Raw genomic sequence first — 57671 nt, forward strand, 5'->3', positions numbered from 1 at the left:
GAATAATACAGAAGTAATTACAAATGAAGGGGTGGTAACAAGACCATCTGCTGAGAGTCCTGATGCGGTGGTTGAGCTTACTGCAACACTTTCTTATAAAGGACTAACAGTAGAAAAGACATTTAGTGTAACAGTGATTAGTGATTTTTCCAATCAACAACGAGCTGAGTTAGATGCTCATGAGTTAAGGGTTGTTAATCAAAATAATGTAAAAGGTAATATGAGTTTACCATCAACAGGAAAGAATGGTTCCACAATTACTTGGGAGTCCTCTCATCCTGCAGTCATCAAGGGAACTTTGCAAGCTTCAGAAAATCCAAAACAACTTGGATGGGTAACACGACAGAATAATGATACCGTCGTTACATTAACAGCAACTGTTACGAATGGTACATCAGAAATAAAAAAGAACTTTGAGGTTAAAGTTAAAAAGAATCCAGGACAAAAAGAATATGATGCTTATTTCTTTTCTTACTTCACAGGAGAGTATGAAGGCGGAGAGGAAATCTCCTTTGCAACAGCTGAGGACCCTTTAAAGTGGAGAGCATTAAATAATGGACAATCAGTTATTCAATCAACAATGGGTGAAAAAGGTTTAAGAGATCCTTTTATTATGAGATCACCAGAGGGTGATAAATTCTACATGATTGCAACAGATTTGAAGATGGGAGAAAGCACAAATTTTGACCAAGCTCAAATAACTGGAAGTCATGCAATTATGATCTGGGAATCTGAAGATTTAGTCAATTGGAGCGAGCAACGAATGGTGGAGGTTGCTCCAAAAACAGGAGGAAACACGTGGGCACCTGAGGCTTATTATGATGAAAAAGCAGGCGAATATGTTGTATTTTGGGCATCGTCAATGAAAAACGAAGAAACATATGGAGATTTTCCTAACGGAAGACCTGCTGGTCAGTATAATGTGATGTACTATGCAACAACAAGAGATTTCCATTCATTTTCAGAGCCAAAAGTGTTTATAGACGAAGGATTTCCAACGATTGATACAAGCTTTATAGAAAACGAAGGATCACTATATCGTTTTACGAAATCAGAAGTTGGCTATAAAGTTTATTACGAAAAAGCTACTGATATTTTTTATGATAAAGATGGAATAAAGGAAAATGGTTATCAGTTTGATCAGATTGCAGGAACAAAAAATGGAAATCGTGGATTAATTGGTCATGGAGGGAACAATGAAGGTCAAACTGTATTCAAAGATATTCATGAAGACAAATGGTATTTGTTTTTAGATTCATGGCCTTATCATGTTCGATGGACAAACGATTTAGATGATGGTGAGCAATTAGTGAATAATGTGCTAGAAGAGTCAGAGTATGCACTACCACCAGGACCAAGACATGGCACAGTTATCCCAATAACAAGGGATGAATACAATGCGCTACAAGAGAAGTATGGAATGGAAGATCAAGAGCCTTCTAAAGAGCCAGTTGTTCATTATTCATTTGATTCAATAGATGGTGTAACTGTAAAGGATGATTCAGGAAATGGTCATGACGCTCACTTAGTAGGCGGTGCAGAAGTAGATTCAGAAGATACAGTAGGGCACTCCTCAGGTTCAATAAATCTTGATGGAACAACTGGATATGTTGAATTACCAGAAAACATCATTAAGAATTTGAACTTAAAAGGAATGACAATGTCTAGCTGGGTGAAAGTGAAGGGTAATCAAGCAAATCAGCGAATCTTTGATTTTTCCTCTGATACAGGTAGAACAGCAAACCGAAACACGATGTATTTAAGTACACACGGTGATTCAGAGAATTTAGAGTTTGCAACAGTTACACCTTTCACTGAGAAATTTAGTAGTGCTTCAGCTACTTTAGCAGACAACTATAAATATGCCATCAAAGCTCCAAAATTATCCACAACAGAATGGCATCATGTGGCGGTTACAATTGAAGATTTTGATGCTGTCCTTTATGTCGATGGTAAAGAGGTAGCAAGAAACTCTACTTTTAATGTAGAGCCTAGAATGCTTTTAGAAACATCAATGAACTATTTAGGAAAATCTAGTAAAGGTGACCATCATTTGTTTAATGGTAAATTCGATGAATTTAAGATCTTTAATCATGCTCTTTCTGGTGAGGAGATTTCAGAGCTAGCAGAAGTAGATGTAACTGAACCACCAGATGAAGATCCGTCAAAGCCAGAGTTACTTCTTGATTATGATATGAAAGATATTGAAGGTGTAACAGTGAAGGATCGTACTGGAAAATATAATGGTACATTCGTTAATCCTGAAAGAGCTGGATTAATCTCAATTGGTGATGCAGGAGTTGTTTCGTTTAAGGGTGGTACAACAGATTCATATATCGAGCTACCAGAGGGTGTATTAGAAAACCTAGAAAGTGTAACCGTTTCCTCCTTAATTAATTGGAACGGAAATGCATCGGCTGAATGGCTTTATTCACTTGGACAGAACAATAGTAAATATTTATATTTTACTCCTAAATATAATGCTGATAGCAGCATGCGCTTCGGAATAGCGACAGATGGTTGGAGAAATGAAGTATCTGCAAAAGCATCAACTTTACCGGCAAATGAATGGAAATTAGTGACAACAGTTTATAATGGTCAAGAAGATTCACTGAAAGTCTATATTGATGGTGAATTAATTTCCTCTGGTCAAGCTAATGGAATTTCAATTGAAAATATAAAAAATGCAGCTGGAAAAAGTGGTTATATTGGAAAATCAATGTATAACAATGATCCTTATTTCGGAGGAATGATAGCCGACTTTGAAATGTATAATGGGGCATTATCAGATACAGAAATAAGTAATCTGACAAAAGCAGCTGATGAAGAAATAAAGGAAATGGAGTCGTATTTATTGGAAGACGCAGCAGCTAAATTAAATTACTCAGATTTCCTCGAAAAAAATGGAAGTGAAAAAGAAATAAAAACAGATTTATCCTTCCCAAATAAAGGTGAAAACGGAACAACCATCACATGGCAATCAAAAAGTGAGAATATCATTACAAACAATGGAAAAGTGCATAGACCCTCTTATGATGCTGGAAGTAAGGATGTTGTGCTTGTTGCAACTTTATCAGATGGAACAAATTCTGTAACAAAGGAATTTACAGTGACTGTTATCAGAAAACCAATAGATCTTGAAACAGTTATCGAAGTAGCAGAAGCGTTAAAGGTTCACAATATCCAAGATGTTCGTGGAAATTTAACTTTACTAACAAAAGGATTAGATAACACAACGATCTCATGGAATTCACAGGATCCTAAGATCATTACAGAAACTGGTGAAGTAAACCGTCCAGTCCATGGTGATGGAGATAAGCTTGTTAAGTTAACTGCAACAATTTCTCTAAATAACCAAAAAATAACAAAGTCATTTATGGCGAATGTAAAAGAGCTACCTGAACAAAAAGATTATAAAGGATATGTGTTCAGTTATTTTACAGGTGAAGGCTATGAAAATGGTGAACAAATTTACTTTGGATTAAGTGAAGGCAATGATCCGCTTCACTGGCAGGAACTGAATAATGGAGAACCAGTGTTCACTTCAGAATTAGGAGAAAAGGGACTTCGAGATCCATTTATTATTCGTTCTCCTGAAGGAGATAAATTTTATCTTATTGCAACAGACTTGAAGATTCATGGTAATGGAGATTGGGGTGCTGCCCAGACATCAGGAAGTAGATCAATCATGGTATGGGAATCAACAGACTTAGTTAATTGGTCTAAGCAAAGAATGGCTGAAGTTGCTCCACCAGAAGCGGGTAATACGTGGGCTCCAGAAATTTTTTATGATGATTCAATTGGTGAGTATGTGATTTTTTGGGCATCAAAGCTATATGAAAATGAAAATGACCGAAATAGTGGTAACAGCTATCAAAGAATGATGTACACAACAACGAGAGATTTTCATAATTTCAGTGAACCTAAAGTGTATATGGATTACGGTTATTCAATTATTGATACAACAATGATCGAGCATGAAGGGAAAATCTATCGTTTTACAAAAGATGAAAGAGGAACTACGTCCTCATCACCTAATGGAAAATTCATTTTCCAAGAGGTAGGGAATTCTGTTCTAGATCCTAACTTCCAATCTATTAAAGAAGGAATTGGAAAAGGAGATATAAGTCGTGGAGAAGGACCAGCTATTTTTAAATCAAATACTGAAGAAAAATGGTATTTGTTTATTGATGAGTTTGGCGGAAGAGGTTATGTGCCATTTGAAACAACTGATTTAGCTTCAGGAGAATGGACCGTTCCAGATGATTATGATTTACCTGCAAGACCACGACATGGCACAGTTTTACCTGTTACTCAGGAAGAGTACGATGCGTTATTAGAAAATGTGCCAGTAGAGATAGAAGAACCGAGTAGCGATAAGAAAGTAACAGGTGTAACGATCCAACAGGAAACGATGAAACTAATTGTTGGTGATGAAACAAAGCTAGCAGCAACAATTACTCCAGAAAATGCTACAAATAAGGATGTTGTCTGGTCAAGCAATGATGAAAACATCGTTGCTGTTGACGAGAATGGCACACTTACGGCGAAGCAACCAGGGACAGTATTTATAAGTGTAACAACCATTGATGGTGGTTATATGGATGTCATTGAGGTAGCTGTTGAAGAGAACCCACCGGGAGATGGAGAAGAGCCTCCAGGTGATGGAGGAGAGGAACCGCCAGGAGATGGAGAAGAGCCTCCGGGAGATGGAGAAGAGCCACCAGGAGATGGAGAAGAGCCTCCGGGTGATGAAGAGGAACCGCCAGGAGATGGAGAAGAGCCTCCAGGTGATGGAGAGGAACCACCAGGTAATGAAGATAAGACACCGAGTGATGGTACACAAACAGGGAACAAGGACAAAACTACTCTAGAAAATGAGTTACCAAGTACGGCTACTAATCTATATAACTATGTGATATTAGGTATGTTTTTACTAACTGTGGGTGGATCCCTACTTGTTGCTAAAAAAAGAAAAATGAAGCATTAAAGAAGAACTGGCCTTCAAAGCTAGTGATAGCTTTGAAGGTCAAACTTTTGGATTACTAAAACAAAATAATTAAAAGAATTAAGAGGAGAAAATGATGAAAAAACAAAGAAAAAGCAAATTTCTACCGTTGATCACAAGCTTGGTTATGGTATGTGCTGTATTACCTGGAACGACAACCTTATCAAAGGTAAATGCAGCATCAAATGTCGAGAAAATTCTTGATTATGATATGAGTAACATCAATGGAACAACTGTTGTTGATAGTGCGGGTCAATTCGACGGCACTCTGGTAAATCCTGAAGGTGTTGATTTAATTACAAATGAAGGTACAAAAGTCGTTAATTTTGAAGGTGGAGACACAGCATCATATATTGAAATTCCTAATGGTGTTTTAGATGGGTTAGAGAGTGTCACTGTTTCCTCTTTAGTGAATTGGGAAGGCTCTGGTGGTGCTCAATGGTTATATGGATTAGGTCAAGATGATACACATTATTTGTACTATACACCATCTTATATTGGTGGAGCGACAGATCGCCTCGGAATCGCAACAGACGCATGGAGAAATGAAACATTTGCAGCATCACCTAAATTACCTGCAACTGATTGGAAGTTAGTAACAACTGTTATCAATGGTGCAGAGGAAAAATTAGAAACCTATATAGATGGAAAGCTTGTTGCAACAGGTTCAACGAATGGTTTTACATTAGAAGATATTAAAAATACAGACGGAATTAGTGGATATATTGCAAAGTCATTTTATGCACCTGATCCTTATTTTGGTGGAATGGTTGCAGATTTTGAAATCTTCGGAGGAGCTTTAACTGCACAGGATGTAAGCGTTTTATATTCTGAAGCGGAAAAGAAGATTGACGCGATTGGCGGGTTAGGTGGATACTTTGTAAACTTTGCGATAAATCAACTTGAGGTAAGTTCTTTTCTGAAGTACAACGAAAATGAAAATGAAATTATGACAGATTTACAGCTACCTGAAAAAGGTGCATATGAAACAACGATTACTTGGCAATCGAATAATCAAGACATCATTAGCAATGAGGGAAAAGTAACAAGACCTTTGTATAGTGAAGGAGATCAAACTGTTGTGTTAACAGCAACTGTAACTGATGGACAAACAACACAAACAAAGGAGTTTACATTAAAAGTTTTAAAAGGACTTGAAGAATCAGTGGCATTACAAGAGGATGCTGATGCTTTAAAGATTTACCATGCAAGCGATGTACGAGGAAACCTACCTTTACCAACTAAAGGTGAAAATGGCTCAACAATTTCATGGGAAACAAGTGATTCTAATGTTGTGACAACAACAGGAGAAGTGAATAGACCTGAACATGGTAAAGGTGATGTAACAGTGGAGCTAAAAGCAACACTTAGTCTTAATGGACAATCTGTTGTAAAGGACTTTACTGTTTCTGTTACAGAAATGCCAGTGAAGGATGAAGAATATGCAGCATATTTAATGACTTATTTTAATGGAGAAGCGTATGCAGATGGAGAACAGATTCGCTTTGCATTAAGTGATGGTAATGATGTAACAGAGTGGAATGAAATAAATAATGGTGATCCTGTTCTTACTAGTACGTTAGGTGAGAAAGGTTTAAGAGATCCTTCGATTATCAGATCACCTGAAGGAGACAAGTTCTATTTACTTGCAACAGATTTAAAAGTTTATGGAACAAATGGAAATTGGGGGAGAACAGTTAGAGAAGGTAGTAATTCTCTTATGATTTGGGAATCTACAGATTTAGTTAATTGGTCTAAACAAAGAATGGTTGAAATTACTTCACCAGAAACAGGAAATACATGGGCACCAGAGGTTTATTATGACGATTCTACAGGAGAGTATATCGTTTACTGGTCTTCATTTGTTTATGATAGCGTAGCTGATCGCTATGGAAATGGAGCAAGTCACAACCGAATCATGTATGCAAAAACACGAGACTTCTACACATTTACTGAACCAGAAACATTATTAGATTTAGGTCATGATATTTTAGACACCGTTGCTATTGATTATAAAGACAAAGTCTACCGTATTACAAAAGGAACGTATTATACAGAAAAAGAGTTAGCCGGAGAAGAAATTAGAGAACATGTTTTTCAAGAAGTTGGAGATTCATTCTTTGGAGATTTTGAATTAACAAAAGAAGGAATTGGTATGGATGTTCTTGATCATGGTGAAGGAGCAGAAATATTCCAATCAAATACTGATGAAGATAAATTCTACTTGTTAATTGACGAATATGGAAATGGTAGAGGTTATACACTTTTTGAAACAAATGATATCGCTTCAGCAGATTGGAAGCTTTCAGAGGATATTAACTTACCTGATCGACCTAGACATGGTGATGTTCTTTCACTAACAAAAAAGGAATTTGAGCGATTGAAAATTAATATTCCTGGTGTTGGTGTTGATGTAACCGAGCCAGGGGATGGAGAGGAACCGCCAACAGACGGAGAAGAGCCGCCAACAGACGGAGAAGAGCCGCCAACAGATGGAGAAGAACCACCGACAGATGGAGAAGAGCCACCAACAGATGGTGAAGAGCCACCAACAGACGGTGAAGAACCGCCAACAGATGGAGAAGAGCCACCAGCAGATGGAGAGGAGCCACCAACAGACGGTGAAGAACCGCCAACAGATGGAGAGGAACCACCGACAGATGGAGAGGAACCACCGACAGATGGAGAAGAGCCGCCAACAGGTGGAGAAGAGCCACCAACAGACGGTGAAGAACCACCAACAGATGGAGAAGAATCACCAAATAATGAAGAGAAACAACAATCAGGAAATCTATTACCAGCAACAGCAACATCACTATATAACTATCTAGTTATCGGACTAGTGTTATTAGTAATTGGAGGATTCACTGCCACAAGAACAAGAAGAAAGACGGATATATAGATTACTAAGGGGAGCTGACTCTTTGATTTGTAATAGTCAGTTCTCCTTTCATTAAGAAATACTTAAAAAGTAAGAGTAAGTGAAACAACATTAAATGTGGGAGGAAAACCATGAAAAAAACAATCATAATGCTTCTCATGGTGTTACTAATGATCGGATCGTTCGTTCCAATTTCGAAAGCGGATAATCCTGTTATTAAGGATCAATTTAGTGCTGATCCAGCAGCAATTGTACATGATGGGAAAGCTTATCTGTATACAGGTCATGATGAAGCGGCTACAAATGGAGATTTCTTTGTGTTGAAAAAATGGAGCATCTATTCTTCTAGTGATTTATCAAATTGGAAGCTAGAAGGATCTATGCCACGTACAGAATTTGAGTGGGCAACAGGGGATTCTGCATGGGCTTCACAAGCAATTGAAAGAGACGGTAAATTTTATTGGTATGTAACAGTTGACAATAGTGATCCGAATGCACCAGGGTTTGCACTTGGTGTTGCTGTATCTGATAATCCAGCAGGTGGATTTAAAGATGCGATTGGTGGTCCGCTTGTTATTAGTACCGATACTGAAAACCCGGAAAATATGGGATCAGATTCTTGGGATGATATTGATCCAACAGTGTATATCGATGATGACGGTCAAGCATATTTATACTGGGGAAATACTCATCTTTATTATGCAAAATTAAAAGAAAATATGATTGAGCTCGATGGTGATATCCACAAGGTAGATATTGCAAATATGCCTGGTACGTTTACTGAAGCACCTTTTCTTCACAAATATGAAGGAAAGTATTATTTAACATATGCAAAATTATCCAGAAGAGTTAGTTTATGCAATGAGTGATAGCCCAACAGGTCCATGGGAGTATAAAGGAAAGCTTATGGATACGCTTGATAGCAGTGGAACAAGTCATCAAGCTGTTCTAGAGTTTGAAGATGAATGGTATTTCATTTATCATACGGCAGCTCTTCCTACAGGTGGAAATTATCGTAGATCAGTAGCAATTGAGAAATTGAACTACAACCTTGATGGCACAATTCAAAAGATTACTCCTACGGCATCTGGAATAAGCGATTCTAGCTTTTCTATGAAATCATTTCATGATCAAAACAGATATGTGCGTCATTTAAATGGTGCTCTTAGAGTTGATCCTATTGATAATAACAGCTTAGATTCTAGATGGCATACTGTTGCTGGTCTAGCAAATAATGGAGAGGACTTTATTTCCTTTCAATCGGAGAATAAGCCGGGCTTTTATTTAGTAAGAAATGGTTCAGATGTAGAACTGAAGAAACATGATGGAACAGATAGCTTTAAAGAATCGGCAACGTTTAAGAAGGTTCCAGGATTAGCAGATAAGAACTGGGTATCTTTACAAACTCTCAATGATGAAAATTTATATTTATATCAACGAGATAATTTTACATTTGGTGTAAATGCAGTAGATTCAGCTGAAAAAAATAGCCGAGCTACACTTCAATTAGCTGAAGCAGATGCTACAGAAGTTGTGTTAGACAAGACTTCACTAACATTAGAAGAAGGAACATCAACAACTCTACATGCAAAAGTAACACCTAACACAGCTCTTAATAAAAAAGTATCCTTTTATTCTAGTAATTCAGATGTTGCGACAATCTCTGAATCTACTTATGACGCTAAAACAGGTGAAACGTCAATCACTCTAAAGGGAAAAACAGCGGGATCAACAGAGATTATTGCTGTGTCAGAGGATGGTAACTACTCTGCAAAAACAAATGTTGAGGTCAAAAAGCATGAAGAAAATCCGATTGAGATTAAGGATGTCGTGATATCTAGCAATTCAAAATCAAAAGAAATCAATATTGAAGGAATCTTGAAAAATCAATCTGGAAGAGACATTACCGTGAAAGTAGAAGATCCAAACGGGAATTTCGCTTATCTAGATCAAACGACTACGAATGATCATGGCAGCTTTGCTTTTGAATTTAAACTAAATGATGAGGTAAATGGAGTATTTCAGGTGAGTATTGGTGCTGCTGATTTGGAAAAAGTGTATAAATCTAGCTTTACCTATACAGTAGACACTACAGATTCAGGAGATAAAGATGGTCCTAATAAGGATAAAGAAAATCCAGGTGATAAAGCTGAATCGCCAACTGATAAAAATGATGATTCAAAGAACAAAGATGGAAAAGGTCTCCCTAGTACTGCTACTAGCATGTTTAACTATCTAGTTATTGGTGCTCTTTTAATAGTAGGTGGAGTATTTACGATTTTTATGAGAAAAAGAAAAATACAAGAATAATAGAATTGAGAAGTAGAAAGTGAGGGAGGATATAGTATGAGAAAGATGGTTTCAGTTTTATCTGTTTTAGCCATTTTGTTTAGTATGTTTCCAGCAAGTGTGATACCAACCATTACGGCAGCAACAAATGACTTGGAAAATAATCTTATTCTTTGGTACAACTTTGAACAATCACCAGATTCTAAAACAGTAAAAGATCAATCAGGTCATGATCATGATGGTGTACTAAATAATAATGCTACACTTGTATCTGCCGAAAAGGGTGGGGCAGTTCAATTAGATGGTGACCAAGACTTTGTGACAATGCCTTCAGGAATACTTGACGAAACGAAGAATGTAACAATTAGTACATGGGTAAACGTGGAGTCGGCAAAGGATTGGGCAACATTGTATAGCATTGGTGATTTTACAGCAAATGCTGATTATGCGATTAATTATGCATTAAAATCTGCTGGTGAAAATGGAATGCTAGAATTATTTGGACCTTCCCCATTTCCATCAATCGAAACAGCAGGTATTCCAATAAATGAATGGGTTCATGTAGCAACTGTTATTTCAGAGCAAACGATGCATCATTATATTAATGGTGTACTACAAGGCTCAGAGCCGATCGGAATTGATTCGGGTGATATTGTCTCAGCAACGAATTATATTGGATATCATGCGATGGCACATGAGCAAGTTGAAAATAAAGGATTACATGGAAAAGTTTCTGATTTCAGAATTTATAACAAAGCACTTAGTCTTAATGACATCAGAGAATTAGCTGATTTTTCATTTGATATTAAAGAAGTGGAAGAAGTGAATGTAACAACTGTTGTTGGTACTGAACCAAAGCTACCAGAAGAAGTGAATGTAACATATTCTAATAATGCTACTGAAAAGCGCCCAGTAGTATGGAATGAAATTCCTACAGACAAATATGCTTCAGCAGGAGCTTATGTTATAGAGGGACTGATCGAAGGTTCAACAGTTAAAGCAAAGGCAAATATAACTGTTACTACGGATAAAGAAATTACTTCAGTTGAAACAATATCTGTTTCAACAACTGAAGGATCTTTACCGAATCTCCCAGCTACTATTGAAGTGTTTTATGCTGACAATTCAAGTGATGAGGTAAATGTGACGTGGGACACAATAAATGAAGATCAATACCGTACAGCAGGAACGAGCTTTACGATTAACGGAACAGTAGAAGGAATGTCTGAAAAAGTAGAGGCGTTTGTTTATGTGACAACGAATGTTTCTGGAGATTTAGTAGCATGGTACAAATTTGATCGATTGCAGGGAGATTTGGTACCAGATCTATCAGGCTCTGGGATGCATGGTACATCTGTGAATGGTGGGACCTTACAAACTGTTGAATCTAAGCAATCAATTGACTTAGATCACAATAATAAGCAGCATGTTACTCTTCCATCAGGAATTGTAAATAATGTCGATGATTTTACTTTATCAACATGGGTGTACTTAGATTCAAAAACTGGAGATTGGGCAAGAATTTTTGATTTCGGAAATGGAGCAAATCAGTCGACGGTTTTTCTAACACCTAATCTTCGCTTAGATATGAGAGGATCGATTACAACAGCAGCATCAGGAGCACCTAAGGTTGGAGAATGGACACATCTAGCAATTTCAAAAATTGGTGATCAATATACGATTTATAGTAATGGACTACCAGTAAGCAAATTAACAGATGATCGTGCTCCAGGTCTTACAACTCGTAATTTTATCGGAAGATCAAATTATGCAGCAGATCCTTATCTTGACGGGAAAATTAGTGATTTTAGAATTTACAATGAAGGTTTAAACGAAGAAGAAATCAGTCTAGTGATAGCAGAATCCTTTTCAGATGAAGATGCTGTTAATAAAGCGAAAGAATCTTTTAGCTTAGGAGATACATCAGCTATTGTAAGTAACATGGATTTACCAAGTGTAGCAGATAATGGTGTCACAGTTTCATGGTCATCAAATAATCAAAATGTTATTTCAAATGATGGCAATGTGAAAAGACCTTCACTAAAAGAGGAAAATGCGACAATTACGTTAACAGCTACATTTAGCCGAAATGGTTATACAGACACAAAGGACTATAGTGTAACAGTTCTTGCTGATAACATTGTTTCTGTAGAAGAGCTAAATGTGATGACACCAAAAAATTTCCCGCCAAAGCTGCCTGAGAAAGTCGTTGTAACCTATTATGATGATTCTCAAGGAGAGATGAGTGTGGAATGGGAAGATTATTCTTTAGAAAAGCTGTCAAAATCAAATTCATTTAAAGTAAATGGCAAAGTTTATGACACAGATATTAAAGCAGTCGCAAATATACATGTAGCAGATCTAGTAAGTGTTGACGATGTGCATGTAACTACTGCTCAAAACGTTGAACCAAATTTACCAGATACGGTAACAGCACATTATAGTAATGGCATGACAGATCAGTTAGCTGTTGATTGGAATGAAGTAAATAAAAATCAATACGCAAAAACAGGTAGCTTTACAGTAGAGGGAGCTGCTGCAAAATATAATTACACAAACCCTCTTATTGAGCAAAGAGCTGATCCAAATATTTATAAGCATAGTGATGGCTACTACTATTTCACAGCATCAGTACCAGAATACAATCGAATTGTGATGAGACGTGCAAAAACAATTCAAGGTTTAGCAAATGCAGAAGAAGTCACAATATGGGAAGCACACGAATCAGGAGAAATGGCTGTTCACATCTGGGCTCCAGAAATTCACTTTGTTGATGGAAAGTGGTATATCCACTTCGCTGCAGGACATTCTGATGATATTTGGAAAATCAGACCTTATGTTCTTGAATCAGGTGATGAAAATCCGTTAACTGGTACTTGGCTTGAAAAGGGAATGGTTCAAAAATCAGAAGAGGATGCTTTTTCTTTCACTGACTTCTCTTTAGATGCAACAATCTTTGAGCATAACAGAAAAAGATATTTTATTTGGGCACAAAAAGAAGAAGGCATATCAAATCTATACATGGCAGAAATGGAAAATGCATGGACAATCAAAGGAAAACCAATGCTTCTTGCAACTCCTGATTATGAATGGGAAAGACGCGGATTCTGGGTAAATGAAGGACCAGATGTGATCAAAAGAAATGGAAAAATATTTGTTTCATTTAGTGCAAGTGCCACAGACTCTAACTATGCTATTGGATTATTAACAGCTTCTGATACAAGTGATTTAATGGATCCAAAATCTTGGTATAAATCACCAGAACCTGTTATGGAAAGTAATGACTCAACCAGTCAATATGGTCCAGGACATAGTACATTTACTGTAGCAGAAGATGGTGTAACAGATATCCTTGTCTACCATTCTCGTTCTTATAAAGAAATCGACGGTGATCCTTTATACGATCCTAATCGCCATACTAGAGTAAAGAAATTAACTTGGAACGATGATGCCACACCAAACTTTGGTACACCTAACGAAGATGGCCTTGTTGTTGGACCAACAATCGAGGTAAAAGCACATGTTACAGTTATCGAAAATACTGGATATCAAACAAAAAATAAATTTAGCTTAGATAAACTAGAAGCTAACAAACAATTAGATGTAACGACATCTGTAACAAATAACTCAAATTCAAAAGAATCAATAATGGTAGTTATGGCATTATATGATGCTGATAACAAAATGGTAGACATGAAATCCACATCGAAACAAATCTCAAAAGGTAAGGAAGAAACCTATAAGTTGGGATTAAAGCTTCCGAAGAATGTGGAAGGAAATAAAGTAAAAGTGTTAGTTTGGAAAGGTGAAAGTTTAGAAGAGACGAGTATGATGCCTGTTTCTAAAGGATTTGTTTTAGAGTAAGTAAGATAACATACAAAAAGGCTTCCTCCTAAACTTGTTGGAGGAAGCCTTTTATGATTTCCGTTTCTATCTAGCGCGAATGAAGACCTTTTTTATAGTAGATCTATACACTCCATTTATTTCACCAAAAGGCAATGTAGCTTTTAAGAATAATATACTTTCAAAGACAAGGAGAAATATCAAGACAGGTAGGCCAGCATTTATAATCATATTTTTTGTAAAATAAAGTATAGACTGGTTATGAAAACTCGTATTTGTTAAATCAAGGTTCATTGTAAATACATAAAATGTTCCAAAGGTAAAATTACGTGCCCATTGAGAAACATGATAATGTCCAATTGCATGATGAATACTATAGCGTTTAACTCGTGCAAACATTCTCCACACTTCTATCCCTTCAATGAAGATAAACAGACAAATGGCGACGAACCAGATATATACTATACTATCAAAATTTATTGATTCAGACATGATAGCTGCTACTCCAGTAATAGATATAGCGCCATGAATAATGCAATTTGTATTTTTCCAGTCATCTGATACATTCCAAGAGATTGTTAGATATCGTTTTAAGATGAAGAGAATGTTAATGATATATAGGAAGATTCCTATATTAATTAGTATTTTAGTAAGGATATAGGCAAAATAATTGTCAAATAAATTTCCATATACAATGACTAATGATTGTGTGCTTACTGTTGATAGTAAGAGGATGCCATGAACCTTTTCAAAGTACTTGGATTTGAAAATCACTTGATAACATCGTATGCAGCTAAATAAGTAAAATATCCATAATCCACCATTAAGAATAGATATAACTGCAATAATTGTTTTGTACTGTGGATACTGTTTGAAAAATAAAAAACATAGTATGGATGTACCCGCAATCCAAGTCCCAACTGCAAAGCTTTGGACAGGATGTGTTAAATATCTCCTACGAAATGATCCTTTTAATGCAGTTTTAAGGAAAGTAGCAAATAGATATAGCCATATAATTAATAATGCTAAATCAAGAGTGAAAATAAAAATGTGCTGAAAGCGTGAATGTATACTAATCAATAATATACCTATAGCCATAATTAATGCTCCATTTGATGCATCAATAGGGTTTCTTCGGAAAATTGATCTTTTACGAAACGATAGAATGACAGACTCTAGAAAATTAGGGAAATCTTTCATCAGTAGTAAAACCTCCTCCGATCGAATTACTCGGAATTGTTTTTAAATGTATATATGAAATACTTCTTTTAAAACACAAAATTGATTATAACATAATTTTCTTTCACTTCGTGGAGGAATGTTGATTTCGAAGTTGTTACAGTGGAATGTACAGAGGAGGCTTGACTTCTTGGCTGGTGAACCTTGTATTTGGAGCGAAATGGAGTCATTTGTATCAGTTCCTAAAAATTCATTGAAAAACAAAATAATATGTGACAATAAACCAAAAATAAAGCCCGTTTCACACACTCAACTAAGTGATGAAGCGGGTTTTTAAGATTTTTTCCGATATATAAATGAAACTATATACTAACCCCAACTGCTGCAGCTACCCTTGGAAACAAAACATTATTTTCAAGATGGATATGGTCAAATAAATCATTTTCAAGTGCTTCAAGTCTTTGATAAACAACTCGGTATGTTCCACACGCATTTTCAGGTGGAGTGAAATCATTGGTGATTTCTCTCATTTCCTTCATTAAATCACCAGCATGGTTATGTTCATTCACTAATTCTCTCATTTTGATACTAAATTCTTCTATTAATTGATCAGAAGGGGATTCTTCCAATTTAAGTATAAGTGGAAAGTCTTCAGATTCCTCTTTCATTAGATGGGTCACTAAGTCATTCTTTAACTCATTGAATAATTGATAAAGTTTTGCTAAATGTGGTTGTGTACCTCCATGTACTCGAGCCACCTTTGTTACGTACGGACTTAATGTTGGTAATTCTTCATTTAAATAACGGTGGTGCTTACTTACAATATGATCAATTAGTTCACGATTACTTGCAATCTCCCAATCAATAATAATCTGATTCTTTGACTCCTCATAGAGTTCATTTAATTCTGTAATAAGTTGTTGAGCAGGAAGGTTCCTTTCTAAAATTGCCTCGATAAGCTGTCGATTTCCCCCACAGCAAAAATCAATTCTATAAGATTTGAAAAAATCACTAGCTTTAGGAAACGTCCGAACAACTTCCCCAACATTTGATGATTCATTAAACATATGTGCCATTTCAATAAAACCTCCAATTAGTTATACTGTGAATCTTTTTAAGCATAACAGTAATCGGAAAAAAGCTTTGTGAGAAATATCACATCTCTATAAATGATTCTATTTTATAGTTGAAATCGAAAAGAAATATCTTAAATAAATCTTTTAAGGTGTGAATTTATTGTTTTAGATGACAATTCACTAATTTCGGAAAATTATTGATGTAATGAATAGGTTCTATGTAATTGATTTTAACTAAAGTTGAACGAACACAAGGAGGATCAGCTATGGAGGATTTTGTACCAATTCAAAAAAAACAGAAACAATCAATTAATGATGCGTTTGCATCACATTTTGCAAAATCAATGTTTTTAACAGTTACGGCACTTATTTTTTTGTCTTTTATATCTACGAGAATGTTTACACATGTTGATTTAAATTTATACGGATACATGGTAGGAACGATTGTTTTTATAGGAGGATTTTTTTACCGATTTATTGCGTGGGGTGAAAGACCACCTACTAAGATTTTTATCAAAAAAGGGTTGAAGCTTTTATTTAGAAAATCAACTCCAAAAACAACGACCGAGCAACTTGTTACATATAACTTTATTTGGAACAGAGGAATCTATCGTTGGACACAGCACATCTTAATGGGCTGGGGTTGCATTCTTTCTTGTTTTGTTACTTTCCCATTAGTTTTTGGTTGGATGTATTTTACGATGGAGGAAAATGGCTATTACACTGTTGTCGCATTAGGTATTAATTTGATGAATGTAAAAGCAGATGGCATTATTGCTTTTTTCTTTTATAATGCTCTCAATTTTACAGCCATTATGGTGATTATCGGAGTTTGTATGGCGCTGTACCGACGTTTGAAAAATATGCAAGCTAGAGCAGAACAAACCTTTATGTATGATTTTTTACCACTTTATTTATTGCTTTTTATATCGATCACAGGGTTAGCACTAACTTTTATGAATGTTTTTCTTCATGGGTGGGGTCAACCGATCATGTCTTTAATCCATCAATTCTCAGTAATCATTACACTCATTTATCTTCCTTTTGGAAAGCTAGCACATATTCCTTTTAGACCTTTAAGTGTTTTTGCAAGAAATTACCGAGAACATTATGCAGAACAAGCAATGAAGAAATGTATGGTGTGTGGAGATACGTTTGTATCTGTAGAGCAATCGACAGATGTTAGAGATGTGCTCAATATAAATTCAATAGATTTTAAAATGGAAGATGGATTTCATTTAACAGAACTATGTTTACCATGCAGAAGAAAATATCGAATTTCAAGATTCTCAGGAATTCCTACTCATGAAATTAAGGTGAAGGAGGCTAATCAACATGCAAAGGGATAAGTTTTATAAAGAAGTCGAAAACCTGAATCATCCAAATGAACAGTTAATCAAAACACATTGTAGCTACTGTGGAATGCAATGTGGAATGAATTTGAGGGTTAATACAATAACGAACAAGATAATTGGTGTTGAACCTCGCTATGACTGGCCTGTTACGGTAGGGAAAATGTGCCCAAAAGGTGTAACAGCTTATCAGCAAACAAATCATAAAGATCGGATTTTAAAGCCACTAATTCGCGATAACTCAAATTTAAAAGGAACGAAAGAGGGATTTCGTGAAGCAACTTGGGATGAAGCATACGAATTAATTACAAAGAAGTTTTCGGAGCTACAAGAAAATTACGGTAAAGATTCTCTTTCTGTTTTTAGTGGTGTGTCTATGACAAATGAAAAATGCTATTTAACAGGGAAATTTGCAAGAGTTGCATTAGGAACTAAATATATTGATTATAATGGTCGCTTCTGTATGTCAAGTGCTGCTGGTGGTTTTCTAAGGTCCTTTGGAGTTGACAGAGGTTCAACATTACCTTGGACTGATATTCATGAAACAGATTGTTTATTTATTGCCGGAAGTAATACAGCTGAATGTCACCCAACTTCAATGTTCCGTGTGTGGTCTGTTCAAGAAAGAGGAGGCTACTTAATTGTCGCAGACCCTCGGGAAACACCTCTAGCGAGAAGAGCTGATGTGCATTTGGATTTAAAACCTGGAACTGATCTAGCATTAGCAAATGGAATTCTACATTTACTGATCGAAAACAACTATATTGATGAAGGCTTTATCAATAAACATACGAATGGTTTTGAAGAAACCAAAGAATTAGTAAAGGAGTTTACTCCAGCTTACACAAGTGAAATAACAGGCGTTTCAATAGAAAAAATAATTAGAGCTGCTGATATATATGGAAAGGCGCCGAATGCGATTGTGATGTTTGCAAGAGGAATTGAGCAGCAGCATAAAGGTGTTGATAATGTTTCAGGTTATGTGAATATGGCTTTGATCACAGGAAAAATCGGTCGCCCAAAAGCAGGTGTTGCAACATTTACTGGGCAAGGAAATGGGCAAGGTGGTCGTGAACATGGGCAGAAATCAGATTTATTACCAGGTTATCGAAAAATTACGAATCCTAAGCATGTTGAAGAGGTTTGTGAGGTATGGGGAATAACGCCTGAAGAAATGCCTGGACCAGGTGTTTCTGCATATGAGATGTTCGAATTAATGGAAGAAAAAGTAATTCGCGGCTTGTATTTACTTTGTTCAAATCCAGCTGTTTCTGCTCCTAATTTAAACTTTGTAAGAAGTGCCCTTAAAAATTTAGATTTTATGGTTTGCTCTGATTTTTATTTGTCAGAATCTGCTGAGTTTGCAGATGTGATTTTACCTTCAGTAACTTGGTCTGAAGATGAGGGCACAGTTACAAATCTTGAAGGAAGAATTATTAAAATCAATAAAGCTCAAGAACCAATTGGTGACTCTAAGCCTGATTGGCTTATACAAGTTGAATTAGCTGAAAAACTTGGAAAGGGAAAATATTTTTCTTATTTAAAAAACGCGAGAGATGTAGCTGATGAATTTCGTCGTGCAACCAAAGGTGGTTATGCCGATTATTATGGTGCTACTTGGGATAAAATCGACAAACAAGATGGGGTGTTCTGGCCATGTAAAGATGAGCAAGATAAAGGTACACCACATATGTTCTTAGATAAAAAATTCTATCATCCTGATGGGAAAGCAAAAATCTGTGCATTACCATATCGACCACCTGCTGAAGAGCCATGTCAAGAATATCCACTTCGATTAACGACAGGTCGGGTTGTGTATCATTACTTATCAGGAAATCAGACTAGAAGGATCCCATTTCTTCATGATATGTGTCCTGAGCCATATGTTGAGATACATCCAAAAACAGCGCAAATTTATGGAATTGTCCATGAGGAAATGATTCGCCTTTATACACGTAGAGGTGAATGTCAATATAAAGTGAAAATCACAGAAGCAATACGTGAAGATACTGTTTTCGTTCCATACCACTTTGGACATGAAGAATCAATTAATCTACTAACGATTGCTGCTCTTGATCCCATTTCAAGAATGCCTGAATTTAAAGCATGTGCATCACAGATTGAAAAGCTAGAAGTAAGGACGGTGGATTAAGTTGAAAAAAAGACTTTATCTTGAATTAGAAAATTGTATTGGATGTCGTTCATGTCTTGCTGCTTGTACTCAATGTGGTGGACATGAAGAACGAAATCGAAATTATGTGTATGATGTTAATCCACTAGTGAACAAACAAACTATGCCACTAATGTGTTTACATTGTGTAAATCCTGCTTGTGCAAGAAGTTGTCCGGCCCAAGCGATTCAAATTCATGAAACAGGTGCTGTATTATCTGCACTAGTTGAGAAATGTATCGGATGTCAAAACTGTACAATTGCTTGTCCATACGGTATTCCAAAATTTGATACAGAACAAAACTTAATGTACAAATGTGATTTATGTATAGATCGTACAAAGGATGGTATTCCGCCAATGTGTGCTAGTGTTTGTCCATCTAATACTCTCCAATGGCTAACAGAAGAAGAAATTGAAACAAAACAAAAAAAGCATGATTTAAACAATGGGAAATGGGTTTCAAGTATGCCTTATTTAGAAGGTGAAACAAATGTGAAAATTAGCTTGCCAGGAATACTACAAGGAACATCAAAGCTATTTTAGGAGGAAGTGGAGATGATGGAAAACAACAATAAAATACCATTTGAAGAAGATAATTACACACACAATATTAATCGAAATAATGAGCGTATGTTGGATCGTAGAGGATTTATGAAAACACTAGTTGGTGCAGCAGGTTTGTTTGCAGTCTCTTCCTTACCATGGGGAGCAGTTGCAGCAAAAGAGCTATTGGGTCTATCAAACAAGGAATATCCTAAAATGAAAATTGCTGATGTAAATGCAGTAGCAGTAGGAGATTCTGTGAAATTTGCTTTTCCTAGTGAACATGACAGTGCTCTTTTGATTCGCTTAGGAGAAAATAAATTTGTCGCCTATCAAAATGCATGTACACACTTACGCTGTCCTGTATTTTGGGTGAAGGAAGAGGGAGAAATGATCTGTCCTTGCCACCATGGAAAATTTGATGCAAACACAGGTGCTCCAACAGCTGGTCCACCAAGAAGACCTCTACCTGAAATTCAAGTGAAAGTTGAAAATGGTGTAATTTATGCAATTAGGGTGAAGCGTTATGAAGCGTAAGTATCTTAATGTAATCATTCTTTGTATCTTCTTATTTTTGAATATTATTTTCACTCAATATATGGTTCATCAATATTATTTTGAAAACTATATAACGAGCATCATTTTTTGTGGATTAAATATTTTATTGTTTCCACTAGCACTTCTTATTTATAAAAGAGATAAAAAACGACAGGGTGTGTGAACAAAATGAAAAATGAGACTTACCTAGATTTTTGTTTTATTAGAGAGGAACAAGGAAGTTTTTCTAAGGAAATTCACCATCTCTTTAAGGATTTGTTCATAGAAAAACGACTAAATTGGTTTCTAGATGAAAAAAACCAAGATGGTCTAGACATTGTTGTTGCAGAAGTAAAGGGTATGAGTGACTGGGAGTCAGAACAAGATATTCTCCATTATTTGGAAAATTGTGCAACTGCTCAATTTTGGACCTACCTTCAAGGCTATCAATTATACATTTATCCTTATAAGAAGGGATGTCAATCTTGTGGACCACATTAATTCTTTACAATTGTCGGACTTTGTTTCCATTCCAGTTAAAGTAACCATTCAGGGAAGTGATAAGGAAGAACAGCCTTCCTGGATGAATAAAACCATTCAAAGCTCGAAACTTTGTCCTGATGGTACACATATTCGACTTTACTTTGATCAACGGTCATTTATTGCTTTTCCAAAAACATGTAAAGTGACAAGAAAAGGCGACATCTGGAGCGCCTATGATGATGAAACTTGTTTAACTTATTTAATAAAGAGAGCTTGTTAAGTGAAGAAAAGAAGCAGCTAGACATTATTTCATTACTGTTTACCAAATCTTAACGACAATATAGCTAAAAGAGCTCTATAAAACTATCAAAAGTAAGGAGAAGGTTGCGATGATTAAAAAACTGCAACTCCCATTACAAACATTAAACTTAGTTTTAGGATTTATGGTATGGGTGATCATATCCTCATTATTACCCTTTATTAAAGAAGACATTCCCATTGCCCCTGAACAACTAGCATGGGTGACAGCTATTCCTGTAATTTTGGGATCAATTTTACGAATTCCACTAGGCTATTATGCAAATCTAATTGGAGCTAGAAAAGTGTTCATGATTAGCTTTATTCTTCTACTACCTCCTGTGTACTACATTAGTATTGCTAACTCACTTGTAGATTTATTAATTGGTGGCCTATTTTTAGGAGTTGGTGGAGCTGTATTTTCTGTTGGTGTTACCTCATTACCTAAATATTATCCAAAGGAAAGACATGGATTTGTAAATGGGATTTATGGTGCAGGTAATTTAGGAACAGCGATAAGCACGTTCGCAGCACCAGTTTTAGCTTCGAAATTTGGTTGGTCTTTAACAATACAATTTTATCTCATTATTCTCGCAATCTTTGTTGTTATTAACTTTTTCCTTGGTGATAAAGAAGAGCCGAAAATGAAGGCACCTCTTATGAAACAAATACAAGGTGTTTATAAAAATCCAACGATGTGGCAGCTATGCTTATTTTACTTTATTACGTTTGGTTCTTTTGTAGCCTTTACAATTTATCTACCAAACTTTTTAGTTGCCAATTTCGGATTGGAAAAAGTAGATGCTGGTATTAGAACAGCTGGATTTATCGTACTTGCAACACTAATGAGACCGCTAGGGGGCTGGCTAGCAGATCGCTATCATCCTCTTAAATTATTAATGTTTGTGTTCGGAGGTTTTACGATAGCGGCTATGCTTTTATCTTTTGCACCTTCTATTACGTTGTATACAGTTGGCTGTTTAACCATTGCTTTATGTGCGGGAATTGGGAACGGAGTTATATTTAAACTTGTTCCAACCTATTTCTCTAAACAAGCCGGTGTTGTAAACGGTATTGTTTCTGCAATGGGTGGATTAGGAGGCTTCTTCCCACCACTTATATTGGCCATATTATTTAATTTAACAGGCCATTATGCAATTGGGTTTATGGCGTTATCTGAAGTTGCACTAGCAAGTCTAGTTCTTGTTATTTGGATGTATTATCAAGATAAGCTTGGTCTTGCTAATCAGGTTATTAACCATACAGCAGAGGGGATAATGGTTACTGATAAACAGGGTAAAATTATTTCTGTTAATCCTGCCTTTACAAAGCTAACAGGATATCAAGATACAGAGGTCATCGGAAAAAATCCAAACATGCTTAAATCTGGTATTCAAAAGAAAGAGTTTTATAAAGAAATGTGGTTAACAATCGAAAAGAAAGGCTCATGGCAAGGAGAAATATGGAATCGACGAAAAGATGGGAGAAACTATTTAGAATGGTTAACAATTAGTGCTGTTAAAAATGATGCTGGAGAAGTTGTTCAATATGCAGGAATGTTTAGTGATATTACTGAACATAAGAAAGAAAAACTAACAAATCAGTAATTAAAAATAAACACCTTACATACAAGGTGTTTATTTTTTTATAAGGAAGATGAAATGATTGATTTTTCACACTATTCCTGTTGGAATAAAGATATATATATAATATATCTTTAAAATTAATTGAAAATGGAGGGGTTATCTTTGGAATTTAAGGATGTCGTTAATAAACGCCGAGAGATAACAAGCTTTCTAGATCGTGAAATAAGCTCAGAGGTGATGGAGGAAATACTAAATCAAGCAATCTTATCACCAACAGGAAACAATTTACCTTCTAGAGAATTTATTGTGGTGAAAAAACGTGAAACATTAGATCAATTATCAAGCACGACACCTTATGTGAAATGGCTAAAAGAAGCTCAAAGTGCAATTATTATTACAGGTAACCCAAAAGTAAGTAAATATTGGCTACAGGATGCCTCAATTGCAAGTAGTTTTATATGGCTAGCAGCAGTAAATGAAGGAGTTGGCTGTGCCTTTGGTGCAATTTTCAATATATCAGATGATATCGAATCAGAGCAAAGAGAACAATTTGTCAGAACAGTATTGAACATCCCTCAAGAACGACAAGTAGTAGCCATTTTAGGATTAGGATACCAAAAAGAAGAACCTAATAAGAAAGAAATTCATCCCAAAGAGACAATTGTACATTATGGTACGTTTTAACATATAGGAGGAGCTTATGGTTGAAAAAGTAGGTGTCTGCTTAAAGTGCAATAAAACGGTGTATTGTATTGATGGGTTTTTAAATGGTGTTGTTAATGATGCACAGGTTTATTGTTTTGAGTGTTTAGAGGATGAAGATAGGTAGAATTATTGTAGTTCTTTTTCTATTAATTAGCTTAAAGTTACTATGATAATTTTAGATTTATATACTAAAAGAGCCACTTCTATTTAATGAAGGGCTTTTATTTAGGGTGATAGAGCATAGGGGGATCAAACCGCTGATCGCTACGCTCTTAAGGGGAAACACTGTCAGTACATTAGTAGAAATGAAAGAAGGATATAAATAAAAGTAGGGATGAACCCCTACTTTGATAAAAGAATTTTAAAGAATATCAATGTTAACAAGTAATGCTATTAGGATTTGTAACATTACTTGTAGAGAGATTGCAACATCTGTATCAGTTGTTGTAATGTTTACATCTCGGGAGTTTTCAATAACTAATTTTTGTTTGTTTAATTGTTTGATATCTGCTTCTTGTAATAGTTGTTGAGTGACTTTTTCTGCTCGATCAGTGTCAGCAATTGTTAAGTTAATGACTAAAGCAATTGCAATTTGTATACCAACCTGTAAAGAAGCAGCTACCTGAGTATCAGTTGAAGAAACCTCGATATCACAGGAGTCTCTAACAATAATTGCTTCAGATGAAATTTGTTCTGTTTCACTTACTTGGTTCCCACCATGAGAAACTACTTCACTGTCTTCAAAAAAGTGATCAGAGTTTATATCTACCACCTCTTGGTAAGAATCATTGTTGATGGAATGACAAGATTTAGAGTTTGACTTAACCCATTCATACTGTTTTGCTTTCATGATTAATTCCTCCTTTCGGTGTACTATTATTAAATGTTTTATAAACTATTTTGTGTAGTATAAATATCTTGATGAAATAGCCTTGTTTATCAAGAAGGAGTTTTTTGTATTGAGATAAAATTTAACTGTATTAATTTATGTTCTATGAATCTTAAACCATTATTAATGCTCAAAAACCTTTATTTTAGTTTTGAATTTCAAATCACGAAAACTTTCCAAAAATAATAAAAGACGCAACCTTTTAGAGTTACGCCAAGCCTTTTAAATATGGAGAAACCTGTAATTTTAAATCTTCTATTTGACATAAGTTTAATAAAATGGATAAATTAAAAAGTTACTTTAAGAAAAATACTGATAAATTCTATTGAGTTTTTATATTCCATTTTCTCCTTTTAAAGCAAAGTAATATGTTTGGTTAGAGGGAACGACATTTTGCTCAATACATTCTTCAATAAAATTTCGTAATCTTACAAGCTGTTGAAACATTTCTTCATTTACCTCTGTTAACCGTAGAATTTTTTGGGAGTAATCTGGATGTTGTACTTCTTGTTTGTTGTTAATAGTAGACAGATGTTCCATCATTTTACGTAACTGATCTATTTGCTCCCGCATCTGTTTTTCATTGTGTTCTAACTTTTCTATTCTTACTATGTATTCGTTCTTTTCCTCCATAAAGCCCACCTCACTAATTAGATATTAAAATTTATGTATCTCTTATCATTTTATGATTAACCCTCTTGTGAATAATCAGGATAGGCACAAATAATTTATTTATTTCATATGTATAAGATATGGGGATAGGGGGGCTTTTAGTGAATGATTTTTGGCCAAAAGGGTGGAAAAGAGCACTACCTAACTTTCTTGGAGAAGATTTCTTTTCTTCATTTGAACAATTTGAAAACTTAGATCCTGAAAACCAAAACAACCAACAGACTTATCCTAATAAAAAGAATTTGTCAGGTATTCACGTAAATATTTATGAATCAGGTCATGAATTGCTATGTATATTTAAACTTCCTGGTCTTAAATTGAAAGAAGTCGATATTGATATTTATGAAGAGACCATAAAGGTAACAGGTTCTGTATTTGTCGATGATCATGGATTTAGACCAATTCAACAGGAGATTTTTGAAGGGGAAGTTGAGAGAAAGATGAAGTTACCTTATCCAGTTCGCCACGATAAAATTGATGCTTCTTATCATCATGGCTATTTAATCGTCCTTTTACATCGTCATATTCGACCAAATGAATCAAAAGCAAAAGTTATAATAAATGACCTTGAAGAAAACTAATCAGTTTCTAGTATATAGGAGCTGATTTTTATGTTTGAGATAATAAATTGGAGTGACTAAATCGCTATCGCAGAAAATTATTGATATGGAATAAATGAATAATAATGGAAATATACATAATCGTCGAGATGTATGGTACCTAAAAAGCAACAAGAAGCTAAAGAACAACAAAAGAAAGAGGTGCTGTTGTGGGTTTTTTTGATAATCATGGTTTAAGCTTCAGAAGGAAGAAAGCATTAGAGAGTGGTTTAGATTCTGATCTACTAGGTATAGAAAAGGCTATGAAAGAAGCGAAGATTCCGGAAATCGAAAAGAAAAAAGCATTAAAACGTTCGGTGGAGCACGGACTTGAAGCCGCTCCGTCAATTGGAGATCGAACAATTTCAACTTTTACAAGAGAACCAAGACCAGCATATGCAGGTATTCCTACTTTTTTACGAACACCCTTTTTAGAGGATGTGCGTCATGTTGGGGAATATGATGTGGCTTTTATGGGTGTACCCTTTGATATCGGGACTACTTATCGTGCTGGGACTAGATTTGGACCTGAAGCCATTCGACGGATATCAAAGCTTTATACAAGCTATAGCTATGAAAAAGGTGTTGATTTAAAGGAATCATTGAAAATGTGTGATGTAGGTGATGTTTTTACAATAGCAAATATTGAGAAGAGTTTCGATCAAATTTTTAAAGCTGTTTCACATGTTTTTAATCAAGGAACCCTTCCAGTTATGCTTGGTGGAGACCATTCAATAGGCTATCCATGTTTAAGAGCAATCGCTGAACATGTGGATGGTAAGGTAGGAATCATTCATATGGATCGCCATTTAGACTTACAAGAAAAAGATATGGATGAGCGAATGCATACAACTCCCTGGTTTCATGCGACAAATATCCCAAATGCTCCTGCATCAAATCTAGTGCAGGTTGGAATAGGGGGATGGCAGGTTCCAAGAGATGCTGTTAAAAATGTGAGAAAGTTCAATACAACAGTTATGACAATCGGAGATATTGAACGATTAGGAATAGAAAAAGTGGCAGAAATCGCATTAGAAAGAGCTTGGAAGGGTGCGAAGGCTGTCTATTTGAGTGTTGATATAGATAGTTTCGATAGTGGTTTCGTTCCTGGAACCGGTTGGCCAGAACCAGGTGGATTTTTACCTCGAGAAGGGTTGAAATTTTTAGATTTAGTGGCTAGAGAAGGAATTTGTGGTATGGAAGTTGTAGAAGTATCCCCTCCATATGATGTAAGTGATCAAACAGCTCTATTAGCCACTAGGGTTATAGCCGATGTGTTAGCAGCAATGGTTGATGCCGGGAAATTAGGCAAAAAGTTCGCATAAAGGGTGGTGATAGGATGCATATTCCTGACGGTTTTTTAAGCTTAGCGGTATGGTCTGGAACAGGTGCTGTTTCCATAGCTGCTGTTGCTTTATCAGTTAAAAAAGCGAAGTTACAAGAAAACAGTAGTCAGATTCCCTTAATAGGGATTGTAACGGCATTTATTTTTGCTGCACAAATGATCAATTTTCCTGTTGCAGGAGCAACTTCTGGCCATCTAGCAGGTGGTGTTTTAGCTGCGATACTATTTGGTCCTTGGCTAGCGACATTAATAATGGCTGCAGTCATTATTATACAATCGTTATTTTTTCAAGACGGTGGAATAACAGCAATAGGAGCAAATCTCCTTAATGTAGGTGTTATTGCTCCATGGCTAGGCTATATTATTTATAAACTTGTAGAGAACTCAAAATCTAAAATGTTGAAGTCAGTAGGTATCTTTTTCGCTGCCTGGATTTCATTATTGGCTGCAGCAGTCGCAGTTTCTTTAGAGCTTTACCTTTCAGGGATCATTGGTTTAGGTGTAGCCTTAAAAGCAATGGTAACTTGGCACTCCATTATTGGAATTGGAGAAGGGATTATTACAGTTGTGGTAGTAAATTATTTGCTAAAACGAGAAGATCAACCCTTTTTATTACCTGGACAAAAGGGAGGACTTAATCATGAATAAACGGCTCTTTTATTTTACTTTGTTAACCATTATTCTTGCTTTTGTGATCTCACCGTTTGCCTCGTCATTTCCTGATGGTTTAGAAAGAGTTGCTCATGATTTGAGTTTTATAGAACATGAAAATGAACCAATGTATTCAATTTTTCCTGACTATAGTATTCCGATGATCTCAATAGAATTTTTCAGCACAGCTATTTCAGGATTAATAGGCATAGCCATTATTGGTTTATTAACTTACTTATGGCTACACTGGGCAAAGAGAAAACAATTAAGTTAAAACCTGTAAAAGAGGAAGGCTTGTCTATACCAATTGACAAGCCTTCCATACATTAAGGAGGTAAAAGTGTTGATAGGAGGATTTTTTGATATATCAGAGGCAGGTTCAAAAAGAAAAATAATAAAGTCAGCGCATGTTAGAGTGGTCACCCTTCTGATTATCCTTTGCCTAGCTGCCTCCATAAGAAATTATCCTATTCTATATGCTATCGGAACCACAGTTTTTTTCTTATGTGTGTGGGCGGGAATTAAGTGGAGATATGTATTTTTAAGAATGCTATTTCTTATACCTTTTGGTTTAGGAGCTATTATTCTATTACCGTTTTCAATAGAAGGAAAAAAACAAGAATGGATATGGGGATTAACGATTTCAGAGGAAGGTCTTTCGGTTGCACTATTATTAATTAGTAAACTTTTTGTATGTCATTTTATCCTCTGTCTATTACTCTCAACTACATCTCCTACTGAACTTTTTCACACAATGAGAAAGATCGGTGTTCCGATTGTCATCATTGAAATTATTAAAATTACAATGAGATATTTAGCTGTTCTTTTTGATGAAATAGATAGGATGGTGACTGCTCAGCAAGCAAGGGGCCTTACCTTCAAAACCTTTGCATCCTGGAGATCTTACAAACGATCAGGAGAATTAATGGGTGTATTACTCATACGATCATACCATCGTAGCATAAGAGTTCATGAGGCAATGATTTCAAGAGGCTTTAACAGTATGGAGAAGGAGATGAAATAAAAAATGTTCGCTGTCGAGTTTCAAAATGTTACTTATCAGTATCCAAATGGAATGGATGCATTAAAGGATATAAACTTAAAAATCCCAGTAGGTACTAAGGTTGCATTGCTTGGTCCTAATGGTGCTGGAAAGTCAACTTTACTACACCACTTGAATGGATTAAAACTTCCCCAAAAAGGTAAGGTCAGTATAATGGGAGAAGAGCTTACGAAGAAAAACGTCTCACTCATTCGTCAAAAAGTAGGGCTAGTTTTTCAAGATCCTGATGATCAAGTATTTTCATCAACTGTTCTAGAAGATGTTGAGTTTGGTCCACGTAATCTAAAAAAGAGTGAACAAGAAATTCAAGAGGTGTGTTTAGCTGCTCTTGGGAACGTCGGAATGCTTGAATATAAAGAAAGTGCTCCATATCATTTAAGTTATGGTCAAAAGAAAAGGGTGGCCATTGCGGGAGTGCTTGCAATGAAACCAGACATCGTTATTCTGGATGAGCCCATGTCATACCTTGACCCACAAGGTCAGGACGATGTTGCTGGTCTTCTACAAGGTTTAAACTTTTTAGGAAAAACAATACTATTATCAACACACGATGTTAACTTTGCTTCTACATGGGCAGATTTAGTTATTATTCTAAAAGATGGGGAATTACTTACTGTTGGAGGCATAGACCTTTTAGTTAATGAAGAGATCATAAAGAAAGCTAATCTACATTTACCAGTTATCGCAAGGGTGTTTAAAATGTTACCAGAGTTAGGCCTGAATCAACTTCCTAAAAATGAGCAAGAAGCAGTCCGTTTATTATCTAGAATGCTGTATGAGGAAGAAAGTAGGACACCCTCTTAGTTGGTATCACTACTTTCGACTTCGCTTTCAGTCATATCTTCTGTATCCATATCGTTAATTTTAACAGGTCCCTTCTCCGAAAGAAGTTTCTTCAATTCCTCTGCATCACTTAAAGCAGTAAGGCCTACTAAAAGTGTTCCAGATAGTTCTTGAACACTTAGATCCTGAATTTTATAGTTCACATTTTCAATTGTTATTGGTTTGATATTACTTATTTCTTCTTTTAGTTTTTTATTTTCTTCTTCAATTTGATTAAGTTTCTTCATAATGGCATCAATTATGTTTGAGGATAAAACCTCTTTTTCTATAACACTATTTGCCGTTTCTCTATTTCTTTGGTTGTTTTCTTTGGGGTGTGTTTGAACAAGCGAACCTGAATTGTCTTTAGGACGAATTTGTTGATACATTGCTGGCTGAGGATAATAATAAGGAGGATTTTTCCACTGATAGTACCCCATATTTTTCACTCCTTAACATGTTAGTTAATAATATAAGTTGGACTGAGCCTAGTAAAATATTTATTTAGGTATTTGATTAGCAGGAAAAGGGAGTGGTGGAACAGCTTCAATGACTTCTTGGACGTCTAATTCATTTTCCTCATAGTCTGGTTTAGAAAATTGCTTTGACGAAGCCTTATTATCAGTAAAAAGAATTTTACCAACATTAAGAGAACCTAATGTACTAATAGAGTTGACTCGGATATTTTTCACATTAATTTGCATTTCCATTATTTTCATTCCCTTGTCAAAAATTAGAGTTGAGTTTGACCTTGATCAATACCGTCCTGTTCTCCAATTCGGTTTGAATTGTTAAATTGGAGAGGGCTTAGATTTGCGTCACCTGCATGTAGATAACCTGCATAGACTTTCTGATTTGCTTGATTGCCTTTGTGTATGACATTCCCAAAGTTTAACGAACCGTTTGTAGAAATTCCATTTATTCTTATTCCAAGAATATTGTTAATATGAGAAACCACTTTTCTCCTCCTCCTAGGTATTAGCGTATAAGATAGTATACAGTAAAGGTTAGAAAACGTGAGGAAAGGCTGATATTTGTTATGGTTAATGATATTCATACACAAATTCAAGGTTTAAGAAGCGGTAGCTATACCTGTACTTGAGCTTGATCTGTCATATCAGGATCATTTGTCAAATTAGCATTATTAAATTGCAAGGGACTGAAGTTGGCATCGCCTGGTTGTACATAGCCAGCGTTCATTTTCACATTAGCTTGATGACCTTTATGCAAGGCATTTCCGTAATTTATTGATGCGTTATTTGAAGAATTATTTATCCGTATTCCAAAAATATTATTAATATGTGTTGGGATCATGCACACCACCTCATTCATGTTTGTTACGTTATTCTATTCACTATATATAAAATTGTGAGAAATCCAATCATTTTCTTTAATAATTATAAGAGCAAAAAGCAGTTGATTGAATACAAATATAACTGATTAACGATGAAAGAGGAGGAAATACGTTGAATCAATATTATAATACTGGAGGCAATCCTAGCTATCATGGGGGATACATTCACCCAAATGCCAACTTTTATCAAGGATGGCCGCAATCACCTATGCAACAACAACCTGTAAAAGGAAACATACCATACTCATCTTCCGGAAAAGGTAATACATGTGCATATGTTGAACCAGGTCCTGTTCAATATAACAAATTAAAAGTCTTACACTGGCCATCACAAGATTACTTATTACCTCATCCAAAAGGGTTTGCTCATACACTTCATAATCAGCAAACCCTTGAACAACATGTGCCTTACCGAAATTAATAGTTGCGCAATTAAACTACACAAATAACCTAAATTAACTTTTTAGTGACTTCATCAAATACGTATCTATGATGGTTTTCCGGTCTGTATAAATTTATACAGGCCTTTCTATTCTTTAAAGTACTTTTTTAAAAAACAATATTAGGAGACTTCTTACTCATCATCTAATTATCACCTCTAGAAAGAGACAAGTACCAAGGTCTATTATGTTCCCCCTTTACAAGATGAATTAACCTGTTTAGAAGGTTAATAAGTAGTTTAATAGGTATGATAATTAGTTGGATTAATTTTAAAAAAATAAGGCTTTTGTTGATATAAGGTATAGTGTAATAATCAAAAGAATAATTTGTTAAGTAAGTTGTAAAACGAAAACATCAGTCTAGTGAAACGACATTGAGGATTAGATTTAAAAGGAGAAGTGGACTACCACGTATTCACATTCATGATTCCATTAAAGCAAGAAATACTAAGTTTGGATGTATTATATCTTCCAAATTTTGTATCTTATTAAGTTCTTGCGTTTCAATTAATTAATGCTTACTCGATTCAATTTCTCTATCTGCTTGAAGAAACCTATAAATTGGAGTTAAAGCTTCCTCTTTTTATATTATAAAGGGAGTTTTGTTTTATAGGTGGAGTATTGTGGGCTTGAATCGCTAATCTACTCTGTCAGTGAGTGAACTTTAGGTCTTATATACGTTTATATATTACTTATCCCATTACATCTTGGTAAATATCATATTGAGTAAAGAGGATTCTCATTTTATTATTTTTAATAAGAGTAAGAGAAAGCACTATAAGGATATAACCGGCAATGATACCATTAATAAGAACTAGGTTTTCGGACTAAAGTACAACAATAATAGTAGAGACTTTAATGGGGAATTCTTTAAAAGATTACCTTCTGATGCCCAAGAAACAGTTGATTTATATATAGAAAATTATTATGGATTTAAAAAAGTGGAATATGTTAAAGAAGACATGGCAGAAACTTTCACTTATTTTAAAGATTTAATAATAAAACTAGGAGAACCATTAAAAGAACTTTTCTCAGACTATAAAAAATATTGACCTATTAAATACACTTGGATCTACTAAATAGTTAGAACTCGTTTCTATGGGAGAAATTGAGAGTATTCCCACTAACTTTTTTATAAAGATGGCTTTATGGGCTCTCCCGGTAAAACATCACATTGGGAAGATGAGCACGAGTGGAGATTAATATTGTTATTACATAGTTCCAAAGACAATTGTTATAATACACTTTTCTTAATTAAACCTGGTATTTGGAAATTTGTTTAGGATCTAAAACAAATCAGACTATAAGTCAATTAGCCTTAGACTACTACATTAAAGCTAATCCAGAGTATTCTAAACTCACTATTGTACGCTGATATAAAGATGGCTTAATACAAATTGTATGTTTGAATAATGGGTTAATTAAAGGTCTATATTTTTCATTTTCTTTATGTGGAAAATATCAACTAATTTACACGTTTTTTGTTATCCAACTAATGAATGTTTAATTTATGAAAAGGACTGTCTATCGACGGTCTTTTTATATGCCCTTAAGTAACATAATTTAAGAGTTACTGGCATTGTGATATGGTACTAACTGGCGCTTTTCTTATGTAGATATGGGGGTGGGTAGCATTCCTATAATAAGTGAAGTTGATATATTTTAGCTTGTGAATGTACGAGGTTATATAATATTTATATAAGCCCTACTCTTAATTGAGAGGGGCTTATAATTAGAAAGAGTATCAAACCTTAATGTCTTCAGTCTTCTTCACAAAAATATTCTGCAAAAAATGTCGAAATATTCCACCTTGAGTCTATAAAATATAACTAACAATTTCATTTAATAGATTGTATAATAACTTTGTAATTACAATACAAACAATCTAGGAGGAAATTATGAAAAAGGCAATTTTTCTATCAGTTTTGTTAACTCTTAGCCTTCCGTTTGGACAAGCTAAGGCTGAAGAGTCTCTATTATATCGTATCTCTGGAGCGGACAGATTTGAGACTGCTGTGAATGTCTCAATTGAAGGCTGGGAAACATCAGAAGTTGCGGTCATTGCTACAGGAAGAAATTTTCCAGACGCGTTAAGTGCAACACCTCTTGCCTATAAAAATAATGCACCTCTTTTATTAACTGACACGAATACACTACCTAGTAGTGTTAAGGATGAACTTAAGCGACTAAGCGTTAAAAGTGTAATTCTTATCGGAGGAACATCTGTTATTACTTCAAATGTAGAAAAAGAAATTAAAGATTTAGGAATCTCTGCTATAACAAGGATTAGTGGTACAGATCGATATGAAACTTCGGTAAATATTGCTAAACAAGTAGGGAATTCAGCAAGTGTAGTTGTAGCAACTGGAGAAGATTTTGCAGATGCTTTATCAATTGCACCTATCGCAGCACAATTGGAAATACCAATATTATTAACTAAGAAAGATTCAGTGCCTCCTTCTGTTACTCAGTTTGTAAAAGATGAAATGACTTTGGATTCTTTTGTAATTGGTGGTAAGGGCGTTATTAGTGATAATGTAGCAAATACTTTTCCTGCACATGAACGTATAAGTGGTACTAATCGTTATACTACAAACAGTAATATCATTGAATACTTTGCAGATGTGATTGACTTGGATTATCCGGTTATTGCTACAGGTGAAAACTATCCTGATGCCTTGGCAGGTTCTGCATTTGCGGCATCATATTGGAATCCTGTTATTTTAACACATCCAACAAATTCTCAACAAACTACAAAAGATACAGTACAAAGATATTCAACCTTAGCAGAAATTTATTTTGTTATAGGTGGGGAAAAGGCTCTACCTGATAGTACAGTTAATTCATTATTTGAGTAAAACTTTTTGGATAAGCCACTCCTTTTAAAAAAGGAGTGGCTTATCTTATAGTTTACTTGCTACATTCAATTCATCCTTATCAATCTCATCGATAGTAAAGCTGATAATCCTACCAACTCTCCAGTCCATTACCTTGATCATTTATTTGGACCATTTAATAAACATGCATGATGCTTTATCAATCACTCATCTACTCTCACCTTATGATTTAAATTGGGTTATGTATTGATTCGAATAATGCCTTTTCAATTGATTGTGTTAAAAGAGGTTGGAGGAGCAATTTATTGGATTTGCCAACAGATTGCCAACAAAGAATCAAAATGAACCTTTTAATAGATGTCTAGATATAAGAAAACCCTTGATGTACAAGGGTTTTGAATGATGGAGCATAGCGGGATCGAACCGCTGACCTCTACGCTGCCAGCGTAGCGCTCTCCCAGCTGAGCTAATGCCCCGGAAAAAATATTATAGCAGTAATTGTACACGCCTTCACGAAAATTGACCATCTTACATGAAATTGTCACACTATTTATTGTAATGTGGTCATTGATATTTGTCAATTTAGTTAGTTTTCAATTAAGTGATTTTTCTAATATTTTACAATATATATACCTATCAATGTTTTGAAATGATAAGATATTTATATACTTTAGCAGAAAGGATTGATATAGTTGGCGAATATACATAGTCAAATTGATTTTAATAAGATTGCAACGGATGTTATATCCAAAAATTTAGATAAAGTAATTACAGGGATTTATAATGTTGGAACAAGTCAATGGAAAAATTTGAGATTGAAGACAGGTGATGCATTTACAAATTATTTAACATCTGCTATAGAGAAATATTCTAAAGTTAAAACATTATTATATCGTGATAAACCAATGCCTATTTACGATTTTTATGTTGATATAGATTTGGTAAGCAACGACCAAACTATCCAAACTCATGATATAAAAGATTTACTTAATCTAGATAGAAATATTGCTATTATAGGCGGTGGTGGATCTGGTAAGTCTACTCTTTTTAAGCACTTGTTTTTAAATACTATTACAAATACAGATTATATACCGATTTTTGTTGAGTTAAGAAGTTTAAATGATAATGATCAAAGTTTAATAGACTGTATGTACAGTACAATTTCAACGTTGAATTTTAATCTTGAGAAAGAGTACTTTGAAAAGTCATTGGTTAATGGGCGCTATCTAATTTTTTTAGATGGCTTTGATGAGGTTGATGACTCAATAAGGAAAAAAGTTACAAATGATATTATTTCTTTAACAGACAAGTATAAGTCTAATCACTATATCCTATCCTCAAGAAGAAGTGATGTTTTATATAATGGATGGAATAACTTTACTGAATTGGAAATGGAACCACTTTCGAAAGATAAGGCCCTAGCATTAATAGGTAATATGAAATATGACACTGAAGTTAAACATGTTTTTACATGAGCTAGAGCATAAATTGTATGATACTAATAAATCTTTTTGTTCAAATCCATTATTATTAAATATAATGTTACTAACCTTCCGAGAATTTGCAGAAATACCAGATAAAATCCATATTTTTTATAGACGAGCTTTTGATGTACTTTACTCACAGCATGATGCCACAAAAGGATATAAACGAAAAAAAAGAGCAGATAAAGACTTAACATCAGACGAATTTAAAAAGGTCCTCTCTGCTATGTCTACATTAAGCTACTTAGATGATATGAACTCATTCGATAACAGCACCTTATTGAGTTATATTGAAGATGCCAAAAAAATAGTTGATATAAATTTTAATGGTGAGGAATACAAAGTTGATTTAGTAGAATCAGTCTGTATTCTGATTTTAGATGGACTAGATTACAAATTTCAGCATAGATCTTTCCAAGAATATTTTACTGCAGAGTTTATTTTAGGGATGGATGATGAAAATTTATTTCAAATTCTTAGAAGGCTAATAAAAGAAAAGCCTTCTTCTTTAAGTAATGATGTTGTTCTCGATTTAATGTACGAAATGGAAAGGGAAAAATTAGAAAAAGCATTTATAATACCATTTCTCAAGGAAATTATATCTTCTACTAAAGGTCCAACTAAGGAAGCGTCCTACCTTAAGTACATTCAAAGTGGTTATTCTAAAATCTCTCTAAGTTATTCAATGATTGGTATTGCAGAAGATATAGACACAGAGGAGGATGCAATAACATTTACTGTTAAAAATAAAAGAATAGGGTACACTGATTTTATTGAATTTATCTATCGAAAATATGATGGAACTTTTAATTTTGAAAAAGATAAGACAGGCTTATCGAAAACAAATGATTTAAGTAACTTTAAAAAATATGGCAAAAAAGTTTTAAATGGCCCAGATATATATGTCAATTTAGATGACACTTTACCACTAAATAAAGTTTTATTTACTGAGATTTTAAAACATTTGTATCATTATTTAATTAGTTATGAATTTGCCATTAACCTCTTGACAGAACTTGAGGAAAAACATAAAAAACAAGGAGCTATAAGAGAGGTGCTTTTTAAACTTAAATAAAGGTATGACAAATTTAAATGCTATTATACATGTTCATACAATCTATTTTGTTTTTAAAGTACTATAGGCAATAGCAAGGTTGTGCATCAACCTTGCTATTGCCTATTTTTGTGATTTAAAAAGAAGAAAACCACTTTATCTTAAACTTATTTCGTAAGAAAAGTTTAAAGTACTATTATTGATTGATATGAGTACGTAACCTCGATAATTAAGACCACATAACAGTGTGTAATGTGGTCTTTTTGCAATGGAGGGGGATGGTTTACAGGATTAGTAGTTTAAGTGTACGCTAGCCTAGTATTAACACATAAAGTCAGACACTACTGTTTACCTTATACCGATTCGAGTCAATTTTTTAAAGTATAAACCAATATTTAATGCTTGGGTTGGAACAATAGCATGGAGTTAAGAACGACAGAAATGTATAGAGAATGAGATTGGTCAGGTTTGAGCAACGACCACTGAATGTGATGTAAAAGAATTTCTTAGAGCTATAAGCGTTTGTCTTATCAATAAAGTCTTACCTTACTAGCTTTTTTATAGTATTTTCCTAAATGGTGTCTTTTTCTACACCATATATATAAATAGAGTATTTAGTTAGTAGTTACGTAATTATTATCCTAAAGGGTATATATATCTATTTATATATATGTGTCATAAAACGACACCTTTTGGGAAAATCAATTTTGTTAAATATTTTCCATTTTGAAATTTTTAGGAGAGATCCGAGTTAATACATCTATAGAAAATCTCCTGTATACTTTATTGCGAAACGAATAAAAATGAATCTTTAATCAATAATTTTATGAAGCTTGTCTTTCTTTACCGTTTGCCATAATGGATCAAAGTTGTGGTTCTCATAAGGATCAATTAAATTGATTCTTAAGTAGTCTCTAACTTTTGGGATAGATAAGTCGATCAATGTTTGTAGAAATTCAACTGGATGATATAATCTCCACTCTTCACTTTCATCCACCAAATTTCCACTGTCAGATACTCCAATTGTACTGTAATGGATATAGTGAGGTTCATATTCATAATCAAATAATTGTAAAGCACCCTTAGAACGTGCTTCATGGACTAAAGTGTTACGTAGCTCCCAGAGTAAAGAGATATGATTAAGTGAGGTTAGTTCTACTCCTAAGATTGATGTTTGATTTTTTGGCATTAACTTTATAAGTTGCTTGTGTGTTGCGTCATAAATTAAAGGTACTGGTTCACTACTAGGAAATTTGTCTAATTCTACTTTTACAAAATTCTTAAGTCTAGTAAACGCTTTTTCATTTGTTTTGCTTAAAAGGTGGCTTAGTTGTTGTACGCTGATTCTTTCACCATATTCCCATTCGCAAAAATTAGAAATGAATCTCTTAAACATGGTGGTTCTATCTCTTATAAACTTTTCTCCATATACCCCTCTGGCAAGTAAATCAATTACACTGAACAAAAGAGTTCTCTTATGGTTTGCAATGAAACGTCCGCCTGTTATTTCATCGATTGAATTTTTAATTTCAATTACACTATTTAAATACATTTCAATTTTGTCACTAAGCTCATAACTAGACATGATATATACCTCTTCTTTTTTAAATATTAATTTCTTTTATCATAAGCCTTCTAAACAAGTACTTCAACGCTCCTAATAAATTGTTGACTGAGTTAAAACATTATGAATATAACCGAAAAGATAAGTAGAGTTAATGTGCCTATTTTTTTAAAAAAGAGGTGACATTATGTTTTCGAAGCTAAATCTAAAATCTGGATACTAACAAATGGATCATGTTGTTCTAACACAATACGCATTCTTTGTAATAGAAACCTTAGAACTATCAAGGAACAATCTATGGTGGTAAAGACAGAAAAACTTGGTCAGTCAATGGTAAGTTAAATATGATGAATCCATTCTATCAAAACTATGGTCATATATCAGCTCTTAGATTAATCGTAAAAATAGATTCTTCAAACATTGTTTCAATGATCTCTTTTACAAAACGATGTACGTTTAAAGTTGATCAAGAACTAAGAAAGATCCAGTCTAATGATCTAATTGTTTATGATATCGAGCTTTCTGAGTTCATTACAAGAAAGTTAAATGTCTTAAAGCTTCAAAATGGCTCACCAATATTCACAGAGCATCAAATAGAGCAAATGTACGACCAGTTAAACAAAGCTAACATAACTGATGGAAAGATCAGAGAAAGACATGTACAAGCTCTTAAATCTTCAGTAAGCAACATAGGCTCCGTTGAAACACTCAAAAGTAATACTCCCCAAGATACTACTAAGTGTATATTATGTGGTACAGCTGTTTCACCAAAGGTGAAGGAATACTGTTTATCAAACAAGAAGCGGTTTAATGGAGAAGTGTACTGCTTTGAATATCAAAAGTTGTTTAAATGAGTGTCCAAGTCTCCTATTGTGGTTCAGATGTGCTAATTTTATCAATGTATTATCCTGTAATTCTAGGTAGTTGCCAAAAACGTATAAAAAACATGATAGAACTCTCTTTATAAGATAAGAGCCTCTAAAAAATAGAGGTTCTTTTTGTTTTTATTACTTTTTAATGGATTATGAAAGAACTATAAAATAGTACACACTTTCTACCTATTACTTTATAGAAAACTGTGTACTAAATTGGGAGGATAATATGGAAACTATACAAGAGCTTTATAATATTGGAGAATCACTACTTTCATTTTTATCAAATATACATGGGGAAAATGCTGTTGAGATTAGGTATATTCCTGAGAACATAAAGAATGCCATGTCAATAAGCATAATTATGGATAGTAACAGTCTATATACTACAAACAATAAAGGTGAAATTGTTAAGGTGTGTGAAGCAACAACAGAAAATTTTATTAGGCATATTGAAGAGTACTACAGGTTTGCAGGACACACTGCAGTGTGTTTTACACCAAACTCACCAAATTTTAAGGGGATGGATTCTTGTACAACTACTAATAAACACGTTATTGAAGGTGGAAACATTAATTGTCAGTTTGTTGACATTGATGCACCGAAAGATTTAAGACATGATTATCGTTTGGTGAAAGAATGGAAGAAAAAATTGAAAGAAAGAATATTAGCATTTTCTTTAAGACCATCTTATGTTATCGAGACAAAGAATGGTTACCATGTATATTGGTTATTAGAAAATGGACAACATCATTTATTCAGACACATTCAAATGCAGTTAGTTAAACATTTTGATGGTGATAGCAAATGTGTCAACGAATCAAGGTTATTGCGTTTACCTCACTTCTATCATAGAAAAGATCCGAGTGACCCATATGGAGTTAGATTTAAGATTAAGGAACCAAATAATAGATATATTCAAGAAGATTTGAAAGATTCGTTGCCAGAGTTAGATGTAGAAACAATTCAAAAAGTCTTTAGAAATAGTATTGAAGTTGATTATGAAATTAGTAATGCGAAAAGAAGTGATATTTTACCTTTACTAAGTGGAAAGCTTGATCAATACATTACAAAAGAAAACGAGAAAACCATTTCAATGCAGTGTTGTATGCCAAGTCACGAAGATAGAAGACCGAGTGCTTGGTTTGATAAGGAGTATATGTGGTATCACTGTGCTGGTTGTGGTAAACACTACTCACTAACAATGCTAGCCACAGAATTTAATTGGAAAGACATTATAGATGCATGGGAAAAGTATGATATTGATTTTGAAATAGAGATTGAGAGAATAAAAGATAATGCAATTAAAGTTAGTGATTTATCTGAGCTGGTCCTTAATAGTGATGATACAGACAATGTTAATTTAATAGTAGATAAAGTTGTCAATACTTTACATAGCTATGGACAGAATGTTTCAACTAAGCATGGAAAATATATCAAAGATACATTGCAAATACTCTATAAAGGAACTAAAGAAAAGCCATATCTAATACCATTAGATATGGGCGCTGGTAAGTCTCTAATAATCAAAAGTTACTTAGAAGAAATGCTTAAAGCGAACGAAAGTTTTGGTGCTGTTGTTGCTGTAGGAAGAATAGAAGATGTTAAGGATTTAGCAAGTTATTTAAACAGTAGTGTTGGTAAAGAAGTAGCTTTCCCTATGTATGGCTTCAGACAAGAAGAGTGTATCATTAACACAAAGAGGGGGACAGATTTTAATAAGTGTATAGCTAAACATGGAAAAACATGTCCCTTTAAGCAGGATTGTAGATATTGGACACAAAGTGAAGAACAACAGAGTTATCCAGTAATCATAATGACTCTAGAAAGACTGTATCTCCAATCTAGTAATTTAGATCAGTTTAACTATTTTTTCTATGGTAAAAATAGAGTGGAATGTAAGCGTGATTGTCTTATTATTGATGAAAAGCCAAAAATGATCTCTGTAGATAGCATAGATTTGCAAATATTTTATAGGTATACAGAAGAGATATTAAATAAATTAAAAAACTTTAATTTTGATGAAAGTCAGCAAGAGTATGAAGAGTTTAAAAAATGTGTGGATTTGGTTGAATCGTTATATGAAGTTAACGAATGGAAAGGAAGGGAAATTTTTTATCCAACAGATAAGAGCTTTAAGTTCTCAAAAATCTTTTGGAAAGTATTCTATAGGCTGTACGACTACACTCAAAATATTTATCAGATGCCAAATATATTAGAAAGTATTATTGTGAATGGTGGCTCTAAAGAGGTACTTAATGAGGAAAGAATTACCCTTACTACAAGTACGTATAAAGAATATAAGTGTTTTTTAGACTATAAAACCTTTATTTTTGATGGTACTGCTGATATTGAACTAGAATATGAACATAGTAAATTTAATATAATTAATTTTGAACCGTTACGCTCATATAAAGGTCTTACCTTCTTTCAATGTGATCTTGTAAAAGGTTCAAAGACAGGTATGAAGGATGTTGATATGTTAAAAGCATTTTGTGAGGATGTTATCAGAATACTTAAAGATAATCCTACTGAAATGGTTTTTCTTCCTGTATTTAAAGAAAGTAAATCATATATTGCAGAATACCTTAAAGAATATCTTGAGTCAGAAAGAGTAGTTATAGCTCACTATGGCTCAACAAGGGGGAGTAACCTCTATAAGGATTGTAGCATTGTAATCTTAGGCGGTATTCTACATAAGACAGAAAGCTATTACATAGGGAAAGCAATGGCTTTACAAAAATGTAGAAACATTGAAATTGAAGACATTTCTTGCTCAAACTACAGCAGTGTAAGAAGGTTTGATGATTCAAGTATTGAGGTAGTTAAAATGCTTGACATGCTTGTTGATTATTCACAAGAAATTAAGCGGAGTAAACAAAGGGATAATTCTAAGGATGTTGAGGGTCAAGTGTATGTGTTTCATAAGGACAAAATTTTATTAGATATGATCAACTTAAAGTTTCCTAAGAGTAAGGTGGAGAAATGGATTCCTCAGAATATGTTAGAACACAATGTTAATAGTAAAACTAACAAAAAAAATGTTCAGGCATTTTTAATATATATCAAGGAAAATTCTAATAGGGATGAAATTAAATATACTGAGTTTAGAAAGGCATTAGGTATGACATCACAGGCTTTTTCTAATTTAGTGAGAAAAAATGTTGAAGTTAAAGCAATTTTGAATGTACAAGGCTATGAGATTCGGGTTGATGAAAAGAATAAAAGAGAAAAGATATTTGTTAAATTTCGATAGTACAAACAATAGTACACAGTTTCCTATTAAGTAATAAGTAGAGCTATGTACTATTTTATTGATGTCAAATAAAGTACTACTATAAAATTATTGATTGTCATAGAATTGATCTAATTATTAAAAAAAGTTTATATCAATGAGAATGCTGTATATTCAGGTGTTTTTTACCGTATATGATACTATTAATATAAACGCTAAATAAAGTACTGTTTTTTATTGATATTGTATTTAATGTATGTTAGAATTTAAAGTTTTATTTTTGTTTTTGTTGTGGTATGTTAGATAAATGAACTACATAAGTGTGTTCATTTATATATAATAGTTGGAAACTATCAAAATCAAATTACAGAAATAGAAATGGTAGGGTAAACAATGATATTAAATATTCAACAACCAATAAACGGAATAATGAAACTGAAAGAAGAAGGGTGACTTTTGACTGTCACCCTTCTTTTTTTATTGTAGTACTTTATTTAGCTTTTAAGGGAGGTGGGAAAACAAAAAACATATTAACGATTCATTAATAATTAGGGAGGTGAATTGGTTGTTTGATATGTCTAAAGAAAAACACAGAAAAAAGTGGACGGAGAAAGAATTACAGTTTTTAGTTAATCACTGGTTAGAACTATCTGATGATGTAATATCGATGGAACTCAATAGATCGAAAGGAGGTGTAGCTTCCAAAAGAAATGAATTAGGTTTGTTTAGACAAGCTCAAAAGAGCCAATGGCAAGAGTGGGAGGAGGATTTTCTAGTTAGAAACTTCTACTTACTTGGTCAGGAAGCTATTTGTGATGTATTAAAACCTAGAAAATGGGAAACGATTAGAGCTTATGCAACTAAGCAACTAGGGTTAAGGAGAAAGAACAGACTCTATAAACATCAAATTGAGGGTAAACGTAAGTGTAAAGAGTGTGAAAAACTTTTAGAAGAAACTACAACAAATTTTTATAAAGATGGAAATAGTTTTAGAACATTGTGTATACCATGTGGTATGTCAACACTAAACTAGACAACTTTTTTAAGGTGTTCAAGTTTGTAATCGATCGGACTTACATAACCAAGTGTTCCATGAATTCGTATGTGATTAAACCAGTGGACATAGTCATGTAATTCCCTTGTTAATTCTTCTAAACTATCAAAATGTTTCCCTTGAACAAACTCTGTTTTGATGATTTTAAACGTCGCTTCAGCTACGGCATTGTCATATGGGCAACCCTTCATACTTAAAGATCGTTGAATGTTAAACGTCTTTAAAGCATCGTCTATTAGCTTATTTTTAAACTCATTTCCACGATCCGTATGAAAAAGTTGAATTTTACGAAGGTCGACTTTAATGGAGGCGAATGCACGATAGACGAGTAACGCATCTTTCTTTGGACCTGTACTAAACCCTACGATTTCTCGATTAAAGAGATCGACAAATACACATACGTAATGCCATTTTTTATTGACTCTTACGTATGTCAAATCGCTTACGACCACTGTCATTTCTTCTCTCTGGTTGAACTCGCGGTTTAGTTCATTCTTCTGTTCGGATTCATTACATGATTTTGTATGCGGCTTAAATTGAGCTATGGTATACGTAGATACAAGACCCTGTTCTTGCATAATACGTCCAATTCGTCTTCTAGATACGATGAGACCGCGCTTTTTTAATTCTACTTTGATTTTGCGTGTCCCATAATTTTGACGACTCGCATAGAAAATGTCGATCACATCTGAGGTCATGTCATCCTCTGTTGCTCTTTCTTTCGCTTCAAAATAGTAAGTGCTTCTTGGGATTTGTAGGACTTTACACATTGCTGATATCGAGTATTTATGTTGATTATTCTTGATAACATTTACTTTCGTCCTAGTATCAGCGCGGCTTGCTTTAAAATGTCGTTTTCCATTTCGAGTTGCTTATTTCTCTTTCGGAGTTCGATCAGTTCCTTTTGTTCATCTGTTACATTGTCTTTTTCCTTAAAAGAACCAGAGTTCTGACTCTGACCCACCCACTTATCTAAAGAAGAAGGAGTTAGGTCATACTCACGAATAATCTCTTTTCTTGGTTTCCCATTTTGGTACAGCTGCACGATCTGTTGTTTGAACTCTTCAGTAAATGTACGGCGTTCTCTTTTGGTCATGTAGATTCTCCTCAAATGTATTATCTGTAGTCTACTTGACCTTAAAAATTCTGTCCAACTAAGTGTAGCCTATCCAATGTTATAAAAATGATCAAGAAAAAAAGGCTAGAGAATCTGGAGTGTTTACTAAGAAGTTTGTGAGAGAGATGTATGGTTTAGGAATAAAATTCTGCGGTAAGTGTAAAAAATGGAAAGCTATTCGACTTTTTAGAAATAATTTTAATGATATGACTCAACTACATAGGTGGTGTGAAGAGTGTGAGAAAGAATACCTTCATGTTTATAACTTGAGAAAAAAATATGGTGAAAATTTCAAAAAGTTATATTTTAGAGACAAAGAACGTTTGTTTGATTTGAAAGGAGTTAAGTGGGATTCAATTGATGAAAAGAATATCACAAATTGGATGATTAAAAATAAAGTTGCTTACGGAAAAGGACCACCATATAAAAAGTTGTTTAGTGAAGAGCGAGATAAAAGAAGAAAGTTTGATTGGATAGTGTGGATAAATGGTGAAAAATATTATGTTGAATATTTTGGTTTATGGGATATCACTAGCACATATCCACCACATCTCAAATATTTAAAAAAAGCTAAAAAGAAGATAAAGAAAATGTTTATGCATAAAGATAATTACAATTTTGTGATTATTTTCCCTATAGATTTACAAACAAAGAAATTAGAAGAGATATTTTCTAGTCAAGGTAGACTGTGATAGTTCTATTGAATGTCATAGGAATATAAATGAAAGAAGAGTTTTATTTAGAGTATACAAATTCTTTATAAAGACTGTTTAGGGGACAATTTATGGGTTTTTATCGCTTTATTATCTATTTACAAATAGCTGATAGAAACCATACTGTAGTAGTAACTGCAATGACAGTATTTGAATTGATTTTTCGAATACTATGCCCATTACAAGACTATTCATATGATTTCCCTATATATTTAGTATGTGTGTCTATATTAAATACTAAATTAAGAATAGATCTTATTTCTACCCGTAAATCAGATTATGATGTTTTTCTACTTAATCTGATATATTGTATTTATATATGTATAGATATTTATGGTTCTTGATACCTAAATTGTTATATATTAATTAAGATAACCATTGAAGAAAGATATTTTTTCTTTTTGTCGAAATAAGTAATTTTAAGGAGCGTAAAATGGATAAATACTTAAAAAGAATTATCTCTTCAGCACTGATAATATCTCTTACAGTACCAGTGTTAATTAATATTCTGATGTATTTTATCCATATGCCATTGCCTGTTGCGGGTGATAAAAAAACTTGGATTAGTACATTAGGTTCCTTTTGGGGAGCAATTATTGGTGGTCTGATTTCAGGTGCATTAACTCTCTATGGAGTAAGAGCAACCATTAAATCAACACAAGATGACAAAAAAGAAGAAAAAAGATTTGAAATAACAAAGGAAAGGATAAAAGAATTATATCAACCCGCCGATTTGATAAATTCTAGTTTTCACAAAAATTATGGGGAACATGGTTTTCAAGATTTGAGCGACGAGGAGAAGAATAGGTTTATGGAAACCTTAGAAAATAACATAATCTATGGTGATGAGAAGTTATACAAACTTTTTTATGAACTAAAAGAGTTTAATGAACAAGCAGCTGACTTTCCAGAATATGAATTAGAAGCTAACAATAGATACATCGAAATTGCAATTTTAATCCACAAAGATCTAGCATTTCTAAGAGAAAATATATATTTGCCTAAGATAAACAGCAATTAATATCATAATGTAGCTGAAGCTCTTCACTATGAATTGAAAAATCTCCATCTCATTCTTCTGAAAACTGAAATTTTACTATCTTGTCCTTTTATCTCATATCGTGTCTTTTTTATTTGTGGTGTTTATGTTAACTAAGTACGATAAAAGTACGATAACAAAACAACAGGTCAATTTATTGCTCAGTACAAGAAATAAAGGGAATGTTCTTCATCAATCGTGGTATCTAGAAAGACAATTGATTGCTAAAATGTGTAAAAGCGTCGTATAATTGTCTTAATCATTAGTATATGATGGTACTAGTGGAAGTAACTCACACAAACTTTAGGCGGTAAGGGTGAGTTACTTTTTTATCAATTAAAGTAACCATTAGAGTGGTTAATAAAGAGAGAGGCAAGATTAAGTTCTTGTCTCTCTCTTTGTATTGTAATTTATCAAGATACACCAGTATGCTATGTTTAAATTATTGCATTAACTGTAAGTTTTAGTTTTCATTTGTTGCTCTTGCCATTTTACAATGTTGCTATTTACCCAATGAATGTCTTTACATTCTATTTGCCATTTATCAGCTTGTAATAGTGCGTCTTTAGTAAAACTACTTGTAGTGATAAACATCGCTAATGGACAATTATGATTACGCTTGGCTGAATTTAATTCTCTAATTTCTTTAACGGTGATTCTATTGCCAGAAGCAATATAATGCTTTATCTGTATTGCTTCATTTGCTTTGTGATGTTTGTTATATACTACGAGATCTACCCCACCATCAGCACCCTCTGTTGTTTCACTAGCTTTAAAACCCTTTGATTTGAAGTAAAGATAACAAAGACGTTCAAATTCTCTCCAAGAAAGGTCTTCTAACTTAGATTTGATAATTACGTTATCAGATCGTAACATGTTTCTTTGTTTAGCAGAACTAAGCTTTTGTTTATTCTTACTATGTGACTTTGATGTATTTTTCTTTGGTAAAGCTATGAAAACAAGTCTTTCAATTATTGGAACAGTTATTAAAATAGCAAAAAGTATGTAAATATTAGTGCTTTTCAGCCCAAACCAATATATCGCTAGAGTAGAAATTAAATAAAAACCTGCAATAATATTCGATAATGATTTTCTTTCCTTAGTATTCATTTTTTCCTCCATTAAATTGTAATGACTTCACTTCTTGCTGTAATTCCTGAGATTTCCATAACAACTATCTTTAATTGTGTGGTATTATTTTCCTAGTATATCAAAGGTAATATAATAGGTACATATGCTAATATTTTTTATAGGGAGTAGTAGTAATGACCATTAAGTATTTATCAACAACAGCACTTTCAAAAGAATTAAATATCTCTTCAAAAGAGGTTTTTAAACTATTATCAGAAAATGAGTTAGTTAGTAGAGAAGAAACTAATTGGGTACTAACAGAAAAAGGTAAAGCTAAAGGTGGAATAGTTAAATCACACGCAAAATATGGTAGTTACATAGCATGGAATGAAGAAATGAAAAATGACTCAATCTTTTCATCATTAGTGAGTGATAGTAATCTAATTACCTCAACTGCGCTAGGAAAACCCTTCGGGATATCGAAGTTTAGAATAAATCCTATACTATCTGAACTAGGTTTGGTTCAAAAAAGTGTAAAAGGATGGACAGTTACATCGCTCGGTAAATTAATGGGTGGTAAGCAGTTCGAGTATGATAAAACAGGCATTCCATATGTTTGTTGGGACAGAAGTATATTAACTAAAAAGAGTATAATTAGCTCATTTAAAGAAATACAGGGAGAATCAACTACTGAAGTAGCGGGTGATCAAAATGGCTCAAAAGCAGAAGTAGGATTTCGAGAAAAGTTTGAAGCAAAACATAGGTCTGCTGATGGTCACTATGTACGTTCTAGAGCAGAAATGCTAATTGATAACTGGCTCTATATGTCTGAAATTGTACATGCGTATGAGAGGAAACTTCCAATTGAAGAAGATGTATATTGTGATTTTTATTTGCCTGTAGGTAAGGTCTATATAGAGTTTTGGGGATTAGAGAATGATGCTAGATATAATGAAAGAAAGAAAAAGAAATTGAGTATATATGAAAAGTATGGATTCAACTTGATAGAAATAAATGATGAAGATATACAAAACTTAGATGATATTCTGCCTAAGAGATTGTTGAAGTTTGGTATTCAAACATATTAGAAGTATGATAAAAAACAGTACACAGTTTTCTATATAATAATATTAATATACCGACTGTGTACTGTTTTTTTTAATTTAGATCAATCTTTATGGTGCTGGTGCTAACAATTTAGTAAAGTGGAAAGTATAAAAGATTGATAAAATGTGTTAAAATTTGTATAATTTGACTTGAGTAAAAGTAACCTACACAAGCTTGGCATGGCAGGGTAGGGTGCATTTTGTCTATTAAAGTAACTATTAGAGTAAAATAACACAAGAGAGAGACAAGATTAAAATTCTTGGCTCTTTCTTTATATCTGAAAAGAAAGTGAATAATGATTTGGATAGGAAAATTCATTCATGCGTAAGGCTTTGTTTATACATTTTATTCTTTATGCTTAATATAGTTGTGGTATTATTTACCTGTATAGGTTAAAAAAGCAAGCTTTAATAGTTTGTTAATTTGAATGTTCGTGGGGACTAGGGAAATGAATTATTTTTTTGTATTTCAAAATAAAAGCTATAAAGAAGAAAGAACAGGTGGTTATCTTTGGGCCCCGCAGAAAAATCAAAAAGGTCAGAGAGTCTCTCATTGGTCGGAAATGGAGAACGTTAAAAAAGGAGACATTATTTTTAACAGCTATAATACAGAAATGCTTTCTGTTATTGTGGCAAAAGAAGACTCTATCGTACATGAGAAGCCAGCTGATTTGGATAATATAGAGTCTTGGGAAAAAGAAGGTTGGATGGTTTTTGGCGATTATTATGATCTAAAAGTACCTATAGCCTATAAAGATTATATGGATGAGGTATTGGACTTACAAGGTGAAAGATACGCTCCCTTTAATAAGATTGGGCGTGGAAATACTGGTTATTTATTTAAGGTGACCCCACAACTAGCAGAGTATTTATTTTCATTAATTGAAGTTCAAAATAGTGAAGTATTAGATCAATTACTTAATATAGATAGAAAAGTGGTTGAAGAGTTTATATCAAAGGTTGAGGACATACCTAGAGATATTGATGAGACTGAAAGAGAACAAATTATTAAGTCTAGGATTGGTCAGTCAATCTTTAAGAATAAATTGCTAAAAACTAATGGGAATTGTAGGCTATGTGGTGTGGAAGATGAAAGATTCTTAATTGCAAGCCACATAAAAAAATGGAGTGTATCAAACAATCAAGAAAGACTTGATGAAAACAATGGGTTACTTCTTTGTCCTAACCACGATTCTTTATTTGACAAGGGGTATATAAGTTTTAATGATGATGGAGATATTCTAATTTCTAAAAGTTTAGATTATCAATCTATGATCTTTTTAAACATAAATGAGAGTATGAAAATAAGTATGAAAAGTGACCAAAGGGATTATATGAAATGGCATAAGGAGAATCTATTCAAGCAATAATATATAAAAAATTTTTCAACTTGTGAATTAAAAAACAGTACACAGTTTGCTATAAATTAATATATCAAGTGTCTACTGTTTATTGCTTCTCATAATGTCATTGTATTTTGTCAAAATCTATTATCCAATCTACAGTTTCACATCATTTTCTTCTAGAAATCTTATAAAATCAATCAAAGCACTTGTATTAAATCTTTGGTATAGACAGAGTCACTCTTAATCATTAATCTATGTAAGCAATTTTAAGACTTTGTATTTAGCTCCCATGATAAATTCTTTTGATAAAGTGTGTTGTTCTTGTTCTAAGTAATTTCCCTCTAAGTTGTAATGAATTACATTAAAACCCAGGAAGTAAAATGATAGGGGTTTAATAATGCAGAAGGTAACTTAATTAAAAGGTGAAGTTTGAAAAAAATAATGAACAATTTTTATTGATAGCAGGAGGAATTAGTATGTATGATTTAGGAGCAATAGCTGCTGGTATAGCAAAATTATCATCTCCTATATTAAAAAACAAAATGGAAAGAAATGAGAAGGTAATTCAACTTCTTAAAAAATTTAAGTTAAGTCCAACACACCCACCTTCAGATTTTGATGGTGTATATGCATATACTTTAGTTGAGTATGGTGTAGATAAATCCGATATAATATTAAATTTCTTTCGGGACCAACACATTAAAGATATATTCAAAAAGTCATTCTCTGATAATGATTCACCTTATTTCCATAAAGAAAGTGAAGAGATCTTAGATTGGCATGAAATGGGTAAAAAATATAGAGATATGGACATCGATCCAAGAAGAGAATTAATTGCCTTTTCCACTGTGTTTAATGCTATTGTCGCTAGAACTCTGACACCTAAAGAAGTACAGAATGTTTTAGTTTTAAAAAATATTCATTTAACGGTAGATGAAATATTGGAAAAAGTTAGCAAACTGGATACGGATAAAATATTGGAAGAAATCAATTCAATTCAAACAAATAATACAAAGTTTAGTTTAACTACAACTAGTGAGAAGATTAGAGTGTATATAGGATCAAGTCCAACTGAATTTAGAGATACATCGGATATCTTAGCTAAAGCACTTAAAGATAGGGGAATAGATGTACTAATTTGTAATAGACATGCGTTTTCTAGCCCTACAAGTAAAGAAAAAACAATCAAAAGAGAAATAGAAACATCAGATATATATATTGGTTTGTTTGGGAAGTTATTTAGTTTGGATAATATGGAAGAATTTAAATTGGCTAGAACGTTAAATAAACCTTGTTTTGTTTATGTAAGAGATGAACATGCGGTTCGTGACCCAGAATTAGAGATGTTCTTAAAGAAAGAAGTCTATAATTTCAGTAAGGGGGTTACTAATAGTTTCTTTGAAAATTCCATCTTGCTAGGAAATCAAGTTGCTGAGGATGTTATGAAGTGGTTAGTTAGACAACATAGAGAAATGACAGCTGAAATTCGCCAAGAAAACCTATCCAAAGAAGAGATAAGTAGACTCGAAGAAAAAGTTAGAAGATTACAAAAGTCTGCTCATGAAACTTTACCATTTGGAACTAGGCTTGATTACTTGTCGAATCAATTAAGGACTTGGTTTGATGCAGTGGGATACAGGATTGAAAAGTATGAGAAGTCTAACGAGGACTATTTTGAATGGATAATTAATATTCCAGCTAGACGTGGCTATGATCGTATATTAGTTCGGGGAATTACTGGAGAAATAGAGTTTAGTCATATTAAAGATATTAAAGAGAGTATTATGGCTGTTGATGAAGGTTGGATAATAACTTCACGTAGAGTTAGTCAGGTTGCAAGAGATAGAGTGAAAGAACCAGAATATCGAAAAATCTTGTGTTATACATTTGATGAGTTAATAGATGAGCATGCTGATTTTTCTGGTTATTTAGAATGGCTAAATAACGAAATAAAAGGCAAAGGTATAGATCAAAATTATATACCTTTGGCATGTATCAAAGAGGAATTTGATTCGAGAAGTAAGGAGAAAATAGGTGAAAGTCGCTACGATGAAACTAATGGTTGGATAGAAGGGTACATAGATAGATGGTTAGATGACCCAGATAAAAAACATATGTCAATTCTCGGTGAATTTGGTACAGGTAAAACATGGTTCTCACTTCACTATGCTGGCGAAGCATTAAAACAATACCAAGATGCTAAGGAAAAAGGGACTGAAAGACCGAGAATCCCATTAGTAATCTCATTAAGAGACTATGCTAAAGCGGTAAGTGTAGAATCCTTATTTTCAGAATTTTTCTTTAGGAAACATCAAATTCCATTACCTCATTATGAAGCTTTTGAAGTACTTAATAAAATGGGTAAGTTATTATTAATATTTGATGGATTTGATGAAATGGCTGCTCAAGTCGATAGACAAAAAATGATTAATAACTTTTGGGAATTAGCAAAAGCTGCAGTTCCGGGTTCAAAGGTTATATTAACTTGTCGAACTGAACACTTTCCACATGCAATGGAAGGGCGAAGTTTATTGAACGCTGAATTACATGCTTCTACGTCAACACTTACTGGAGAACCTCCACAATTTGAGGTTTTACAGCTAGAGAAGTTTAATAAGGAGCAAATTAGACAGGTTTTAAATCAAAAAACTGATAAAGATACGGTTGAAAAGATCATCAATAATAGCGAGCTTTTAGATTTAGTTTCTAGACCTGTAATGACTGATTTTGTAATGGATGCAATACCCGATATAGAATTGGGAAGGGCAATAGATTTATCTCGAGTTTATTTTTATGCAGTTGTGAGGAAAATGAACAGAGATATAAGGGAGGAGAGAACTTTTACTTCTCTTGCTGACAAACTTTATTTTCTTTGTGAACTATCTTGGGAAATGATATCAACTGATCAAATGAGCTTAAACTATAGACATTTTCCAGATAGATTAAGAGTGTTGTTTGGTAAGTTTGTTCAAGAGCAAAAAGATTTAGATCATTGGCATTATGATATGATGGGTCAAACATTACTAATAAGAAATAGTGACGGTGACTATACTCCTGCCCATAAGTCTTTATTAGAATTTTTTGTTGCATATAAATTTGTAGCAGAGTTAGGATTACTTGGGAATGATTATTTGTCTCCTGCTAAGGAGGCTATGAATTTAGACACAGAGAATACTCCAAAGCATTATACATGGTCTGAATATTATACTAACTCTTATAATATTCGGGAAGACAAACGAGAGGGGAAAGTTATTCAGTTATTAGACTTTAAAACAGAAAGTTTTGATAATCTTCTTAAAGGATTTGGTAGTAAAATTTTAACTCAAGCAGTCCTAGATTTGATGTTAAATATGATTTGTAAAGAAAAGGCATTGGATGTGTTGTTATCACTAATACTATATACAAGGGATAAACAAAAAGAGAAATATGGATTTCTCGGAAGTAATGCTGCAATGTTGTTAGTTATGATTGATAAAAACGCATTGAGCAATTTAAACCTTTCTGGAGTTGATATTAGTGAATCTAGTATTAATTTTGCAAACCTAACAAACTCTATATTTGACCATGCAAATTTGGAAGGTGTTGTAGTTAATAATGCAAACTTTAAAAATGCATCATTAAAATACTGTAAATTTACTAACGCTAAAATTGATAATTTTAATGGTTGGATAACTGCTTCACCATATATAAAAGATAACCTTCTTATAAACTATTTTTATTTTTACTATAACTTCTTATCAAAGAGAGATAAGCCTCCTACGTTAATTGATATTGAAAATGATCATATTGTTATTGGCTATGGGAATAAAGATAAACTCATATGGGCAAACAAAATTAGGAGCGATTTTATTGTAAGTTTAAAAATTAATAATAACAAGTTACATATTTTAACAATTGAGGGAGATCTTTTTGTTTTAGACATTGAAACAGGTGAGTTTTGTAAAGATACTAGTGACACTAACCTTTATCTTTGGGAAAATGCAGATTTTCTTGGAGCTGAAGGCTTAGATGATGAGATGTGCCATTTTTTGGCCATAAAGAAAGCCGTAAATTTGCCGCAGTTTTCCTATGATACTAGATCAAAGAGAGTTCCAGAATACTTTAAAGATTCAATAGAAGTTTAGTTAATTCTTGTTAAGTAATTTGAGGTTTTATATTTAATTTAATACATACAATAAAATCTATTGAAAAAATTTGCCTAGAAGCAAGTTATTACTTCCAATGTAAAAAATAGTTTATTGAATTTTTAGTCTAAAGGAAAACGGTACACAGTTTTCTATTAAGTAATATATCTACTGTGTACTGTTTTTTTAATTTAGATCAATCTTTATGGTGCTAACAATTTAGTAAAGTGGAAAGTATAAAAGATTGATAAAATTTGTATAATTACGTTAATGTAAGAGTTAAGTAAAGTAACCTACACAAGCTTTGGGAGGTAGGGTAGGGTGCATTTTGTCTATTAAAGTAACTATTAGAGTGATTAGCAAAAAAAGAGTCAAGATTAATTTCTTGCCTCCCTAGTTTTGTAATAGCCTCTTTAGATTTAGATAATTATGGCATTACTTTATTTTGAAAGACCTAAAAAATATAATTATCATTCTTTAATAGTTGTTACAACACTATCTTCAAGATATATATATCTGTCTCCGTAATAAATCCACTGTTCACTAATTCCATATTCGGAAGTTGTTTTATTTATTTTCTTAGGATCACCCCATGATGATTTTCTCACTTCATCTGAAGTCATCCCAATTATTGGTTCAGGATTAGCTATGTAATAGTCATTTATTTCATTAACACGATCTATATTTGCTGATAATTCATTCCACGATCCATGTAATTTTTCAACTAACTGATTGATTTCTATTGATAATTCTCCATTATAATCAGAATCGATCTTGCTCATATATAGTAGATAATTATTCCAGTTAGTTACATCTGTAGCAGGAGCTTCTAATGTCTTGTCCCATTCTATTCTAGCAAGAATAAAATTTCTTAGTGTGTCAACATCATTATGGCTTATTTCATTTAACTTAGTTAACGCCTCTGTAAACATTTCGTTTCTAACTAATCCTTTTAATTCAGTGATTTTCTTTTCGTTTATCTTTTGTTCATAGGTTATTTGCTCTTCAGTGACTAATTTACTAAATTCGTTTATTTCTTCTTTATATTTTCCATTATAATCATTCGGGATATCTTCTAAGTATTCTAAAGCATCAGTGTAAAAGTTTTTAAGTACTTCTGTGTCTTGATTTTCTTGAACTAGTAATTTCGCTTGAGCGTAGTTCTTTAAAATAGAAACATCTTCATAATCAGAAGATAAGTCATTAAAAATTATATTGGCTTCTTGCCAATTTTCTTGATCTAGGAGTGATAACGCTTTTTCGTACTTTTTTTCTGAGTTGCATCCTGTTAAAAGGATACATATTAAAATCAAATAAACACTTAATTTTTTCAATGTTTCATTGCCCCCAAAATACCTTTAATTGTATGTATGTTTTATAGTAAATCTTAAAACATAAAGATTGTTACCTATTTCTAAAAAAGAAATTATAATCATGTACAAAGTCACATAGATTGTTGATGCATTGTAAAGTATTATGCAATTCAATGTCTATTTCATCAAAATCGTGTTTAGTTGAAATAGGTGAACTAATTGGTAATTTTCCGTCTAATGATAGATGTACACTTACCTGACGTACAGCATCAAGGTAAACTAATCGACTAAAGCAATTAGGACATCTTAAAATTGTATCTTCTGACTCCTCAAATGCTTCAAAAACAACTTTTCGAGATCCATTATTCTTCTCAAATTCTTTGATAATTTCATCATTTTTTAACCATTTTACTTTCTCATATGCATCAGTGATTGATTTAGCTTCAGTTTTAATGTAGCTATTAAATTGGTAATAGACGTTATAAGTCGGCATTTTTTTTCGATCTCCCTTGTAGTTTAGATTAGTAAATATGAATATATTAATAATTTTAACACTTTTTGTGATTTTTGTAGACTATAGTACGTGTATATTGCGAGCGTAAAATAATCTAATGGTCATAAAAGGAGATTATTCCCTTGGAAGAAATAAAGACCATTATGATAGGTGCTACCTTGAAAGAACTTAGAAAAGAATTAAATATTTCTCAAGAAGAGATATCTGGTAGAACTGGTTTAGATAGAACTTTTATTAGCATGTTAGAAAGAGATATAAGACAACCGACAATCACAACAATATTTTTATTAGCGGAAGCGTTGAAATTAAAGCCTTTTGAATTGGTTAAGAAAGTAGAAGAAAAGTATAAGGGATATGAAATAAAAAGGGATACTTATTGAGATCTATTATATGAAGAACTAAAATACTATATTAAATATCTTAATAAATTGAGGACAAGATTAATTCTTGTCTCTTTTTTGTGCTTTAAGTATTAATAAACTGATTTCGTTGAAGTTTCTAACTACAGCCTCACATCGTTTGCCTGCCTTAAAAAACTTCCTTATTAGGACAATTAAATTTGCTTTTATCGAGTTATTTTTGAGTATATTAAGCATCTGTAAAGCTTTGTATTTAACTACAACAATAACTTATTTTGATAAAGTTTTTTCCAATACAGTTACCTCCCTTTTAAAAATTCGCATATGTTCCCCTTTGTTGTGATAAAAATCCATTGAAATAAATTTGTAAATATATTGTAATCTAATTGATATTTCTGTAAGTTTAATAGAGTACTATGCTTTAGAATGTTAAATATTTAATTAAATGAAGGGAGTATTTAAGTGACGCAAAAAATAGCAATTATTACTTTAATTTTTTCTATTGTATTTGGAAGTTCAGTTTATGCTCATTCTGGTAGAACTGATAGTTCTGGTGGTCATAACTGTAGTGAAAAGTCACAAGCAAAAGGTTTATGTTCGGGCTATCACTCACACAATGGGGGTGGAGATTCTTCATCAGGTGAGAGTTCATCATCGAGTTCAACTACATCAAATCAGTCTTTGGATAAGGATTGTTCTGATTTTAGTACATATGAAGAGGTAGTAGATTATTGGAACTCTAAAGGGTATAGCAAAACAAACGATCCAGAGAAGTTAGATGGGTGGGGAAATGTTGTTGATGATGGAATACCATGTGAAGCTCCAAGTGGATATGATACTTCGAATATTAATGGAAGTGATGCACAATTAGCCAAAGTGCAAGCAGAGAAAGATGTAGTTAATGGTGAAAAAGACGGTTATACAGCTGGGGTTAATGATGGATCGAATGGTGATGAACAAATTACAGAAGTAGATGGTTCAGATGCATATGTAGATGGTTATACAACAGGTTATCAAAAAGGATATGCAGAGGGATTGAAAAAGTTTGAAACTGAAAAGAGTAATGCAATTGAAGCAGGACAAA

The 57671-nt window shown here is 33.4% G+C and carries 47 protein-coding genes, 1 tRNA gene and 1 pseudogene (2 of these 49 running past the window's edge); 35 read left to right on the forward strand and 14 right to left on the reverse strand.

The features are described 5' to 3' along the window. From JOC75_RS17360 to JOC75_RS17380, 5 genes are all read left to right on the forward strand, one after another. Positions 1-4990: the 3' portion of an immunoglobulin-like domain-containing protein gene (locus JOC75_RS17360; RefSeq protein ID WP_204955246.1), read on the forward strand. Its footprint begins 992 nt before the window's first position; only the last 4990 of its 5982 coding nucleotides appear in the window; the start codon falls outside the window, past its left edge; the stop codon is at positions 4988-4990. Between the two features lie 94 nt (positions 4991-5084). Then, positions 5085-7910 (forward strand): immunoglobulin-like domain-containing protein, encoded by a 2826-nt coding sequence (locus tag JOC75_RS17365; protein WP_204955247.1) that lies wholly within the window; start codon positions 5085-5087, stop codon positions 7908-7910. A 110-nt stretch (positions 7911-8020) separates the two neighbouring features. Then, on the forward strand, positions 8021-8758 hold the full coding sequence (locus tag JOC75_RS17370) for a family 43 glycosylhydrolase (protein ID WP_204955248.1): 738 nt from the start codon (positions 8021-8023) through the stop codon (positions 8756-8758). Further along, positions 8718-10199, forward strand: coding sequence for an AbfB domain-containing protein (locus JOC75_RS17375; RefSeq protein ID WP_204955249.1), 1482 nt, complete (start codon positions 8718-8720; stop codon positions 10197-10199). Before JOC75_RS17370 ends, JOC75_RS17375 begins: the two co-directional genes overlap by 41 nt. Positions 10200-10235: 36 nt before the next feature. Next, positions 10236-14042 carry a family 43 glycosylhydrolase gene (locus tag JOC75_RS17380; protein ID WP_204955250.1) on the forward strand — a complete coding sequence of 1269 codons (3807 nt, stop codon included), beginning with the start codon at positions 10236-10238 and terminating at the stop codon, positions 14040-14042. 66 nt (positions 14043-14108) lie between these two features. Here the strand turns inward: JOC75_RS17380 and JOC75_RS17385 are convergent, their stop codons facing one another. Continuing rightward, positions 14109-15221, reverse strand: coding sequence for an SLAC1 family transporter (locus JOC75_RS17385; RefSeq protein WP_204955251.1), 1113 nt, complete (start codon positions 15219-15221; stop codon positions 14109-14111). 341 nt (positions 15222-15562) lie between these two features. Next, positions 15563-16276 (reverse strand): iron-sulfur cluster repair di-iron protein, encoded by a 714-nt coding sequence (gene ric, locus JOC75_RS17390; protein WP_204955252.1) that lies wholly within the window; start codon positions 16274-16276, stop codon positions 15563-15565. A gap of 266 nt (positions 16277-16542) precedes the next feature. Here ric and JOC75_RS17395 point away from each other — a divergent pair, with 266 nt between their 5' ends. From JOC75_RS17395 to JOC75_RS24285, 10 genes are all read left to right on the forward strand, one after another. Then, positions 16543-17625 (forward strand): hypothetical protein, encoded by a 1083-nt coding sequence (locus JOC75_RS17395; protein ID WP_239589547.1) that lies wholly within the window; start codon positions 16543-16545, stop codon positions 17623-17625. Next, positions 17612-19780, forward strand: coding sequence for a molybdopterin oxidoreductase family protein (locus JOC75_RS17400; protein WP_204955253.1), 2169 nt, complete (start codon positions 17612-17614; stop codon positions 19778-19780). Before JOC75_RS17395 ends, JOC75_RS17400 begins: the two co-directional genes overlap by 14 nt. Position 19781: 1 nt before the next feature. Further along, entirely contained in the window at positions 19782-20342 is a 561-nt protein-coding gene (locus tag JOC75_RS17405) for a 4Fe-4S dicluster domain-containing protein (RefSeq protein ID WP_204955254.1), read from the forward strand. A gap of 12 nt (positions 20343-20354) precedes the next feature. Beyond that, positions 20355-20879, forward strand: a complete 525-nt coding sequence (locus JOC75_RS17410; protein WP_204955255.1) for a Rieske (2Fe-2S) protein — start codon at positions 20355-20357, stop codon at positions 20877-20879. Next, positions 20869-21063, forward strand: a complete 195-nt coding sequence (locus JOC75_RS17415; protein ID WP_204955256.1) for a hypothetical protein — start codon at positions 20869-20871, stop codon at positions 21061-21063. The genes JOC75_RS17410 and JOC75_RS17415 overlap by 11 nt, the downstream gene beginning before the upstream one ends. Positions 21064-21068: 5 nt before the next feature. Then, positions 21069-21380, forward strand: a complete 312-nt coding sequence (locus JOC75_RS17420) for a hypothetical protein (protein WP_204955257.1) — start codon at positions 21069-21071, stop codon at positions 21378-21380. Further along, a complete protein-coding gene (locus JOC75_RS17425; protein WP_204955258.1) occupies positions 21367-21642 on the forward strand; it encodes a hypothetical protein in 276 nt (91 codons plus the stop codon). Before JOC75_RS17420 ends, JOC75_RS17425 begins: the two co-directional genes overlap by 14 nt. Positions 21643-21751: 109 nt before the next feature. Beyond that, a complete protein-coding gene (locus JOC75_RS17430; RefSeq protein ID WP_204955259.1) occupies positions 21752-23266 on the forward strand; it encodes an MFS transporter in 1515 nt (504 codons plus the stop codon). A gap of 141 nt (positions 23267-23407) precedes the next feature. Further along, positions 23408-23929: a nitroreductase family protein gene (locus JOC75_RS17435; RefSeq protein WP_239589548.1), complete on the forward strand. Its 522-nt coding sequence runs from the start codon at positions 23408-23410 to the stop codon at positions 23927-23929. A 16-nt stretch (positions 23930-23945) separates the two neighbouring features. Beyond that, on the forward strand, positions 23946-24074 hold the full coding sequence (locus JOC75_RS24285; RefSeq protein WP_275580344.1) for a hypothetical protein: 129 nt from the start codon (positions 23946-23948) through the stop codon (positions 24072-24074). A 237-nt stretch (positions 24075-24311) separates the two neighbouring features. Here JOC75_RS24285 and JOC75_RS17440 read toward each other — a convergent pair whose 3' ends face one another. Both JOC75_RS17440 and JOC75_RS17445 read right to left on the reverse strand, forming a co-directional pair. Further along, the gene (locus tag JOC75_RS17440; RefSeq protein WP_204955261.1) at positions 24312-24800 is read right to left on the reverse strand and encodes a spore coat protein; all 489 of its coding nucleotides are present in this window, start codon (positions 24798-24800) and stop codon (positions 24312-24314) included. A 372-nt stretch (positions 24801-25172) separates the two neighbouring features. Beyond that, positions 25173-25472, reverse strand: coding sequence for a hypothetical protein (locus JOC75_RS17445; RefSeq protein ID WP_204955262.1), 300 nt, complete (start codon positions 25470-25472; stop codon positions 25173-25175). 140 nt (positions 25473-25612) lie between these two features. Here JOC75_RS17445 and JOC75_RS17450 point away from each other — a divergent pair, with 140 nt between their 5' ends. The 6 genes from JOC75_RS17450 to JOC75_RS17475 all read left to right on the forward strand — a co-directional run bounded on the left by JOC75_RS17450 (position 25613) and on the right by JOC75_RS17475 (position 29973). Continuing rightward, entirely contained in the window at positions 25613-26092 is a 480-nt protein-coding gene (locus JOC75_RS17450) for an Hsp20 family protein (RefSeq protein WP_204955263.1), read from the forward strand. Between the two features lie 188 nt (positions 26093-26280). Further along, a complete protein-coding gene (locus JOC75_RS17455) occupies positions 26281-27435 on the forward strand; it encodes an arginase family protein (protein WP_204955265.1) in 1155 nt (384 codons plus the stop codon). Between the two features lie 14 nt (positions 27436-27449). After that, entirely contained in the window at positions 27450-28103 is a 654-nt protein-coding gene (locus JOC75_RS17460; RefSeq protein WP_204955267.1) for an energy-coupling factor ABC transporter permease, read from the forward strand. After that, complete coding sequence (locus JOC75_RS17465) at positions 28096-28380, forward strand: PDGLE domain-containing protein (RefSeq protein ID WP_204955268.1); 285 nt, start codon at positions 28096-28098, stop codon at positions 28378-28380. The genes JOC75_RS17460 and JOC75_RS17465 overlap by 8 nt, the downstream gene beginning before the upstream one ends. 69 nt (positions 28381-28449) lie before the next feature. After that, positions 28450-29130 (forward strand): cobalt ECF transporter T component CbiQ, encoded by a 681-nt coding sequence (gene cbiQ, locus JOC75_RS17470; protein WP_204955269.1) that lies wholly within the window; start codon positions 28450-28452, stop codon positions 29128-29130. Between the two features lie 3 nt (positions 29131-29133). Next, positions 29134-29973: an ATP-binding cassette domain-containing protein gene (locus JOC75_RS17475; protein ID WP_204955271.1), complete on the forward strand. Its 840-nt coding sequence runs from the start codon at positions 29134-29136 to the stop codon at positions 29971-29973. On the opposite strand, the gene gerPC is transcribed toward JOC75_RS17475, so the two are convergent. The 4 genes from gerPC to JOC75_RS17495 form a co-directional block, all read right to left on the reverse strand. Beyond that, entirely contained in the window at positions 29970-30431 is a 462-nt protein-coding gene (gene gerPC, locus JOC75_RS17480) for a spore germination protein GerPC (RefSeq protein ID WP_204955273.1), read from the reverse strand. The two genes, JOC75_RS17475 and gerPC, sit on opposite strands and share 4 nt — an antisense overlap. Before the next feature lie 60 nt (positions 30432-30491). Further along, complete coding sequence (locus JOC75_RS17485; RefSeq protein ID WP_204955274.1) at positions 30492-30701, reverse strand: hypothetical protein; 210 nt, start codon at positions 30699-30701, stop codon at positions 30492-30494. Between the two features lie 23 nt (positions 30702-30724). Further along, the gene (locus JOC75_RS17490; RefSeq protein ID WP_338036604.1) at positions 30725-30949 is read right to left on the reverse strand and encodes a spore germination protein; all 225 of its coding nucleotides are present in this window, start codon (positions 30947-30949) and stop codon (positions 30725-30727) included. A 128-nt stretch (positions 30950-31077) separates the two neighbouring features. After that, positions 31078-31305: a spore germination protein gene (locus JOC75_RS17495; RefSeq protein WP_204955277.1), complete on the reverse strand. Its 228-nt coding sequence runs from the start codon at positions 31303-31305 to the stop codon at positions 31078-31080. Positions 31306-31457: 152 nt separating this feature from the next. Between JOC75_RS17495 and JOC75_RS17500 the strand changes: the two genes are divergently transcribed. Next, positions 31458-31766 carry a hypothetical protein gene (locus tag JOC75_RS17500; protein WP_204955278.1) on the forward strand — a complete coding sequence of 103 codons (309 nt, stop codon included), beginning with the start codon at positions 31458-31460 and terminating at the stop codon, positions 31764-31766. A gap of 1917 nt (positions 31767-33683) precedes the next feature. Beyond that, positions 33684-34643, forward strand: a complete 960-nt coding sequence (locus JOC75_RS17505; protein WP_204955280.1) for a cell wall-binding repeat-containing protein — start codon at positions 33684-33686, stop codon at positions 34641-34643. Between the two features lie 382 nt (positions 34644-35025). On the opposite strand, the gene JOC75_RS17510 is transcribed toward JOC75_RS17505, so the two are convergent. Then, a tRNA-Ala gene (locus tag JOC75_RS17510) sits at positions 35026-35098 on the reverse strand. Positions 35099-35314: 216 nt separating this feature from the next. On the opposite strand from JOC75_RS17510, the gene JOC75_RS17515 reads away from it, so the two are divergent. Together JOC75_RS17515 and JOC75_RS17520 are read left to right on the forward strand one after the other, a co-directional pair. Next, positions 35315-36097 (forward strand): NACHT domain-containing protein, encoded by a 783-nt coding sequence (locus JOC75_RS17515; RefSeq protein ID WP_204955281.1) that lies wholly within the window; start codon positions 35315-35317, stop codon positions 36095-36097. Further along, positions 36084-37181 (forward strand): NACHT domain-containing protein, encoded by a 1098-nt coding sequence (locus tag JOC75_RS17520; RefSeq protein ID WP_204955282.1) that lies wholly within the window; start codon positions 36084-36086, stop codon positions 37179-37181. The genes JOC75_RS17515 and JOC75_RS17520 overlap by 14 nt, the downstream gene beginning before the upstream one ends. 790 nt (positions 37182-37971) lie before the next feature. Here the strand turns inward: JOC75_RS17520 and JOC75_RS17525 are convergent. After that, a complete protein-coding gene (locus tag JOC75_RS17525; protein WP_204955284.1) occupies positions 37972-38745 on the reverse strand; it encodes a hypothetical protein in 774 nt (257 codons plus the stop codon). Between the two features lie 269 nt (positions 38746-39014). Between JOC75_RS17525 and JOC75_RS17530 the strand changes: the two are divergent. From JOC75_RS17530 to JOC75_RS17540, 3 genes and pseudogenes are all read left to right on the forward strand, one after another. Then, a pseudogene (locus JOC75_RS17530) lies at positions 39015-39578 on the forward strand (nuclease-related domain-containing protein); the annotation flags it as partial. A 247-nt stretch (positions 39579-39825) separates the two neighbouring features. Next, the gene (locus JOC75_RS17535; protein ID WP_204955288.1) at positions 39826-42852 is read left to right on the forward strand and encodes a DNA-primase RepB domain-containing protein; all 3027 of its coding nucleotides are present in this window, start codon (positions 39826-39828) and stop codon (positions 42850-42852) included. Between the two features lie 544 nt (positions 42853-43396). Then, positions 43397-43864 carry a hypothetical protein gene (locus tag JOC75_RS17540; RefSeq protein WP_204955289.1) on the forward strand — a complete coding sequence of 156 codons (468 nt, stop codon included), beginning with the start codon at positions 43397-43399 and terminating at the stop codon, positions 43862-43864. Here JOC75_RS17540 and JOC75_RS17545 read toward each other — a convergent pair. Further along, a protein-coding gene (locus JOC75_RS17545; protein WP_204955290.1) for an IS3 family transposase occupies positions 43861-44981 on the reverse strand; the annotation gives its coding sequence in 2 pieces (ribosomal slippage) (positions 43861-44732 and positions 44732-44981; 1122 coding nt in all). The genes JOC75_RS17540 and JOC75_RS17545 overlap by 4 nt on opposite strands. Before the next feature lie 119 nt (positions 44982-45100). Between JOC75_RS17545 and JOC75_RS17550 the strand changes: the two genes are divergently transcribed. Continuing rightward, the gene (locus tag JOC75_RS17550) at positions 45101-45694 is read left to right on the forward strand and encodes a hypothetical protein (protein WP_204955291.1); all 594 of its coding nucleotides are present in this window, start codon (positions 45101-45103) and stop codon (positions 45692-45694) included. A 454-nt stretch (positions 45695-46148) separates the two neighbouring features. Next, entirely contained in the window at positions 46149-46736 is a 588-nt protein-coding gene (locus tag JOC75_RS17555) for a hypothetical protein (protein ID WP_204955292.1), read from the forward strand. 468 nt (positions 46737-47204) lie between these two features. Here JOC75_RS17555 and JOC75_RS17560 read toward each other — a convergent pair whose 3' ends face one another. Further along, complete coding sequence (locus tag JOC75_RS17560) at positions 47205-47864, reverse strand: restriction endonuclease (protein ID WP_204955293.1); 660 nt, start codon at positions 47862-47864, stop codon at positions 47205-47207. A 155-nt stretch (positions 47865-48019) separates the two neighbouring features. Between JOC75_RS17560 and JOC75_RS17565 the strand changes: the two genes are divergently transcribed. The 3 genes from JOC75_RS17565 to JOC75_RS17575 all read left to right on the forward strand — a co-directional run bounded on the left by JOC75_RS17565 (position 48020) and on the right by JOC75_RS17575 (position 54401). Continuing rightward, on the forward strand, positions 48020-48913 hold the full coding sequence (locus tag JOC75_RS17565; RefSeq protein ID WP_204955294.1) for a glycerol kinase: 894 nt from the start codon (positions 48020-48022) through the stop codon (positions 48911-48913). A gap of 467 nt (positions 48914-49380) precedes the next feature. Then, complete coding sequence (locus JOC75_RS17570) at positions 49381-50301, forward strand: HNH endonuclease (RefSeq protein ID WP_204955295.1); 921 nt, start codon at positions 49381-49383, stop codon at positions 50299-50301. 452 nt (positions 50302-50753) lie between these two features. Then, positions 50754-54401, forward strand: a complete 3648-nt coding sequence (locus tag JOC75_RS17575) for an NACHT domain-containing protein (protein WP_204955296.1) — start codon at positions 50754-50756, stop codon at positions 54399-54401. 470 nt (positions 54402-54871) lie between these two features. Here JOC75_RS17575 and JOC75_RS17580 read toward each other — a convergent pair whose 3' ends face one another. Together JOC75_RS17580 and JOC75_RS17585 are read right to left on the reverse strand one after the other, a co-directional pair. Continuing rightward, positions 54872-55735, reverse strand: coding sequence for a hypothetical protein (locus JOC75_RS17580; RefSeq protein ID WP_204955297.1), 864 nt, complete (start codon positions 55733-55735; stop codon positions 54872-54874). Between the two features lie 70 nt (positions 55736-55805). Then, positions 55806-56207: a hypothetical protein gene (locus JOC75_RS17585; RefSeq protein WP_204955298.1), complete on the reverse strand. Its 402-nt coding sequence runs from the start codon at positions 56205-56207 to the stop codon at positions 55806-55808. Between the two features lie 143 nt (positions 56208-56350). Here JOC75_RS17585 and JOC75_RS17590 point away from each other — a divergent pair, with 143 nt between their 5' ends. Together JOC75_RS17590 and JOC75_RS17595 are read left to right on the forward strand one after the other, a co-directional pair. Continuing rightward, positions 56351-56608, forward strand: a complete 258-nt coding sequence (locus JOC75_RS17590; RefSeq protein WP_338036605.1) for a helix-turn-helix domain-containing protein — start codon at positions 56351-56353, stop codon at positions 56606-56608. 441 nt (positions 56609-57049) lie between these two features. Then, positions 57050-57671 carry the 5' portion of a YHYH domain-containing protein gene (locus JOC75_RS17595; RefSeq protein ID WP_204955299.1) on the forward strand. The gene runs 602 nt beyond the window's last position, so 622 of the gene's 1224 nt are visible here — the first part of the coding sequence; it begins with the start codon at positions 57050-57052; the stop codon falls past the right edge of the window.

It is taken from the genome of Metabacillus crassostreae, from assembly GCF_016908395.1.
In the GTDB taxonomy this organism is placed as follows: domain Bacteria; phylum Bacillota; class Bacilli; order Bacillales; family Bacillaceae; genus Metabacillus; species Metabacillus crassostreae.

Bases quoted from the DNA above. Each gene is read 5' to 3' on its own strand.
- JOC75_RS17565 (WP_204955294.1), top strand. From the start codon at position 48,020: ATGACCATTAAGTATTTATCAACAACAGCACTTTCAAAAGAATTAAAT.
- JOC75_RS17520 (WP_204955282.1), top strand. From the start codon at position 36,084: ATGTTTTTACATGAGCTAGAGCATAAATTGTATGATACTAATAAATCT.
- JOC75_RS17560 (WP_204955293.1), bottom strand. From the start codon at position 47,864: ATGAATACTAAGGAAAGAAAATCATTATCGAATATTATTGCAGGTTTT.
- JOC75_RS17535 (WP_204955288.1), top strand. From the start codon at position 39,826: ATGGAAACTATACAAGAGCTTTATAATATTGGAGAATCACTACTTTCA.
- JOC75_RS17525 (WP_204955284.1), bottom strand. From the start codon at position 38,745: ATGTCTAGTTATGAGCTTAGTGACAAAATTGAAATGTATTTAAATAGT.
- JOC75_RS17385 (WP_204955251.1), bottom strand. From the start codon at position 15,221: ATGAAAGATTTCCCTAATTTTCTAGAGTCTGTCATTCTATCGTTTCGT.
- JOC75_RS24285 (WP_275580344.1), top strand. From the start codon at position 23,946: ATGGTTGAAAAAGTAGGTGTCTGCTTAAAGTGCAATAAAACGGTGTAT.
- JOC75_RS17585 (WP_204955298.1), bottom strand. From the start codon at position 56,207: ATGCCGACTTATAACGTCTATTACCAATTTAATAGCTACATTAAAACT.
- JOC75_RS17485 (WP_204955274.1), bottom strand. From the start codon at position 30,701: ATGGAAATGCAAATTAATGTGAAAAATATCCGAGTCAACTCTATTAGT.
- JOC75_RS17445 (WP_204955262.1), bottom strand. From the start codon at position 25,472: ATGGAGGAAAAGAACGAATACATAGTAAGAATAGAAAAGTTAGAACAC.
- ric (WP_204955252.1), bottom strand. From the start codon at position 16,276: ATGGCACATATGTTTAATGAATCATCAAATGTTGGGGAAGTTGTTCGG.
- JOC75_RS17575 (WP_204955296.1), top strand. From the start codon at position 50,754: ATGTATGATTTAGGAGCAATAGCTGCTGGTATAGCAAAATTATCATCT.
- JOC75_RS17415 (WP_204955256.1), top strand. From the start codon at position 20,869: ATGAAGCGTAAGTATCTTAATGTAATCATTCTTTGTATCTTCTTATTT.
- JOC75_RS17475 (WP_204955271.1), top strand. From the start codon at position 29,134: ATGTTCGCTGTCGAGTTTCAAAATGTTACTTATCAGTATCCAAATGGA.
- JOC75_RS17465 (WP_204955268.1), top strand. From the start codon at position 28,096: ATGAATAAACGGCTCTTTTATTTTACTTTGTTAACCATTATTCTTGCT.
- JOC75_RS17570 (WP_204955295.1), top strand. From the start codon at position 49,381: ATGAATTATTTTTTTGTATTTCAAAATAAAAGCTATAAAGAAGAAAGA.
- gerPC (WP_204955273.1), bottom strand. From the start codon at position 30,431: ATGGGGTACTATCAGTGGAAAAATCCTCCTTATTATTATCCTCAGCCA.
- JOC75_RS17440 (WP_204955261.1), bottom strand. From the start codon at position 24,800: ATGAAAGCAAAACAGTATGAATGGGTTAAGTCAAACTCTAAATCTTGT.
- JOC75_RS17555 (WP_204955292.1), top strand. From the start codon at position 46,149: ATGGATAAATACTTAAAAAGAATTATCTCTTCAGCACTGATAATATCT.
- JOC75_RS17460 (WP_204955267.1), top strand. From the start codon at position 27,450: ATGCATATTCCTGACGGTTTTTTAAGCTTAGCGGTATGGTCTGGAACA.
- JOC75_RS17410 (WP_204955255.1), top strand. From the start codon at position 20,355: ATGATGGAAAACAACAATAAAATACCATTTGAAGAAGATAATTACACA.
- JOC75_RS17430 (WP_204955259.1), top strand. From the start codon at position 21,752: ATGATTAAAAAACTGCAACTCCCATTACAAACATTAAACTTAGTTTTA.
- JOC75_RS17370 (WP_204955248.1), top strand. From the start codon at position 8,021: ATGAAAAAAACAATCATAATGCTTCTCATGGTGTTACTAATGATCGGA.
- JOC75_RS17375 (WP_204955249.1), top strand. From the start codon at position 8,718: ATGCAAAATTATCCAGAAGAGTTAGTTTATGCAATGAGTGATAGCCCA.
- JOC75_RS17380 (WP_204955250.1), top strand. From the start codon at position 10,236: ATGAGAAAGATGGTTTCAGTTTTATCTGTTTTAGCCATTTTGTTTAGT.
- JOC75_RS17395 (WP_239589547.1), top strand. From the start codon at position 16,543: ATGGAGGATTTTGTACCAATTCAAAAAAAACAGAAACAATCAATTAAT.
- JOC75_RS17420 (WP_204955257.1), top strand. From the start codon at position 21,069: ATGAAAAATGAGACTTACCTAGATTTTTGTTTTATTAGAGAGGAACAA.
- JOC75_RS17400 (WP_204955253.1), top strand. From the start codon at position 17,612: ATGCAAAGGGATAAGTTTTATAAAGAAGTCGAAAACCTGAATCATCCA.
- JOC75_RS17365 (WP_204955247.1), top strand. From the start codon at position 5,085: ATGAAAAAACAAAGAAAAAGCAAATTTCTACCGTTGATCACAAGCTTG.
- JOC75_RS17495 (WP_204955277.1), bottom strand. From the start codon at position 31,305: ATGATCCCAACACATATTAATAATATTTTTGGAATACGGATAAATAAT.
- JOC75_RS17505 (WP_204955280.1), top strand. From the start codon at position 33,684: ATGAAAAAGGCAATTTTTCTATCAGTTTTGTTAACTCTTAGCCTTCCG.